This is a genomic window from Nonomuraea sp. B208 (assembly GCF_057536035.1).
Window position 1 is genome coordinate 839,459 of sequence record NZ_BAAJOU010000010.1, and the last position, 56,664, is coordinate 896,122.

A 56,664-nucleotide genomic window follows, 5' to 3' on the forward strand; every position below is an offset into this window, starting at 1 on the left:
GCCACCCTCGCAGGGTGGGCCAGGGGCGCTTGGAGGGTTTCGTCACCGGCGGGGGCGAGCGCGGGGCAGGGACCCCGGTGGAAGCGGTCAGAGCATGAGAGAGCGGACCGTGTCCACCGTGTCGGCGTCCTCCACCCGCTTGTCCGGCCGGTAACGCAGCACCCGCGCGAACCGCAGCGCCATCCCGCCCGGATAGCGCGGCGAGCGCTGCACCCCGTCGAAGGCGATCTCCACGACCAGCTCAGGGCGCAGCCGTACCGTCCAGTCGTCCGTCGGTCCCTCGGCCAGCTCCAGGAAGCGCTCGGTCTGCCAGGCCAGCAGCTCGTCCGTCAGGCCCTTGAAGGTCTTGCCGAGCATCACGAACCCGCCCTCCGGGTCGCGCGCCCCCAGGTGCAGGTTGGACAGCTTGCCCTCGCGCCGGCCGTGGCCCCACTCGGCGGCCAGCACCACCAGGTCGAGCGTGTGCCGCGGCTTGACCTTGATCCAGCCCGCCCCGCGCCGCCCGGCCGCGTACGGCGACCCCAGCGCCTTCACCACCAGGCCCTCGTGCCCGGCCTTGACCACGTCCTTGAAGAACCGCTCGGCCTCCGCCACGTCGCCCGTCACCAGGTGCGGCGTCAGCAGGGTCGGCGGCACGGCCCGGGCCAGCGCCTCCTGGCGCTCGGTGTAGGGGAGGTCGAGGAGATCGTCGCCGTCGGCGCGCAGCGCGTCGAAGAAGAACACGCTGAGCGGCGTCTGCTCGCGCAACTGCTCGACGTTGAGCTTGCTGGAGACCCGCGCGGCGGTCACCTGGAACGGGTGCGGGCGGCCGTCGGGGCGCAGCGCGATCACCTCGCCGTCCAGCACCAGGTCGTCCGACGGCATCTTCAGCACGGCCTCGACCAGCTCGGGGACCTGCGCGGTGATGTCGTCGAGCGTACGGGTGAAGACGCGGACCTCCTCGCCGGACCGGTGGGCCTGCACCCGGATGCCGTCCAGCTTCCACTCCAGCGAAGCGGGCGCGCCCGCCTTGTCCAGGGCGGCGGCGACGTTGGGCGCGCTGCCGGCCAGCATGGGGGAGACCGGCCGGCCGACCTCCAGGCGGAAGGCGTGCAGCGCCTCCACCCCGCCGCCCAGCGCTGCCGCGCCGACGGCGGGCAGCCAGCCGCGCAGCGTCAGCGCCCGCCGGACGTCGGCGGACGGGGCGCCGGACGCCTTGGCCACCGCCTCGATCATGACGCCGTCGAGCGCGCCCTGCCGCAGCTCCCCGTGGAGCAGGCGGCGCATGAACTGCTGCTCCTGGCTGGTCAGCCCGGCGAACAGCTCGCTCACCAGCGCCTTGCGGGCCGCCTGGGAGCCGGGGCCGGACACGGCCTTGATCCGGGTCAGCAGCGCGTCGACCGTGGTCAGGGTGGCGGTGGCGACGAGCTTGGGCTGCGGGATGTCCTCCAGGGTGCGCCAGCCGACGCCTACCTGGCGCTGGGGCAGCTCGCCCGACAGGTAGGAGATGGCGATCTCCGCCTCGTCCGGGCCGACCCGGCCCAGCAGCTCCGCCAGATGTGCGATCTTGCCCAGCCTGGCGGACGTGCGCGTCACCGCCTCGGAAACTCGGACCACGTCGATCAGAAGCACACGCCTATCGTGCCTCACGCGGCCGACATTCCCTACCGGGCCCTCCAGGCGGCCGTGAGACGGGCGCCCACCGGCCGGCCGTGACGCGGGCGCCCACCGAACGGGCGCGACGCGGGCGCCCACCAGCCGGCCGTCACGGGCCGGCCGGTGGGCGTGCGGAGCCCCTACCTGACGCCGAGCAGGTCGACGACGAAGATGAGGGTCTCGTTCGGCTTGATGGCGGCGCCCGCGCCACGGCTGCCGTAGCCGAGGTGCGGCGGGATGACCAGCTTGCGCCGTCCGCCGACCTTCATGCCGGCGACGCCCTGGTCCCAGCCCGCGATGACGCGCCCGCCGCCGAGCGGGAACTCGAAGGCGTCCCCCCGGTTCCAGGACGCGTCGAACTCCTCCCCGGTGGAGAAGGCCACGCCGACGTAGTGGACGCGGACGTTGTGGCCAGGCTTGGCCTCGGGGCCGTCGCCCTCGACCAGGTCGACGATCTCAAGGTCCTTAGGCGGGTTGCCCTCGGGGAAGTCGATCTCGGGCTTCTCGAGTGCCACGAAAGTGCTCCTGTCGGCGACTTGATGGTGTGATTCGGACCCGACGACTCTATGCGCTCGGGATATCGTCCTCGTTCATGGCCGCCCTGAGTCCTGATGCGATCCTGCTCACCGGTCGCGTGGCCGTCGTCACCGGGGGAGCCCGAGGCATCGGGCTGGCCGTCGCCGAGACCTTCGCGGCCTTCGGCGCGCACGTGGCCGTCTGCGATCGCGACAAGCCGCCGTTCGGGGAGCCGGCCATGACGCTCGACGTGCGCGACCCGGTGGCGGCGGAGGTGTTCGCGCGTGCGGTGGGCGAGCGCTGGGGGCGGGTGGACGTGCTGGTCAACAACGCGGGCGGCACCTTCCACGCCCCGTTCGAGAGCGTGTCGCCGCGTGGCGAGCGCACGTTGATCGAGGAGAACTTCACGCAGCTCACGGCCATGATCCGCAGGCTGCTGCCGCTGATGCGGCCGGGCTCGTCGATCATCAACGTGACGTCGAGCGAGGCGCACCAGGCGGCGCCGGGGTTCGCCGTGTACGCGGCCATGAAGGCGGCCGTGGAGAGCCTGACCCGGTCGCTGGCGCTGGAGCTGGCGCCGCGCGGCGTCCGGGTCAACGCCATCGCGCCCGACGCCCTGCCCACCGAGGGCGAGGAGGGCGTACGGGAGCGCATGCTGGCCGACGGCGCCCTGCCCTACGAGCCGGTACGCCTCCCGCCCCTCGGACGGCTGGGCGAGCCTGTGGAGGCGGCGGGGGCGGCCGTGTTCCTGGCGGGGGACCTGGCCAGGTTCGTCACGGGCACGACCGTGCACGTGGACGGCGGCATCCACGCGGCCGGCGGCTGGCGCCGCACCTGACCCACGCGCTCACCAGCTCGTGTGCAGGGGCATGCCCTCCGCGTACCCGGACGAGCTCTGCAGGCCCACCACGGCCCGCTCGTGGAACTCCTCCAGGGTCGAGGCCCCGGCGTACGTGCACGCCGACCGCAGCCCGGCCACGATCGCGTCGATCTGGTCCTCCACGCTGGGCCGCTTCGGGTCCAGGTACATCCTGGACGTGGAGATGCCCTCCTCGAACAGCGCCTTCCTGGCCCGCTCGAACGCCGAGTCCTCGGCCGTCCGCAGTCGCACCGCGCGCGCCGAGGCCATGCCGAAGTTCTCCTTGTACTTGCGGCCGTCGGCGTCCACGCGGGTGTCGCCGGGCGACTCGTACGTCCCCGCGAACCACGACCCGATCATCACGTTGGACGCCCCGGCGGCGAGGGCGAGCGCCACGTCGCGCGGGTGGCGTACGCCGCCGTCCGCCCACACGTGCCGGCCCAGCCGGCGGGCCTCGGCGGCGCACTCCAGCACGGCCGAGAACTGGGGACGCCCCACGCCGGTCATCATCCGGGTGGTGCACATCGCGCCCGGCCCCACGCCGACCTTGAGGATGTCGGCCCCGGCCTCGACGAGGTCGCGTACGCCGTCGGCGGTCACCACGTTCCCCGCCGCGACGGGCACCCCGGGGTCGAGGGCCCGCACGGCACGCAGCGCGGAGATCATCTTCTCCTGGTGGCCGTGCGCGGTGTCCACGACCAGGCAGTCGATGCCGGCCTCCAGCAGCTCCTTGGCCTTGGCGGCCACGTCGCCGTTGACGCCGACGGCGGCGGCGACGCGCAGCCGTCCCCCGTCGTCCAGTGCGGGCTGGTAGAGGGTGGCGCGCAGGGCGCCGGTGCGGGTGAGGATGCCGACCAGGCGGCCGTCGCCGTCCACGATGGGCGCGAGGCGGTGGCGGCCGTCGTGCAGCCGGTCGAACGCCTCCCGGGGGTCGAGCCCGGCGGGCAGCGTCAGCAGCTCGCTCGACATGACGTTGGAGAGCTGCGTGAACATGTCCACGCCCTGGCAGTCGGCCTCGGTGACGACGCCGACCGGCCGGTTGTCCCAGTCCACGACGATGACCGCGCCGTGCGCCCGCTTGGGCAGCAGTTGCAGCGCCTCGCCGACGGTCTCGTGCGGGGTGAGGGTGAGCGGCGTGTCGTGGACGAGGTCGCGGCCCTTCACCCATGCGACGACGTCCGCCACGACGTCCAGGGGGATGTCCTGCGGGATGACGGCGATGCCGCCGCGCCTGGCCACGGTCTCGGCCATGCGGCGGCCGGCGACCGCGGTCATGTTCGCCACGACGAGGGGGATGGTGGTGCCGGTGCCGTCGCCGGTGGACAGGTCGACCGCGAGCCGTGATCCGATCGCGGAACGCGAGGGGACCATGAACACGTCGCTGTAGGTCAGATCGTGCCGAGGCTGGACATCGTTAAGAAATTTCACGTTCATCCATCTTATGTCGTATGTGCTCCACCTGGAGTTTGCCCGTTCGCGGGGGCCTTATGATCGGCCCGGACACTTTTGCGAGGGGGAGGGTCCCGTGAACGTCACCGAGCGGGCCGAGCTGACGGTCGTCGGCTGGGTCGTACGCACCAGCAACGCCGACGAGATGGACCCGGCACGCGCCAGACTGCCCGCCCTGTGGCAGCGCGCGGGCGCGCCGGGGGTCTTCGCGCACGTGCCGGGGCGGATCGACGAAAACCTTTACGCGGTTTTGACCGACTACGAGAGCGACCACAACGGCGCCTACACCCAGATCGTCGGCGTCGGGGTGCGCACCGCGCCGCGGCTGCCCGAGGGCATGGTGGCCGTACGCGTGCCGGCCAGGCAGGCGCTGCTGGTCGAGGCACGGGGGCAGCTTCCCCAGGCGCTGGTGGAGGCGTGGCAGCGGGTGTGGAAGCACACCGAGTCCGGCGGCGTCCCGCCGCGCGCCTTCACGACGGACGTCGAGGTGCACCACCCCGACGGCGTCGACCTCTACCTCGCGATCTAGCGCGCCACCGCGGGCGCGCTCACCAGGCGCGCAGTGAGATCGGGAACGACGTCACGCCCCTGACGAAGGCGTTCGGCAGGATGCGCGGGCCGCGCTCGTCGGCCCACTCCGCCTCCCGCACCCGCGCCACCCACTCCTCGAAGAAGATCCGCAGCTCCAGCCGGGCCAGCGCCGCTCCCAGGCAGAAGTGCGCGCCGAGTCCGAAGGCGAGGTGCCCGCCGGGCTTCCTCGTCACGTCGAAGGCGTCCGGGGCGTCGAAGACCTCCGGGTCGCGGTTGGCGGAGCCGTACATCAGCAGCACCTGCGCGCCCCGGGGGATCGGCGTGCCGCGCAGGGCGGTGTCGCGGGTGGCCGACCGGCACATGTTGAGCACCGGCGTGGTCCACCGGATGAACTCCTCGACCGCCCCCTCCATCAGCGAGGGGTCCGCGCGCAGCAGCCGCCACTGGTCGGGGTGGCGGATCAGCGCGTCGATCGCCGTGGCGATCACCGTCCTGGTGGTCTCGGCGCCGCCGTCGAGCAGCAGCAGCGCGTCGTTCGCCAGGCGTTCGTCGTCGTAGTCGGGGCTCGCGGCCCACAGCGACAGCAGGTCGTCGCGCGGGCGTTCGCGGCGCTCGGCGGCCAGCTCAAGGACGGCCTGGGCGTACTCGGCGGCCGCCACCACGGCGTCGTGGGTGACGTACCGCAGGCCGCCGCCCGACACGATCGTCGTCTCCGACCAGTGCTTGAGCCGCGGCCAGTCCTCGTCGGGGAAGCCGAGCAGCCGGCCGATCATCCGGGCCGGCAGCGGGGCCGCGAGCGCGTCCACCGCGTCCACCGTGCCCTCCTCCAGGGCCTGGTCCAGTTGCTCGGCGACGACCGCGCGCACCCGGTCCGCGTAGGCGTCGCGGACGTGGCGCGGGGTGAAGCGGCGGTAGATCAGGCGGCGGCGGGCCGCGTGCTCGGGGTCGTCCAGGCCGATCATGGACGGCTCGGACGGGAGCTGCGGGCGGTAGCCGCCGGTGCTCGTCCACAGACCGGGGTCGCGCTCGACGGCCGAGACGTCGGCGTGCCGCGAGACTCCCCAGAGGCCGTTGGGCTCGTCGTGGTGGACGGGGGAGTGCTCGCGCAGCCAGGCGTAGACCGGGGCGGGGTCCCCGGCGTATAACTCGCCGTCGAGCAGGTCGACGATCACCCGAGGACTCCTTGGCCGCGTAGCTTGTCCGCCTCCTCCTGCGACAGGCCCCAGTCGGACAGGTCCGTCAGGCGGGTGGCGGGGGAGAGGTCCTGCTCGGGCACGCCCAGCAGGCGCGGCGCGGGCCGGGGCTGGATGAGCCCGCCGACCTCGGTGAAGGAGTCGCGGGCGACGTTGTGCGGATGGGCGGCGGCCTCGGGCATGGACAGCACGGGCGACACGCACGCGTCCGAGCCGTCGAACAGCTTCTCCCACTCGGCCCGGGTCCGCTTCCTGAACTCCTCGGTGAGCCGGGCCCGCAGCGCCGGCCACTGCGCCCGGTCGTCGCGGTCGGGCAGGTCGGTCAGGCCCATGAGCTCGACCATGGCCTTCCAGAACTGCGGCTCCAGCGAGCCCACCGCCAGGTACTCGCCGTCGGCGGTCTCGTACGTGTCGTACTGGGGGGCGCCGGTGTCGAGCAGGTTCGTGCCGCGCGGCCCCCAGAAGCCGCTCTGCACGCCCTGGTAGAACATCGCGAACAGGACCGCCGCGCCGTCCACCATGGCCGCGTCGATGACCCGGCCCTTGCCGGTGCGCTCCCGTTCGAACAGCGCCAGCAGCACGCCGTAGGCGAGCATGAGGCCGCCGCCGGCGAAGTCGCCGAGGATGTTGATCGGCGGGGTGGGCTTGCCGCCCTCGCGGCCGAGCATCGACAGCACGCCGGAGATCGCGATGTAGTCGATGTCGTGGCCGGCCGTGGAGGCCAGCGGCCCGTCCTGGCCCCAGCCGGTCATCCGGCCGTAGATGAGCCGCTCGTTGACGGCGTGCAGGTCGTCGGGGCCGATGCCGAGCCGCTCCGCGACGCCCGGCCGGAACACCTCGATCACCACGTCGGCGTGCCGCGCCAGCTCCTTGAACGCGGCCACGCCCTCGGGCGACTTCAGATCCAGCCCGATCGAGCGCTTGCCACGGTCCATCACATCCGTGCGCGGCCGGTCCGAGACCGCCTTGACCCGGTCCACCCGCAGCACCTCGGCCCCGTGGTCGGCCAGCATCATCCCGGCGAAAGGCCCCGGGGCCAGCCCGGCGAGCTCCAGCACGCGCACACCGGCCAGCGGGCCGCGACGTCCTTCAGTCATACCCCCAGTAGAACAACATTCGGTCATCTGGTGCAAGCAGCCTTCGCGAGCTTCCCTCGCGTGCCCCATCAGGTATGGGAAACTTGCCCACTGTTCGTGGTGGTCTACAGGGGACGGACATGGTATCGGAGAGCAACCGGCTCATCGCCAGGCGCTACGAGTTAGTGCGCGAGCTGGGCCGCGGGGGGATGGGCGTGGTCTGGGAAGGCCGGGACACGCTGCTGAACCGTCAGGTGGCCATCAAGGAAGTCGTGCTGCCCGACGGGCTGCCGGCCGGCGACCGGGAACGTCAGCTCATGCGTACCGTCCGCGAGGCCCGCACCGCCGCCAAGCTCAACCATCCCGGCGTCGTCGCCGTCTACGACGTCGTCGAGGAGGGCGGCCGGCCCTGGATCGTCATGGAGCTGCTGAGCTGCCCCACGGTCGAGCAGGTCGTGCTCAGCACGGGCGCGCTGCCGATCCGCGAGGCCGCCGACGTCGGCCGCCAGGTGCTGTCGGCGCTGCGCGCCGCGCACGAGGCCGGCATCCTCCACCGGGACGTCAAGCCGAGCAACATCCTCATGACCGAGGACGGCCGGGCGGTGCTCACCGACTTCGGCATCGCCACGGTCGAGGGCGACGCCTCGCTCACCCGCACCGGCATGGTCACCGGCTCGCCCAGCTTCCTCGCCCCCGAGCGGGTACGCGCCGACGCCGCGGGACCGGCCTCCGACCTGTGGTCGCTCGGCGCGACGCTGTACGCGTGCCTGGTCGGCCGCTCACCGTTCGAGCGGGGCGAGGCCATGGCCACGCTCAACGCGCTGCTCAACGAGGAGCCCGACTACCGGCGCATCCCGCCCGCCATGCACCCGGTGCTCCGCGGCCTGCTGCAGAAGGAGCCCGAGCAGCGGCTGAGCGCCGAGGAGGCCGACCGGCTGCTGACCGAGCTCGCCGCCGCCTCCCGCCCCGCCTACGACGACGACGCCGACGAGCCCAGGCGCGGGCGCGGCGGCCGGGGCCGGACCCTGCTCGCGGCGGCCACGGTCGCCGTCGTGGTGGTCGGCGCGGGGACGTTCGGCTACTTCAGGTTCGCCACGCCCGCCGAGGGCGCGCCGCGCGCCAGCACCGCGCCGGCCGCCGCGACCGCCCCGCTCACCCCCGTCCCGACCTCGGCCACGCCCACGCCCAGCGCGACCCCCTCGGCCAGGCCGAGCGTCACGCGGGCGGCGGCGCCGCTCGTACGGGCCTGGCGATCGCCCGACGGCTGGACGATCCTGCGGCCCTACGGCTGGCGGGGGGCGCGGCGGGAGGCGTACACGGAGTGGACGCGCCGCGACCGCAACGCCCACTTCGGCGTGCAGGCCGTCTACAGCAGCACCGACCCCGCCGAGCTGATGATCACCACCCGCGACGAGCTGCGGCAGAGCGCCGAGGACGTCGTCACCCGGGGCCGCCGCACGGTCGACCACCAGGGCGTCAGGGCGCTGGAGTGGGAGCTCACCTACACGGCGGGCGCCGAGGGCGGCGCGCCCTGGGTCACGCCCGGCGCCCGCTACCGCGAGCTGCGCAGGGCCGTGGTCGTCGGCGACACGGCCTACGTGCTGTCCTGGACCGTCGCGGAGGGCCAGTGGGCGCGCAGCCAGCGGCTGATGCGGCAGGTGATCAACAGCTTTACGGTGAGGGCATGAGCCCCTGGACCCTGCTCGCCCTGCCGCCGCTTCCCGAGACGTTCATCCGCAGCCTGCTCGCCCCGCTCGGCGACCGGGTGGACGTGCGGGTGCCCGCCGCCCGCGAGCGTGACGCGCTCCTCGCGGCGCTGCCGGACGCCGAGATCGTGCTCGGCGACTGGACGGGCACACTCGTCCTCGACGGCGCGGCGGTCGCCGCCGCGCCCCGGCTGGCCTTCGTCCAGCAGCCCTCGGTCGGCGTGGACGGCCACGACCTCGCCGCGCTGACGGCGGCCGGGGTGCCGCTGGCGAACACGCCGGGCGTCAGCGCCGTCGCCGTCTCCGAATGGTGCCTCGCGGCCGCCCTGGCGCTGGCGCGCAGGCTCGTCGCGGGCGACGCCGCGGTGCGGGCCGGGGAGTGGCCGCAGCAGAGTCTGCGGCCGTACGAGCTGCGCGGCCGGAGCGTCGGCGTCGTCGGCTACGGCCCGATCGGCGTGGCCTGCGCCGAGTTGTTCCGCGCGCTCGGCTGCGAGGTCCGCTTCTGGACCCGCACCCCCCGCGAGGACCCCGCCTACCAGGACCTCGGCGCGCTCCTCGCGGGCAGCGACGTCGTGGTGGTCGTCATCGCGCTGTCGGAGGAGACCACGCGCCTCGTCGACCCGGCCCTGATGAAGCCCGGCGCGCTGCTCGTCAACGCCGCCCGCGGCGAGGTCGTCGACCAGGCCGCGCTGGTGCGGGCGCTGCGCTCGGGCCACCTGGCAGGGGCCGCGCTGGACGTCTTCGAGACCGAGCCGCCGCCGCCCGGCGACCCCCTGCGCGAGCTGCCGAACGTGCTGCTCAGCCCGCATGTCGCGGGCGTCACCCCCGAGGCGAGCGGCCGGCTGCTGACCGCCGTCGTGGACAACCTCCGCGCCGCCGTCGAGGGCCGCGAACTGACCGGCGTGGTGAACGACCTGCCGCCCACGGTCCGCAGAAAGTCTTTCGGTACGACTACCCGATAACCGATGTACCTGGCACGATAAACAGTTTTCGTGTCTTTAACGACCCCGGTCTGGCCCGAGCCGCGAGCGGGAGATACCGTGCTGACGGACGATCTCTACCAGCTCAAGGGGGTGCTTTGGTGACGACGACGATGTCGACACACCGACGGGCAGTAGAGCAGATCAGGCAGTCCTACGCGGAGATCCCCGGCGGCGCCGCGCCCCGGCTGGCCAAGTCGACGTCGAACCTCTTCAGGTTCCGCGACTCCGGCCGCACCGCGAAGCTGTCGGCGCGCGACCTGGACGAGGTCATCAGCGTGGACCCCGAGACCATGACGGCCGAGGTCCAGGGCATGACCACCTACGAGCACCTGGTCGAGGCCACCCTGCCGCACGGGCTCATGCCGTACGTGGTGCCCCAGCTCAAGACCATCACGCTCGGCGGCGCCGTCACCGGTCTCGGCATCGAGTCGACCAGCTTCAGGGACGGCCTGCCCCACGAGTCGGTCGAGGAGCTGGAGATCCTCACCGGCGACGGGCGGGTGATCGTGGCGCGCGAGGACAACGAGCACCGCGAGCTGTTCCGCTCCTTCCCCAACTCCTACGGCACGCTCGGCTACGCCCTGCGCATCAGGATCAAGCTCCGCAAGGTCCAGCCGTACGTGCATCTCACCCACGTCAGGTTCACCGACGCCGCCAAGTGCATGCTCGCCATGCAGGAGATCTGCGAGAGCATGGTCCACGACGGCGAGCGGGTCGACTTCGTGGACGGCGTCTTCTTCGACCCCGGCGAGATGTACATCACCCTCGGCCGCTTCGCCGAGCGCGCGCCCTACGTCTCCGACTACACCGGCATGCGCATCTACTACCAGTCGATCAGGCAGCGCAACCGCGACTGGCTGACCATCCACGACTACCTGTGGCGCTGGGACACCGACTGGTTCTGGTGCTCGCGCGCCTTCGGCGTGCAGCAGCCCGTGGTCCGCTCACTCATGCCGCGCCGCTGGATGCGCTCCGACGTCTACCGCCGCCTGGTCGCGCTCGACCGGAAGTACGGCGTGACCGCGCGCGTCGACCGCTGGCGCGACCAGCCCGTCCACGAGTCGGTCATCCAGGACGTCGAGGTGCCCGTCGAGCGCGGCGCCGAGTTCCTGGAGTTCTTCCACGACAAGGTGGGCATGACCCCGGTGTGGATGTGCCCGCTCCGGGCCGGCTCCCGCTGGCCGCTCTATCCCCTGGAGCCGGGGCGGCTGTACGTCAACTTCGGCTTCTGGGGTATGGTGCCGCTGCCACGGGGACAGTTCGACGGTTACTACAACCGGCTGATCGAGAACGCCGTGCACGATCTCGACGGCCACAAGTCGCTCTACTCGACGTCCTTCTACGACCCCGAGCAGTTCTGGCAGTTGTACAACGGCGACGCCTACTGGCCGGTCAAGCAGGAATACGACCCGAACGGACGCCTGCTGGACCTGTACGACAAGTGTGTACGGGGAAGGTGAGTCGATGGCTCTCGCAACCATCTTCGAGAAAATCGTCGGCAAGGACGCCAACATCGCGTTCATGGCCTACGACGGCAGCAAGGCGGGGCCGGACGCGGCCGACCTCGCGCTCGAGGTCAAGTCGCCGATCGCGGTGGCCTACCTGGCGCAGGCCCCGGGGGAGCTGGGCCTGGCCAGAGCCTACATTTCCGGTCACATCGACGTGCACGGCGACATGTACACCCTGCTGGACCGCATGTGGAACATCACCACCAACGATCTGAGCACCGCCGAGAAGGTCGCCGCGGTGCGGGCGCTCGGGGTCAAGCCGCTGCTCATGCGGGTCCCGCCCCCGCCGCAGGAGATGCGGCAGAGCACCCTGGCCAGGCTGGGCTCCCGGCACGCCAAGCAGCGCGACGCCGAGGCCATCCACCACCACTACGACGTCTCCAACCGGTTCTACCGGTGGGTGCTCGGGCCGTCGATGGCGTACACCTGCGCGGCCTTCCCCGAGGAGAGCTCCTCACTTGAGGAGGCCCAGTTCGCCAAGTTCGACCTCGTGGCGCGCAAGCTCGGCCTCAAGGAGGGCATGCGCCTGCTCGACGTCGGCTGCGGCTGGGGCGGCATGGTCATCCACGCCGCCAAGCACTACGGCGTCAAGGCGCTCGGCGTGACGCTGAGCAAGCAGCAGGCCGAGTGGGCGCAGAAGGCCATCGCCGACGAGGGTCTGCAGGACCTCGCCGAGGTCCGCTTCATGGACTACCGCGACGTACGGGAGACCGGCTTCGACGCGGTCAGCTCCATCGGCCTGACCGAGCACATCGGCAAGGACAACGTGCCGGCGTACTTCGAGTTCCTGTACGGCAAGCTCAAGCCGGGCGGCCGGCTGCTCAACCACTGCATCACCCGCCCGACGGGCAAGGAGAAGACCTTCAACAAGGGCGGCTTCATCAACCGCTACGTCTTCCCCGACGGCGAGCTGGAGTCGGTGGGCTGGCTGATCCGCCAGATGGAGGACCTCGGCTTCGAGATCCGCCACGAGGAGAACCTCCGCGAGCACTACGCCAAGACCCTCCGCCACTGGTGCGACAACCTCGACGCCAACTGGGAGGACGCGGTCCAGGAGGTCGGCATGGGCACCGCCCGCGTCTGGGCGCTCTACATGGCCGGCTGCATCGTGGGCTTCGAGCGCAACAAGGTCCAGCTCCACCAGGTGCTGGCGGTCAAGCTGGACGAACAGGGCCGTTCCGGCATGCCGCTGCGCCCGGCCCGCGACTGGCCCTGACCTTCCCGCCCGCGGCCGGGAGGCCGTCCTTCACGGCGCCTGGATGACGTCGAGGACGGCCTTTCCCGCGACGCGCCGCTCCAGCAGCGCCGTGGCGGCCTCGCCGACCCGGTCCCATGTCCCCCGCCAGCTCACCTCCGGCGAGAGCCGGCCCGACGCCACGAAGGCGAGCAGTGTGGCGAGGTCGGGTCCCGGCTCGCGTACGTCGCCGAACGAGCTCACCGTCTTCGCCGGGCCGAGCGAGAACAGCGAGTACGGCGCGAGGACGGCGGGCTCGCCCGAGGCCCAGCCGATGGCCTGGATGTCGCCGCCGGGCGCGAGCAACCGCCAGGCGGCGGCGAGCTGGGGGCCGCCGACGTTGTCGAGGATCAGGTCCACGGGCTCGCCGACGCCGTCCAGGCCGATCACCACCTCGGCCGCGCCGAGTTCGGCCAGGCCGGCGGCGCGGGACGGGGAGCCGACCGAGGCGATGACGTGGGCGCCGCCGAGCGCGGCGAGCTGGACCGCGTAGCGGCCGACGCCGCCCGCGGCGCCGGTGACGAGCACGCGGCGGCCGAGGATGGGGTGGGTGCGCAGGGTGCGCAGCGCGGTGAGGCCGGCCATCGGGAGCGCGGCGGCGGCGGCCAGGTCCACGCCGTCGGGGACGGCGGCCACGGCCGTGACGTCCACCGCCATCCGCTGCGCCCACGCTCCCTCCCCGAACGCCACCACGCGCGTGCCTTCGGCCGGGCCGGCGCCGTCCGTCGCCGCCTGCCGGACGGTCCCGGCCGCGTCGAACCCGTGGACGGTGCCGGGCGGGCGGCCGGCGGCGCCGATGACCTCGCCGCGGTTGAGCGAGACGTGGTGGACGTCGAGCACGAGCCGGCCGGGACCTGGCTCCGGCTCGGGCGCGGTGCCGAGGCGCAGGGCGCCGGGAGCTTCGGGATCGGTGACGAGAGCGCGCATGGTCGAGCTGCCTCCTTGGCGGCGAAAGGGTAAGCGGACCGTCGGTCCGGATGGGTATGCACGCTAGCATAAACGGACCGACGGTCCGCGACAATGAGGGGGAGGAAGGACGTCATGACAGACGGGCGGACGGAGCAACTCGACGCCACGCGCGACCGGGCGGAGCAAGTCGGCGCCTCGCGCGACCGGGTGGAGCAGGTCGGCGCCTCGCGCGAGCGGGCGGAGCGGGTCGGCGCCGGGCGCGAGCGAGCCGGTGCCGGGCGCGAGCGGGCGGAGCGGGTCGGTGCCGGGGGCGGGCGGGTGGAGCGGGGGGATGCCGCGCGTAATCGGGTGGCGGTGTTGCGGGCGACCGAGCGGCTGCTGGCGGAGGGCGGCGGCGACCACGTGTCCATCGACCGGGTCGCGGCGCTGGCCGGGGTCGGGAAGGGCACGGTGTTCCGGCGGTTCGGCAGCCGGGCCGGGCTGCTGCAGGCGCTGCTGGAGGAGCGCTCGAAGGACCTGCGGGAGGCGGTGACCGACGGCCCGCCGCCGCTCGGCCCCGGCGCGCCGGCCCGTGACCGGCTGCTCGCCTTCCTCGACGGCCTGGGCGCGATCGCCGAGGGGAACGCGATCCTGCTGGCGGCGCACGAGCAGGCGTGCGCCGAGGACAAGTACGACGACCCGAGCTACCGCTCCTGGCACGGGCACCTCAGCGCCCTCATCGGGGAGGCCCGCCCGGAGCTGGACGCCGGCTTCGTGGCCCACGCCCTGCTGGCGGTCTTCGACGGGGCGCTGATCCGGCACGTGACGCCGCCGGAGGACCCGCGCAGGTTCACCCGCTCGGTGCGGAGCCTGGCCCTGGCGCTGCTGGGGGACGGTGCTGCTGGGGGAGGGTGAGGATGGCCGCCACCTCCGCGCCGAGGTGGCGGCCCGCGTGCCGGAGGACCGCTAGAGGGAGAGGGTCACTCCGGGTCCTCGGCCGGAGCGGCGTGCTTGCCGCGGCTCGGCCGCAGCTCGGCCGGCCTGGCCGTTTCCTTGCCCTCTTCTGGCTGGTCCTTGGGGGTGTGGGGCTTCTCGTGGCGGCCCACGCGACCTCCTTTGCCGTGCTCGGTTGCATGCGGTTACCGCAAGATTACAATCAGCACGGCCGAAAGGCGAACGCCGCACGGCGTCCGCCTTCCGGGAGGCGAAGGGTCAGCGCAGCTCGCGCTTGAGGATCTTGCCGGTGGCCGTCATCGGCAGCGCGTCACGGAACTCGATGATCCGCGGATACTTGTAGGCCGCCATGTTCTCCTTGCACCAGGCGATGAGCTCGTCCTCGGTGATCGTGGCGTCCGGCGTCCTGATGACGTACGCCTTGATCTCCTCGCCGTGCGACTCGTGCGTCACGCCCACCACGGCGGCCAGCGAGACGGCCTCGTGGGTCATGAGGACCTCTTCGAGCTCGCGCGGGTAGACGTTGAAGCCGCCACGGATGATCATGTCCTTGGCGCGGTCGATGATGGCGTAGTAGCCGTCGGCGTCGCGCGTGGCGATGTCGCCGGTGCGGAACCAGCCGTCCCGCATGACCTCGGCGGTGGCCTCGGGGCGGCCGTAGTAGCCCTTCATGACGTTGTGGCCGCGGATGGCGATCTCGCCGGGGCCCTCGCCCTCGACCGTCTTCCAGTCGCCGTCCACGAGCTTCATCTCCACGCCCCAGATGGGGGTGCCGATGGTGCCCGGCTTGGCCGGCCGGCCCGGCTGGTTGAAGCTCGCCACCGGCGAGGTCTCCGACAGGCCGTAGCCCTCCAGGATGCCGATGCCGAAGGTCTGCTCGAAGTCCTTCAGCACCTCGACCGGCGAGGACGCGCCGCCCGCCACCGCGATCCGCAGCGTGTCCGGCACCTCGGCGCCCTCGGCGTGGATCTTGGTGAGCATGCCCCAGTACATGGTGGGGACGCCCGCGAAGAACGTCACGCCCTCCTTGCGCATGAGCTCCAGGGCCTCGCCCGGCTCGAAGCGCGGCATGAGCACCACTGTCGCGCCGCGCAGGAACCCGGTGTTCATGACGGTGGTCTGGCCGAAGGAGTGGAACATCGGCAGCACGCCCAGGTAGACGTCGCCGCCCTCGGTGGCCGGGAACATGCGGTCGCTGACGATGGCGTTCATCAGCATGTTCTGGTGGCTGAGCTCGGCGCCCTTCGGCTGGCCGGTCGTGCCGGAGGTGTAGAGGATGACCGCGGTGTCGTCGGGCGCGGTCTGCACGGTCTCGAACGTGGCCGCCATGCCGCCGAGCGCCGCCCAGAAGGACTCGCCGTACTCCGACTCGGTGGCGAGCGGGGTGGCGGGCAGCACGAAGAAGTGCTCACAGCCCTCGGCCGCCTCGAAGCCGGCCTTGCCGCGCTCGCCGAGCGGCAGCTCGGGCGTGCCCTCGAAGCAGAAGAGCGCCTTGGCGTCGCTGTCGTCGAGGTGGTAGGCGATCTCGCGGGACTGCAGCAGCACGTTGAGCGGCACCACGGTCGCTCCGGCCTTGAGGATGCCGTAGTAGACGAACGGGAAGTACGGCAGGTTGGGGCAGGCCAGCGCGACCTTGTCGCCCTTGCGGATGCCGCGCGACACCAGCAGGTTCGCCACCTGGTTGGCCACCGTGTCGATCATCGAGTACGGCAGCCGCATGTCACCGAAGACGATGGCCGTGCCGTCCGGGTTGTTCCTGGCGCTGTCCTCCAGGACGATCGACAAGTTCAGCATGACGCCTTCCTCCTCTAGCCGGCTTTCGCGCCATCTTCGCAGCATGGGCATACCGACCGGTAGGTAACGCAGGTTACAACTGGATATGGACGTCCTCGCCTACGTGGCGTAAGCAAGTAGTCAATTACTTGCCCCCATGGAGGGAACCATGGAGTACGACTACGTGATCGTGGGCGCCGGCTCGGCGGGCTGCGTGCTGGCCAACCGGCTGTCGGCCGATCCGGGCGTGTCTGTGGCCCTGGTCGAGGCGGGCGGCCAGGACGACAAGCTGGAGATCCGCATGCCCGCGGGTTTCGCCAAGCTCTTCAAGACCGACTACGACTGGAACTACACCACGGCCAAGCAGGACGAGCTGTCCGGCCGGGAGCTCTACTGGCCGCGCGGCCGGGTCGTCGGCGGCTCGTCCTCGCTCAACGCCCAGATGTGGGTGCGCGGCTGCGCCCGCGACTACGACCAGTGGGAGGTGCCCGGCTGGTCCTACGCGGACGTGCTGCCGTACTTCACCAGGGCCGAGCACCGGATCGGCAGCAACGACGGCGGCGTCTACGGCACCGGCGGACCGCTGCACATCTCCGAGCTGCGCAGCCCCAACGTCACCACGGCCGCGTTCCTGCGCGCCTGCGAGGAGCTGGGGTATCAGCGGCTGCGCGAGCTGAACGGTCCCTCCAACGAGGGCTACTGCCCGACCCCCGTCACGCAGTACCGCGGCCGGCGCTGGAGCTCGGCCGACGCCTACCTGCGCCCGGCGCTCAAGCGGTCCAACCTGACCGTGATCACCGGGGTGACCGTCGAGCGGGTGCTGTTCGACGGACGCAGGGCGGTGGGGATCGAGCACAGCGGCGCGCAGCTGCGGGCGCGGCGCGAGGTCGTCCTGGCCGCGGGCGCGATCGGCTCGCCGCACCTGCTCATGCGCTCGGGCGTGGGCGCGGCCGACGAGCTGCGCGCGGCCGGCGTCGAGGTCGTGCACGACCTGCCCGAGGTCGGCGGGAACCTCCAGGACCACCTCGCCTCCGGCGTGTACGTCGCCTGCCTCCAGCCGGTCACGCTCACCAAGGCCGAGTCCATCGGCAACCTGCTGCGTTTCCTCGTGCTGCGCTCCGGCATGCTCACCACGAACGTCGGCGAGGCGGTCGCGTTCCTGCGCACCTCGCCCGAGGAGCCCGCGCCGGACATCGAGCTGGTCTTCGCGCCGGTCCCGTTCGTGGAGCACGGCCTCGTCCCGGCGACCGGGCACGGCCTGACCGTGGGCGTGGTGCTGCTGCAGCCGGAGAGCCGCGGCCGGATCACGCTGAACGGCCGCGACCCGGTCATCGACCCCAACTACCTGAGCGCGGAGGCCGACGTGCGGCGGCTGGTCGCCGGGCTGAAGGCGGCCAAGCAGGTGTTCACGACCTCGGCGATGCGGCCGTACGCGGGCGGGCCGATGGACCCCTACTGGGGGCCGGAGAGCGACGAGGAGCTGGCCCAGTGGGTGCGCGAGCGCGCCGAGACCCTCTACCACCCGGTCGGCACCTGCCGGATGGGCGCCGACGAGGGCTCGGTCGTGGACCCGTCGCTGCGGGTGCGCGGCATCGAGGGGCTGCGCGTCGCGGACGCGTCGATCATGCCGACGCTCAACCGCGGCCACACGCACGCCCCGGCCATCATGATCGGCGAGAAGGGGGCGGATCTGATCCTCGGGCGAAAGTGAGCGACCCTTGACGTAAGTGGTCACTTGCACAATGTTGGTGGGTATGACCCTGTCCACCGACGTCGACCTGTCGCACATCCCGTTCTGGGCCCTGCCGCAGGCCGAGCGCATGGAGGCCTTCCGCCGGCTGCGCGCGCTCGATCACCCGGTGTTCGTACGCGAGCAGGCCGTGCCGTTCGTCGGCGGCGGGCCGGGCTACTACGCCCTCGTCCGCCACGCCGACGTGACCGAGGCCAGCAGGAACGCGGCCGTCTTCAGCAGCGAGCCGTGCTCCAACAGCATCCCGGACATGCCGCGCTGGCTCAGCGTGTACTTCGGGTCGATGATCAACATGGACGATCCGCGGCACGCCAGGCTGCGGCGGATCGTCTCCCGCGCCTTCACCCCGCGCATCCTCGCCAAGATGGAGGAGGACCTCGCGCGGGCCGCCGCCGAGATCGTTGACCGGGCCGTCGAGGAGGGGCCGGGCGACTTCGTCACCCAGATCGCGGCCCGGCTCCCGGTCCGCGTCATCTGCGACATGATGGGCATCCCCGCCGCGTACCACGACATGGTGCTGCGGCGCACCAATGTCATCCTCGGCAACGCCGACCCCGAGTACACCGGCCTGTCGCCCGACTTCGGCCGGCTCAACGTGGCCCGCGGCCTGGCCAAGCTGCTGCACGCCGGCTACTCGCTCAACCGGCTGGCCGCCCGCCTCGGCGACGAGCGGCGCAAACGGCCCACGGGCGACCTCGTCAGCCTGCTGGTCAACGGCGAGGAGCGGCTGTCGTCGCAGGAGCTGGGGTCGTTCTTCATCCTGCTCGTGGTGGCCGGCAGCGAGACCACCAGGAACGCCATCGCCTACGGGCTGAAGCTGCTCACCGACCATCCCGAGCAGCGCGAGCTGCTCCTCGCGAACTTCGACGGCCACATCGTGGCCGCCTGCGACGAGATCGTCCGCTACGCGACCCCGGTCATCCAGTTCCGGCGGACGCTCACCCGCGACCACGAGATGAACGGGACGGCGTACAAGAAGGGCGACAAGGTGCTGCTCTTCTACAACTCCGCCAACCGCGACGAAACCGTCTTCGACCACCCCGACACGTTCGACATCACCCGCGACCCCAACCCGCACGTCGGCTTCGGCGGCCCCGGCCCGCACTACTGCCTCGGCGCCCACCTGGCGCGCAGGGAGATGACGGTGATGTTCCGCGAGCTGTTCACCCGCCTGCCCGGCATCCGCGCGGCAGGAGAGCCGGACTTCCTGCTGTCCAACTTCATCAACGGCGTCAAGCACCTGCGCTATACCGTCTGACCCGAATGCTAGGTTTCGCAGTCATGGAGATCAGGACTGTCCACGCCAACGGGCTGGAGTTCGCGTATCTGACCCTGGGGGACGGGCCGCTCGCGCTGTGCCTGCACGGCTTCCCCGACACCGCGCACACCTGGCGGCACCTGATGCCGGCGCTGGCCGAGCGGGGCTACCGGGCGGTCGCGCCGTTCCTGCGCGGCTACGCGCCCACCGAGATCCCGGCCGACGGGGCGTACGAGGGGGCGGCGCTGGCCGCCGACGTCCTCGCGCTGCACGAGGAGCTGGGCGGCGGCGCGGACGCCGTCGTCGTCGGGCACGACTGGGGCGCCTTCCCCGTCCACCAGTGCGCCGGCCGCTTCCGCCGGGCCGTCGCGCTGGCGGTGCCGCCGCCGGGCGCGCTGGCCGGCTCCTTCTTCGACTACGAGCAGCTCCGGCGCTCGTTCTACGTCTTCCTGTTCCAGACCCCGCTGGCCGAGACCGCCGCGGCGGCCCCCGGCTTCCTCGAGGGCCTCTGGCGCGACTGGTCACCGGGATACGACGCCGCCCAGGACCTCGCCTTCGTCCGCCGCAGCCTGCTCGACGACCCGGCCAACCTCGCGGCGGCCATCGGCTACTACCGGGCGATGCTCGGCACCACCCCGCCCTCCGGCCGCTACCCCGAGCCGGATCCGGAGGCGCGCGGGCCCGTGCTCTACCTGCACGGCGCCCAGGACGGCTGCCTGGGCGCCGGGCTCGTCAAGGACGCCGTCGCGCACCTGCCCGGCGGGTCGCGGGCCGAGATCGTGGCGGACGCGGGCCACTTCCTGCACCTGGAGCGGCCGGACGAGGTCAACCGGCTGATCCTCGACTGGCTCGGGCCCGCCTGACCCTCCCTACTCCTTCCTGAGCACCGCGATCAGGGGGTGCCGCCCCGACAGGCTCACCCGTACGGCCCGCTCCACGGCGAACCCGCGCGGCGGCCCGTCGTCGTGGACCAGCGCCACCGCGAGCCCGTCGTCGGCCAGCACCCGCCGCACCTCCCGCCACAGCGGGCCGAGCCCGCCGGCGAGCAGCCCCAGGGGCGGCACCTGGCGGCCCCACGGCGGGTTGACCAGCACCCGGTCTGCCGCCCCGTCCCGTACGGGGACGCGGCCGCCGTCGGCGCGCGCCCAGATGAACGCTCCACCGCCGCCCCCCGCGTTGGCCCTGGCGGCGGCGAGCGCGTCGGGCGCGTGGTCGAAGCCCAGGAAGCGGGCTCCCGGCGCGAGCGCGCGCGCCTCGATCAGCGTCGTGCCCGCGCCGCAGCACGGGTCCAGCACCGTCCCCGCACCGGCGGACAGACCCGCCAGGTCGGCGAGCTGTCCCATGGCGGCGGCCAGCGGCGGGTGCAGGGTGCCGCGGACGGAGGCCGTCTTGTAGGCGCGGCGGTGCAGCGGACGCCGGGCCGGCCGTACCGCGATCAGCGCGCGCTCGCCCTCGATGGTGACCCGCCAGGCCGTCGCCCCGCCGGGCGGCCGCGCGCCGTCCCGCCGCGAGTGGTACGGCACCCGCGCCGGCCGCGCCAGCTCGGCCCCCACCGCGTCCTCGACGTCGTACCTGGTGTAGTTGCGCCGGCCCACGAACGACGCCGACACCTCCACCCCTGCGGGGCCGGGCGCCGGCAGCGGCCCGGGGTCCAGCTCGCGCGCGGCCCGGGCGAGCCGCCGCAGGGCGGAGCGATCCCGCCCGATCCCGTCCACCACGGCGGCGGCCAGCAGCACGTCATCGGCCGTCCGCAGCACCGGCAGGCCCGCTGTGCCCGGGGTCTCGAACCACACCTCGCGATGGCGCAGCTCCCGCACCACGCCCGCGCCGGAACGCCGGATCTCCGTGGCCACCAGGGGTTCGATGCCGTGCACCGCCCTGGCCACGGCAAAAGTATGCACGTGTCCTTCTCCCACGTCGCGACCCGGGACGGCGCTGAGTCAGCCGTCCCGCATCGCCGGCGGTGGGTGCTCCGCGACCCGCCGGCGGATCGCTAGCCGAGGGCGAAGAAGAACGCGTACATGGCGGTCATTCTAGCCACAGGGCGGGGCCCGGTTGATCACGTACGTACGGTGTACGTCAGAACCATTGACGTAAGTGCCTGCTTTTCCAATGATTGCCTCATGAGCGTCCTCGACTTCGACCTGTCGGACCGCGACTTCTGGGCCAGGCCCATGGAGGAGCGCGAGCAGGCCTTCGACCGGCTGCGTGCCCGTGAGACCCCCGCGTTCTTCGAGGAGATGGACGTCGGCGTCGCCCCCAAGGGTCCCGGCTACTACGCGCTGGTCAAGCACGCCGACATCCTGGAGGCCAGCCGCAACCCGGAGGTCTTCTGCTCGGGCGACGGCGGCGCGACCAACATCCCCGACATGCCGAGCGAGTTCACCGAGTACTTCGGCTCAATGATCAACATGGACGATCCGCGCCACGCCCGGCTGCGCAGGATCGTCTCGCGGGCGTTCACCCCCAAGATGATCAAGCAGTTCGAGGCGGACGTCGAGTCGGCGGCCACCACCATCGTGGACGACCTGCTGGCCAAGGGGCCCGGCGTCGACTTCGTCACCGAGGTGGCCGCCCGGCTCCCCCTGAAGATCATCTGCGACATGATGGGCATCCCCGAGCGGGACTACACCTACGTCTTCGACCGCTCGAACGTCATCCTCGGCGGCTTCGACCCCGAGTACACCGGCGGCGACCTCGAACAGATCGCCACCCGCCTGCTCACCGCCGGCATGGAGCTGCAGCAGCTCGTCCAGGACCTCGCCGCCCACCGCAGCGAGAACCCGACGGGCGACCTCACCTCGTCACTGGTCAACGCCAACATCGACGGCGAGCGGCTGACCATGCAGGAGCTGGGCTCGTTCTTCATCCTGCTCGTCGTGGCGGGCAACGAGACCACCCGCAACGCCATCTCCCACGGCCTGCACCTGCTGACCAGGAACCCCGACCAGCGCGCCCGCTGGCTGGAGGACCTCGACGGGCGCGCGCCCTCGGCCGTCGAGGAGATCGTCCGGCTGGCCTCGCCGGTCAACTTCATGCGCCGCAAGGTCACCCGCGACTTCGAGATGAACGGCCACCTCTACCGCAAGGGCGAGAAGGCCGTCCTGTTCTACTGGGCCGCGAACCGGGACGAGGCGGTGTTCGAGGACCCGTACCGCTTCGACGTCACCCGCCACCCCAACCCGCACGTCGGCTTCGGCGGGCCGGGGCCCCACTTCTGCCTGGGCGCGCACCTGGCCCGGCGCGAGATCACGGTGATGTTCCGCGAGCTGCTGCGCCGGGTGCCCCAGATCGAGGGCGGCGAGCCGGACCGGCTGCACTCCTCGTTCATCAACGGCATCAAGCACATGGAGTGCCGCTTCTAGCCCAGCCTGAGCTGGTTCATCACCACCCGGATGTCGGGCAGGAGCTGCTTGCTCTCGGCCGGGATCGACACGAAGACGATGGCGGGCACGCTGCCGCCGGTGTTGACCGCCATCGTCACGATCGTGGCCTTGTCGGTGCCCGACGTCAGCGAGTACGCGATCAGCCGCCCGGTCTTGTCGCCCACCTTGATCGCCTGCTGGGCGACCTTGCGCACCTTGTTGTCGGACGGGAAGAACCGCTTCCTGGCGTCCAGCACGACCTGCTTGATCACCGGCTCCAGGTCGTCCTGGTCGTAGTACGACGCCAGCCGCTCCGGCAGCGGCCCCGACATGACCATGGCCGACTTGTCCTCGTTGATCGGGACGTACTGGCGGGTGTCGTAGCCGTAGGTCGCCTTGACCGTCGCGCGCTGGTCGAGCTGCCAGGTGCCGCCGAGGCGCGGGACGGAGATCCCGGCCGCCTGGTCGGGCACCCGGCCGATCACCGGCGAGGCCTTGCCGGGGTATTTCGGCAGCGGGCCGATCGAGGTGCCGGCCTTGGTCGCGCTCGGCTTCTGCGAGGTCGTGGGACCGGCGGCGGCGGTGCTCGCCGCCTCCTCGCCGGCCAGCGGCCCCGCCAGAAACGCCCACAGCAGCGCGGCCACCAGCGCGATCGCCACGGAGCCGCCGAGGGCGTAGATCCAGATCGGCTTGCCCTCATCGTCGTCGTCCAGCGGGTCGCGCCCGCCCGTCGCCTCGTAGTTGTCGCCGAAGACGGTGTTCCAGAGCTCCTGCTGACGCTCAGGGGGCGGGGTGCGCGAGCCGCTGATCTGGCCCGCGGTCACGAACCTGTTCTCCGGGTCGGAGGGGTCGCGGCTCAGGTTGGAGCCGGCGCGTGATCCCTGCTGGGGAGGCTGCCCGTGCTCGCCGGGGGGCGCCGGCGGGGCGCCGATGTGGGTCTCGCCGGGGCGGCCGTAGGTGATCGTGCGCTCCTCGGACGGCTGCGGCGGCGGGCCGTGCGGCCCGGACGGGCCCTCGTGCGGCAGGGTCCCGGCGGGCGCGGCGGCGGCCTGCCCGAACGAGACCGGCGCGGAGGCGGCCGGTGCGCCGTCGTACGAGACCGGGGCCGACGCGACCGGTGCGCCGTCGTACGAGACCGGGGCCGACACGACCGGGGCGCCGTCGAACGGGGCCGCAGCCGGGGCGTTGTCGAACGGGCGCGGCTCGGGCGCCTCGACGGGCTCCGGGGGGCGGGGCGGCCAGGGCGCCGGCGTGGACAGGTTGGCCCACGCGCCGGGGGAGGGCGTCGGCGGCTGCTGCCAGGCGGGCACCGGGTCGGGCACCCGATGCGGCGCCGCGTCGAACGCCGGCTCGGGCATACGGCCGGGGCCGGAGTTCATCGGGTCGGACATGCGGCCGGGCCCAGAGTTCATGGGGTCGGACATGCCGTTGGGGCCGGCGTTCATAGGGTCGGACATGCCGTTGGGACCGGAGTTCGGCAGTTGGCCGGGCGCGGGAGGACGGCCGTTGCCGCGCTCGCCGGCCCATGCCGGAGCGCCGCCGTCCTTGCGCGGCGGCTCGGGCCAGCCGGCGTCCGGGCGGGGCGGCTCGGGCCAGGACGGGCCGGGGTCCTGCGCGCCGTAGGAGCCCGGGGCGTCCGCGCGGCGGCCATCGCCGGCGGCGCCGTTCGGCCCGCCGTTTCGCGGGCCGTTGCCGTTCGCGCCGCCGTTCCTCGGACCGTTCCCGTTCGCCGCGCCGTTGCCGGCGCCGTGACCTGCGCCGTTGCCGGCGCCGTGACCTGCGCCGTTCGCGGGGCCGTTCGCTGGGCCGCCGCGGGACGGGCGGGGCGGCTCCGGCCAGGAGCTCTCGGGGCGCGGGGGCTCGGGCCAGGCGGGGTCGTGACCGGCCTGCCGCGGCGTCTCCGGCCACGACATGGGCACCTCGGCCGCGGGCGTTCCCGCCCAGGAGGGGGAGGAGTCCTGCTCGGAGGGCGTGCTGGCCCACGAGGATGGTTCCCTGCGCGGCGCCTCCGGCCAGGATGGGGGCAGGTGTGGTCCGGAGTTATCCGTTGCCATGTCTGCCGGTCCTCCCGAAGTTCTGTCCGGATCAACCCTTATATCCGGATTTGACGTACCAGGCATGATCTCATGGGATTTTCCAGGAGATGAGGGTGGTTCCGCAGCGAAACGAGCGAAGCCATGCGGATCGGTGGGCGGGTCCTGCATGGGCAGGCCGTCCTCCGGTCGATCGCGCTCAGCTGGGTATACCACGGCGACAAGGGTAATCTTCTGGGACGAATGAGGTCACAACGGATACATCACCATCGGGTCTCGTCAACCCTGAAGCGTCCATTGTGCCTGGGGCCGCCGATCGTCTGCCTGCATTCAGCCGAAGAGGTGCGCTAGGCTTGACACATGCGTTCCGCGACCCTGCTTCTTAGCGGGCCGCGACGGCCCTGAGATCTCGCCGTCGCGGCTACCCCTCGTTGTGCACGGGGGGTTTTCTTATGGGTCCGAGTCAATCCAGAAGGACAGTAGCCGTGAGTGAGTACGACCCGCAGGCACTGCAGGCCAAGTGGTTGCAGCGCTGGGAGGAGCAGGAGCCCTACCGGGCGAGCGAAGACCCCGCCGACCCCCGCGAGCGGCGCTACATGCTCGACATGTTCCCCTACCCCTCGGGCGACCTGCACATGGGCCACGCCGAGGCGTTCGGGCTCGGCGACGTCGTGTCGCGCTACTGGATGCAGCAGGGCTACAACGTGCTGCACCCCATCGGCTGGGACTCCTTCGGCCTGCCCGCCGAGAACGCCGCGATCAAGCGCAACGCGCACCCGGCGGAGTGGACCTACGCCAACATCGACACGCAGGCCAACTCGTTCAAGCGCTACGCGCTGTCCTTCGACTGGTCGCGCCGCCTGCACACCAGCGATCCCGACTACTACCGCTGGAACCAGTGGCTGTTCATCCGCTTCTTCGAGCGCGGCCTGGCCTACCGCAAGGGCGGCCTGGTCAACTGGTGCCCCAACGACCAGACGGTGCTGGCCAACGAGCAGGTCGTGGCCGGCAAGTGCGAGCGCTGCGGCGCCGACGTCATCCGGCGCGAGCTGACCCAGTGGTACTTCAAGATCACTGACTACGCGCAGCGGCTGCTGGACGACATGGACCAGCTCCACGGCTGGCCCGAGCGGCTGCTGACCATGCAGCGCAACTGGATCGGCCGCTCCGAGGGCGCCGACGTGCTGTTCGAGATCGAGGGCCGCGAGGAGCCGGTCCAGGTCTACACCACGCGCCCCGACACCCTGTTCGGCGCCACGTTCTTCGTCGTCGCCGCCGACGCCGCGCTGGCCGACGAGATCGTCACCGACGAGCAGCGGCCCGCGTTCGAGGCCTACCGCGCCGAGGTCGCCCGGCTGAGCGACATCGAGCGCCTGGCCACCGACAAGGAGAAGACCGGCGTCTTCCTGGGCCGCTACGCCGTCAACCCGGTCAACGGCGAGCGCATCCCGGTCTGGGCGGCCGACTACGTGCTGTCCGACTACGGCCACGGCGCCATCATGGCGGTGCCCGCCCACGACCAGCGCGACCTCGACTTCGCGCGCAAGTTCGACCTGCCGGTCAAGGTCGTCGTGCACACCGGCCTGGCCGACCCGGGCGAGACCGGCGTGGCCACGCCCGGCGAGGGCACGCTGGTCAACTCCGGCCCGCTCGACGGCCTGACCAAGGCCGAGGGCATCTCCCGGATCATCGAGCTGCTGGAGAAGGAGGGCAGGGGCACCGGCGCGGTCAACTACCGGCTGCGCGACTGGCTGCTGTCCCGCCAGCGCTACTGGGGCACGCCGATCCCGATCATCCACTGCCCCGACTGCGGCGAGGTCCCGGTCCCCGACGACCAGCTCCCCGTCACGCTGCCCGACCTGCGCGGCGAGGCGCTGGCCCCCAAGGGCGTGGCCCCGCTGGCCTCCGCCGCCGAGTGGGTCAACGTCTCCTGCCCCAAGTGCGGCGGCCGGGCCCAGCGCGACACCGACACGATGGACACCTTCGTCGACTCGTCCTGGTACTTCCTGCGTTACTGCTCGCCCGGCCACACCGACGGCCCGTTCGACGTCGAGCAGGTGCGCAAGTGGGGCCCGGTCGACCAGTACGTCGGCGGCATCGAGCACGCCGTGCTGCACCTGCTCTACTCGCGCTTCTTCACCAAGGTCCTGCACGACATGGGCATGGTGGACTTCACCGAGCCCTTCAGGCGCATGCTCAACCAGGGCCAGGTGATCAACGGCGGCAAGGCCATGTCCAAGTCGCTGGGCAACGGCGTCGACCTGGGTCAGCAGATCGACGCCTACGGCGTCGACGCGGTGCGCCTGACCATGATCTTCGCCGGTCCGCCCGAGGACGACATCGACTGGGCCGACCTCTCGCCGCTGGCCTCGCAGAAGTTCCTGGCCCGCGCGCTGCGCGTGATGTCCGAGGTCACCAGCGAGCCCGGCACCCCGGTCGAGGCCGGCGACGCCGAGCTGCGCAAGGTCGTGCACCACACGATCGACGAGGTCACCAAGCTGCTCGACTCCTACCGCTTCAACGTGGCGGTGGCGCGCATGATGGAGCTGACCTCCGCGGCGCGCAAGGCGATCGACTCGGGCCCCGGCCCCGCCGACCCGGCCGTCCGCGAGGCCGCCGAGACGCTGGCGGTCATGCTGTCCCTGGTGGCCCCCTACACCGCCGAGGAGGGCTGGGAGCGGCTGGGCCGCCCCGGTCCCGTCGCCTTCGCCGGCTGGCCGGTGGCCGACCCGGCGCTGCTGGTGCAGGAGTCCGTCACCTGCGTGGTGCAGGTGGCGGGCAAGGTCCGTGACCGCCTGGAGGTGCCGCCGGGCATCTCCGAGGAGGACCTGCGGGCCCTGGCCCTGGCCTCGGAGAAGGTCTCGGCCTACCTGTCCGGCATGCCGCGCAAGGTCATCGTCCGCGCGCCCAAGCTGGTCAACATCGTCCCCTAGCTCGCTCTAGAGGGACCTGAGCGCCGGCAGGAGCTCCTTCTCGGCCCAGTCGAAGAAGGGCTCCTGCTGGTCGTGACCGATCTGCACGAGCGCCACGTGGGTGTAGCCGGCGTCGGCGAACTTCTTCACGCTCTGCACGACGGCGTCCACGTCGTCGCCGCACGGCACGCTCTGGGCGACGTCGTCGGGCCGGACCGTGGTGGCCGCCGCGGCGAAGTTGACCGGTCCTGGCAGCTCGGCCATGACCTTCCAGCCGCCCACCGCCGACCAGCGCCACAGCTTGTGGGCGCGCTGCTTGGCGGCCTCGGCGTCGGTGCCGTAGGAGAGGGCGAGCTGGCCGTAGACCGGCTTGCCGCGTCCGCCCGCTGCGTTGAAGTGCTCGACGACCTGCGGCATCGGGTCGTTGATGACGAGCGCGTCGGCGAGCTCGGCGGCCAGGTCGGCCGACTGCCCGCCCGAGGCGGCGATGCCGATCGGCACCGGCCGGTCGGGCAGGTCGTAGAGCTTGGCCGAGTCGACGTCGAAGAACTCGCCCTGGTAGGTGACGTAGCCGCCGCCGAACAGCTCCTTGATGATCTGTACGGCCTCGGCGAACATCCGGTGCCGGGTGTCGACGGGCGGCCATCCCTCGCCGATGACGTGCTCGTTGAGGTTCTCGCCCGCGCCGAGGCCGAGGGTGAACCTGCCCTCGCTGAGCACGCCCATCGTCGCCGCCTTCTGGGCCACCACGGCCGGGTGGTAGCGCATGATGGGGCAGGTCACGTACGTCATGAGCGGGATGCGCTCGGTGACCTGTGCGACGGCGCCGAGCACCGACCAGCAGTAGGGCGAGTGCCCCATTTCCTCCACCCATGGGAAGTAGTGGTCGGAGATGACGGCGTAGTCGAAGCCGATCCGCTCGGCCGCCGCGGCATAGTCGACCAGCTCGCGGGCCGGTGTCTGTTCCGACATCAGGGTGTAGCCGATCTGTACCATGCGTCGGGACTACCCGTGTATGTCCGCTTTAGTGCCAGGGTGTCGACATCCTCGCTTGGCCAGCTCCTCCAGGACCAGCCCCAGCCCGATGCCGAGCAGCCAGACGTCCTTGGCCACGCCGAGGCCCTGCTGCGTCGGCCGGAGGCTGCCCTCGCGGCGCATGCCCGGCGTCAGGAGGTAGAGCCCCACCAGCCCGCCCGCGAACCCGGTCAGCGCCGCCCCGGCCACCAGCGACGGCACGAACGGCAGCGCCAGCGCGGCCCCGAGCGCGAGCTCGGCCCGCGACAGCAGGCGGGTGAACTGCACGGGCTCCATCGCGCCGAGGAAGGGGTAGGCGCCGGTCGCCATGCCGTGCAGGCCGCTCGCCCGCTCCTCGTCGGCGCCGACCATGTCGGCTCCCGAGTGCAGCATGATGGCGGCGGCCGCCAGCCGAGGCGGAAGCTGGTGGGTGCGGGCGAAGATCCTCATGTTCCCCTCCGTGATCCAGTCCGTGATCTGGTTGCTCGCCCACCTGCCCTCGCGTGTGCCGAACACCCCGTTCTTGGCATTCCCCGTACACAGTCGGTCCGCCAGGAGGAGAATTCTTGGGCCGGGTTTGGTGTCGCGCACTAGTGTTCAGATGTGACAAATGGCGCATACCTCAGATATCCGCATCTCCACGGTGACCTGGTCACCTTCGTCGCCGACGACGACATCTGGATCGCCCCCCTCAGCGGCGGACGCGCCTGGCGCTTCACCGCCGACCGCGTGCCCGTGAGCGAGCCGCGGTTCTCGCCCGACGGCACCCGCATCGCGTGGACCGGCGGCAGGGAAGGTGCGCCCGAGGTGTTCGCGGCCGAGATCGACGGACCCGAGGGCGAGCGGCTGACCTTCTGGGGCAGCGCCAAGACCCGGGTATGCGGCTGGAGCGACGACGGGCGGGTCCTCGCCGTCAGCTCGACCGGGGAGGGCTCGCGCAGCCGGACCTGGGCCTACGCGGTGCCGCTCGACGCCGGGCCGGCCGAGCGGCTGCCGTACGGCTGGGTCAGCGAGGTCGCGGTCTCCGGCGAGCGGGTCGCCACCGTCTCGCCCATCTGGCGCGAGCCGTCGCAGTGGAAGCGCTACCGGGGCGGCACGGCCGCCAAGATCTGGGTGGACGCGAACGGCGACGGCGAGTTCGCCCGGCTGTTCGCCGACAACCCCGCCCAGCACTGGGCGGTCAACTGGATCGGCGACCGGCTGGTCTTCCTCGCCGATTCCGACGGCGCCGGCAACCTCTACTCCGCCCTGCCCGACGGCTCCGACCTGCGCCGGCACACCGCGCACGAGGAGTTCTACGCCCGGCACGCCACGAGCGACGGCACGCGGATCGTCTACAGCCACGCCGGTGACCTTTGGCTGCTGGAGAGCCTGGACGCCGAGCCGCGCCCGCTCGACATCCGGCTCGGCGGGCCGCGTCCCGGCCGGGCCAGGCGGCCGGCGCCACTGCGGGTCGGCTCGTACGCGCCCGACGCCACCGGCCGGGCCAGCGCCGTCGAGGTCCGCGGCACCGCCCACTGGGTCGCCCACCGCGACGGCCCCGCCGGCACGCTGCGCGCCGAGCCCGGCGTCCGCGTACGGCTGCCGCGCGTGCTGAACGCCGACGGCCACGCCATCTGGGTCTCCGACGCGAGCGGCGAGGACGGGCTGGAGATCGGCACGCCCGGCGGCGAGGTCCGTACGCTGGCGGCCGGGCAGCTCGGGCGGGTCCTGGAGCTGGAGGCGGCGCCCGACGGCAAGCACGCGGCCGTGGCCACCCACGACGGGCGGCTGCTGGTCGTGGACCTGGAGTCGGGCGCCCTGCGCGAGCTGGACCGCACCTCGTACGGCGACCTCAGCGGGCTGACGTTCTCGCCCGACTCCTCCTGGCTGGCCTGGGTCCACCCGCACCAGGAGCCGCTGTCGCAGATCAGGATGGGCCGCGTGGACGGCACCTCCGTGATCGACGTGACGCCGGTGCGCTTCGCCGACTACGACCCGATGTTCACCCGGGACGGCAAGCATCTGGCCTTCCTGTCGATGCGCACCTTCGATCCCGTCTACGACGCACACGTCTTCGACATGTCGTTCCCGCAGGCGTGCCGGCCGTACCTGGTGCCGCTGAAGGCGGACACGCCCTCGCCGTTCGACCCCTCGCTCCAGGGCCGCGGCTTCAACGGCGAGGACGACAAGCCCGGCAAGGACGACAAGTCCGCCAAGGACGACACGCCGCCGCGGACCGAGGTGGACCCCGAGGGGCTCGGCTCGCGCGTGGTGCCCGTACCGGTGCCCGCAGGCCGCTACGGCAACCTGCGCACCGCCAAGGACGCCCTGCTGTGGCTGCGCCACCCGCTCGCCGGGCAGCTCGGCGACGGCAGCGACGCGCCCCACGAGATCGTGCTGGAGCGCTACGACCTGAAGAAGCGCGCCAAGGGCGAGCTCGGCAGGGAGATCCGCTCGTTCGAGGTCAGCGGCGACGGCACCCGCCTGGTCGTCCACGGCAAGAACGGCCTGCAGACCCGCGCCGCGAGCGAGGGCGACGAGGTCGTCACCATCGACCTCGACCGGATCACGGTGCAGCTCGACCCCGTCGCCGAGTGGCGGCAGGGCTACCGCGAGGCCGGCCGGCTCATGCGCGACCACTACTGGCGCGAGGACATGAACGGCGTCGACTGGCAGGCCGTGCTCGACCGTTACGCGCCGCTGGTCGAGCGCCTCGGCGCCCACACCGAGCTGATCGACCTGCTCTGGGAGGTCCAGGGCGAGCTCGGCACCTCCCACGCCTACGCCAGCCCACCCGCCGGCGGCTCCGACCCGCGCCGCCGCCAGGGCCTGCTCGGCGCCGACCTCGCCAAGGACGCCGACGGCGTGTGGCGGGTTGAGCGCATCCTCGCCGGCGAGTCCTCCGACCACGAGGCCCGCTCGCCGCTGCTCGCCCCCGGCGTCGCCGTCCGCCCCGGAGACGCCATCGTCGCCGTCGGCGGGCGTCCGGTCGATCCGGTACGCGGCCCGCTCGCCCTGCTCGCCGGCACCGCCAACCAGCCGGTGGAGCTGACCGTACGGCCGGGCTCCGGCGGCGAGACCCGCCGGGTCGTGGTGAGCCCCCTCGCCGACGAGACCGCGCTGCGCTACCACGACTGGGTGGAGAGCTGCCGGTCCCGCGTACGAGAGCTCTCCGGCGGCCGGCTCGGCTACCTGCACGTGCCGGACATGGTGGCCTCGGGATGGGCGCAGTTCCATCGCGACCTGCGTACCGAGATGTCCTATGACGGGCTCGTCGTGGACCTGCGGGACAACGGCGGCGGGCACCTGTCCGAGCTGGTGCTGGAGAAGCTCAGCCGCAAGGTCACCGGCTGGGTGCGGGCCCGCGGGTTCGAGCCGAGCCGCTACCCGGTCGACTCGCCGCGCGGCCCGGTCGTGGCCGTCACCGACGAGTTCGCCGGCTCCGACGGCGACATCGTCAGCGCCGGGATCAAGATCCGCGGCCTCGGACCGCTCGTCGGCACCCGTACGTGGGGCGGCGTGATCGGCATCGACAGCCGCTACCAGCTCGTGGACGGCACCCGGGTCACCCAGCCGCGGTACTCGTTCTGGCTGGAGGGCCACGGCTGGGGGGTGGAGAACCACGGCGTCGATCCCGACGTCGAGGTGGTCACCACGCCGCAGGACCGGGTCGCCGGGCGGGACCCGCAGCTCGACCGGGCGGTCGAGCTGGCGCTCGCCGCACTCGACGAGCACCCCGCCGCCACCCCGCCGGAGCTCCCGCCCCTGGCCTGACCGTCTGCCCGGCCCGCCTCCTTCCGAGGCGGGCCGGTCGCCGGGGATCAGGCCAGGCGGGACAGCCGGTCCAGGATCTCGGCGAGGACGGGCTCGGAGGTGGCGAAGTTCAGCCGTACGTACTCCGCGCCGCCCGGCCCGAACGCGGCCCCGTCCGAGAGCATGACCTTGGCCTCGCGTTCGACGACCTCCGCCATCCCGGTCCGCCCCGTGTGCAGCCAGGCCAGGTACGTGGCCTCCGGCATCCGGTAGCCGAACGTCGCCGGCAGCCGTTCGGCGATGGCCCGCCGGTTGCGGTCCAGCAGCGCCCGGACCTCCTCCAGCCAGGCGTCCCCGTGCCGCCAGGCGGCCACCGTCGCCTCGACGCCGAACAGGCTCGCCGAGCCGAACAGGAAGGGCGGCTGCGCCTCCAGCGCCTTGCGCACACCGTCATGACCGAGGTGGGCGACCGAGCAGCGGATGCCGCCCAGGTTGAACGCCTTGGTGGCGGAGGTGAGCGTCACCGTACGATGGGGGGCGATCGTGGCGAACGGGATGTGCCGGTGCGGCGCGAAGGTCAGGTCGGCGTGGATCTCGTCGGCGATGACGAGCAGGTCGTGACGCTCGGCCAGCTCGGCGAGCTCCTCCAGCTCCGCGCGGGTGAGCACGCGGCCGGTCGGATTGTGCGGGTTGACCAGCAGGAGCACCCGGCAGCCCGTCAGGTCGGGGATGACGAAGCGCCACGAGTCGCCGTCCGGCTCGGCCTGGATCGGGCGTACCGGCCGCTCCATGACCTCCATCGTCCCGAGGAACGGGTGGTAGGCGGGGGTGTGCAGGGCCACGCCGTCGCCCGGCCGGGTCCACAGGTGCAGCAGCACCTGGAGCGCCTGGTTGACGTCGGAGAAGGCGCGGACGTGGGAGATGTCGGGGGACCAGCCGTGGCGGGCGGCCATCCGCTCGCCGAACGCCTCCGCCAGCGGGCCCGCGTTCGGCTGGTCCAGCCAGGTCGGGTAGCCGAGGTCGCCGTCGGCGCGCCGGTGCAGGGCCTCGATGACCGCCGGGGCGGTGGGCAGGTCCATGTCGGCGATCCAGGCTGGGATGACTCCGGCCTCAGCTTTCGACCATTTGAAGCCGTCGTTCCGTGCTTTGAGGTCTTCAATGCTGTATGCCTTGTTCACCTAGGCATTCTAGGATTTGCATTGTCCTGAGGTGGTGTCGCGACCTGTGGCAGGCTGGGCGGCCATGACCCCCCACCCGAAGATCGAGGCGATCGTCGAGACGTACCTGTCGCTGGCCGACGCGGCGGCTCCCGGCCTGATCGAAGGGCTCTACCTGGAGGGCTCGGCGGCCCTCGACGACTACCACCCCGCCACGAGCGACGTGGACTTCGTGGCCGTGACCGCGGCGCCCCCGCCCGTCGAGGTGCTCGCCCGCATCCACACGAGCCTCGGCGCCCACCCGTTCGAGGGCGTCTACCTCACCTGGGACGACCTCCGCGGCAACCCCTGCGACCTGGACGTCCGGCCCGGGGCGCAGGCCGGCCGGTTCGAGCCGCGCCGCGGCGTCAACCCGGTCACCTGGCACACCCTCGCGCGGCACGGCGTCACCTGCCGTGGTCCCAAGCCGGGCGAGTTCGACATCTGGAGCGATCCAGACGTGCTCGCGGCGTGGACCGACGACAACCTCGACCGCTACTGGCGCCGCCTGGTGAGCCGGGCCGCCAGCCCGGTGCGCCCGTGGGGGCTCGCGGCGCTCGGCGGGTACGCGACCGTCTGGATCGTCACCGGGGTCTCCCGGCTGCACTACACACTGGCCACCGGCGAGGTGACCTCGAAGACGGGCGCGGCCCGGCACGCGCTGGCGGCGTTCCCCGAGCGCTGGCAGCGCGTGGTGCGCGAGGCGCTGAGGCTGCGTGAGGAGGACGACGCGCGGCCGACGTTCGGCGGCCTGCTGTCGGGGCTCGGCGAGCACTTCGGGACGCCCCGGCGGTCGCTGTACGGCTCGCCCTTCGACCGTCGCAGGGACGTGCTGGCCTTCGCCGGAGAGGCGATCGAGGCCGCGCACGCGCTGTACGTGGCGCGGTAGGACGTTTCGCGCGGCGACCTTTCCAACAGATGTTGGGAAAGCTACTATCCCAACATGCCTTGGGAAATTGGGTCACCTCGGCCGGCCGCCATCCGCACCAGCCCCAGCGCCCGTCCGTGGGCCCCGAGCTGACCGGGCGGGCGACCGCGCCGCTCCTGGAACCCGACGACGAGCGATGACGCGCCTCCTGCTGTTCTGCGCAGGCGGGTGTTTCCTGTCGCTCGGCCTGCTCATCCCCGCCATCCCCGCCCACGTCACCGGTGTCCTCGGGCAGGGTCCCGCCGCGGTCGGCGGCTGCCTGGCGGTCACGGCGGTGTGCGCGGTGCTCGCCAGGCCCCTCGCGGGACGGCTGGCGGACCGGCGCAGCAGGAGGTTCGCCGCGGCGACCGGCGCCGCGCTGCTGGCGCTCACGTCCGGGGCCGTGCCGTGGACGGACGGCATGCCGTCGTTCCTGGCCTGCCGCGCCGTCGCGGGCGTCGGCGAGGCCCTGACGTACGTCGGCCTGGCCGCCGCGGCCAGCGACCACGACCGGCCGGGCGCGGCGCTCAACGGCTTCTCCGTCGCGGTCAACGCGGGCCTGCTCGCCGGCGCGCCGATCGCCGCGGCGGTCGCCGCCCTGGCCGGCCCACGGGCCGTGTGGGCGGCGTCGGCCGCCGTGGCCGCCGTCGCCTTCGCCGCCTGCCTGTTCCTGACCGGCGACCGGGACGGCCGCGACGGAGCCGCCGCCGGCGAGCGGGACGGTCGTGATGGAGCCGCCGCCGGCGAGCGGGGCGGTGGTGATGGAGCCGTCGCCGGCGAGCGCCGCCGATCCGTCGCCGGCGTCCACCGGGCAGGGCTGGTGCCGGGGCTGGCGTACTGGGCGTCGGTGTGGGGATACACCGCCTTCAGCGCCTTCCTGCCGCTGCACCTGGCCGCGCTGGGCGGTGGCAGCGGCCCGCATTTCCTCGTCTACGGCTGCGTGCTACTCGCCGTACGGGTGGGCGGCCATCGGGCGCTCGCCCGGGCCCCCGCGCGCGGGACGGCGACCGCCGCGCTGCTGCTGACCGCCGCGGGGCTGGTCATGTTCGTGGCGTGGCCCACCGTCGGAGGGGCGTTGTGCGCCACGGCCGTCCTGGCGGCCGGGCAGGCGCTCGGCCTCCCGGCGTTCCTGACGATGGCGGTGATCGGCGTGCCCGCCGGGCAGCGTGGCTCGGCGGTGGCCACCACCACGGCCTTCTTCGACCTGGGTTTCCTGAGCGCGGCCCTCGCGCTCGGCGCCGTCGCGCAGGCCCACGGCCTGTCCCAAGGGTTCGCCGTCGCCGCCTGCGTGGCGGGCCTGGCGCCGCTGCTCCTGTCCCTTCATCCCGGTACGCCCCAAAGGAGAACGTCATGACCATCCCGTCCGCCGACCTGGCCGGCTACGCCGACGTCGTCTTCGACGTCGCCGTGCCGGTCGCCGAGGGCGACCGCGTGCTGATCAACGCCGAGATCGAGCACGCCCCGCTGGCCCGAGCCCTGACCGAGGCGGCATACGCCAGAGGCGCCCGCTATGTCGACATCTGGTACTTCGACCCCCATGCCAAACGCTCCCGGGTCCGGCACGCGGACGCCGCGACCCTGCACGAGGTGCCGTCCTGGCTGGACGCCCGCAACGAGGAGCTGGCCCGCCACTGCGGGATCCTGGTCAACATCCGCGGCGCCGCCGCACCCGACCTGCTCGCCGGGCAGGACCCGGTCAGGGCCGGCCGCGACCGCATGCCGCACCTGTCGTCCAGGCAGCGGCTCCAGCTCGGCAACCTCGTCCGCTGGGTCATGGTCCCGTGCCCGACGGCGGAATGGGCTCAGGCGGTCTTCGGCGAGCCCGACGAGGCCCGGCTGTGGCAGCACCTGCGCCCCATCCTGCGCCTGGACCGGCCCGACCCCCGCGCGGCTTGGCAGCGACGCCTCGCCGGCCTGCTCGAACGCGCCGAGACCCTCACCGCGATGCGCCTCGACGCCGTCCGCTTCGAGGGGCCGGGCACCGACCTGACCATCGGCCTGCTGCCCGGCGCGCACTGGACCGCGGCACGGCTGGAATCGGTCCGCGGGCACGTCTTCCAGGCGAACCTCCCCACGGAGGAGGTGTTCACCACGCCCGACTACCGGCGGGTCGAGGGCGTCGTCCGCGCGACGCGCCCGCTCGCCCTCGACGGCACCGTCGTGCGGGACCTGGAGCTGACGTTCAGCGCCGGCGTGGTGAGCCGGGTCCGCGCGAGCACCGGCGCGGACGTCGTCCGCACCCACCAGGCGACGGACGCGGGCGCCGCCCGGCTGGGCGAGCTGGCGCTGGTCGACGGCGCCTCACCGGTCGGCCGATCGGGCGTCACCTACCTGGAGACGCTCCTGGACGAGAACGCCACCTGCCACCTGGCGTGGGGCGCGGGGCTGCCTCCCGGCGTGCCGGAACGCCTGCGCACCGGGGACGCCGCCGCGCTCGACGCGGCCGGGGTCAACGTCTCCGGCGTCCACGTCGACTTCATGGTGGGCGGTCCCGAGGTCACCGTGACCGGCATCGGTCAGGACGGCGGCGCGATCGAGCTGCTGCGCGACGACGAATGGCAGGTGTGAGCGGCGCCGCGCCTGAAGCGTGTCGTGGGCGGCGCTCTCAGGACCCGTCTGAGGGAGTCGGCCCACGGTCGCCGGCCGAGGTGCCGAGGAAGGGCTCCGGCGCCGCGGCCGGCTCTTGTGCTTTGACGGGCAGTTTCCCGACCGGCGACTGACGGCCGGCGAGCAGGAAGAGCAGCCATGCCACGGCGCTGACGACGGCGCAGCAGACCAGCGCCGCGTGGTAGCCGAGTGCCTGGGAGATCCCGCCGGCGGCGATGCCGGACACCAGCGCCCCGGCTGCCGCGGTGTTGGCGAACAGCGTGGTGGCCCGGCCGGGAGCCTGCGGGAACAGGTCCTGCATGTGGCTGATGCCCAGCGCGCCCACGAAGGCGATGGCGACGCCTCGGGCGAGGTGAACGAGCACCAGTGCCACGGTCGAGGTGAAGGTCGCCAGGAGCACGAGGTGCACGGTCATGAGCGCCATGCCGAGTAGGATCGCCCGCCGCCTGCTCCACCGGCCGGGGAGCAGCAGGGCGAGCGCCGCGGGGATCTCGGCTGCCGCGCAGACGCTGAACATCCATCCGACCGCGTCGGCCGAGCCGTGCAGCTCTCGGGTGACGTACAGCGGCAGCACCACTGCCCCCGAGAACATCGCTGTATGGAACAGGGTGAAGGCGGCGATCGGCAGCGCGGCGGCGCGCGCGGACACAACCGGGCCCCTGTCCGTCCCGGCGGGTTCCCGTACGGCCGCGGGGCCGCCGCTGAGTCCGAGTACGGTCACGACCATCAGGCAGTACCCGGCGGCGGTGGCCGCGAGCACCGCGGTGTACCCGCCCCCGCCCAGCAGCGCGCCGCCCGCCAGGGGGCCGATCGCCCAGGCGAGCGACCACGTCGAGCGCAGCAGGGGAGTGCGCGCCCCTGATCCGGCCCCTGATCCGGATGCTGTCCGGTCCGCGTGGCTCCTGGCCAGAGCGAACAGCTGCGGGAACGCCGCACTGCCCGGGCCGATGAACAGCACGGCGATGAGGAGCAGCAGCGGATAGGGCGGGCCGGTCAGGAGCAGCAGGTATCCCGTCCCCGCCAGGGACGCGGCCAGCATGGCCGGCTGCCGCCCTGGCCGGCGGTCGTAGCGGCGGCCGAGCAGGATACTGACGGCCATGCCGCTCGCCGACGTCATGGAGACGAAGACGCCGATCTGGAGTGCCGACAAGCGGAGCCGCTCCGCGCCGAACAGGACGAGGTAAGGGCCGATCATGGCTTCGGTGACACCGAGCAGCAGAACGGCCATCAGGAGGGTGAGGAACCGACGCCGCGGCTTGGAGGCCGGAGTTGATCTCATCCGCGGCACGCTACCCAGCCGGCTCCGCCTGTGACCGCTCGCCTCGGTCCACCTGAACGGCTCGGCACTGCCGTCCCCGGCTCAGGTGAGGTCGAGGAGCAGCCTGGCGACGACACTCGGCCGCGCCAGGAAGGGGTGATGGCCTGTCGCCACCTCGACCACGTGGGTGGCCCGCCCGGCCTGGACGCGCTGCACCGCGGCGGGGGTGCCGTTGTCCTGCGCGCACACGACGTAGGTGGACGGGACATGTTGCCAGGCGGCGGCCTGGACCGGCCCGGTGATGACGGCAGCGATGACGGCAGCGCTCTGCCGGACCAGGCGCGCGTGCGCCTGCTCCACGGCCTCGCGGTCGCAGTCCTGCAGAAACGTCCGCGTGGCGACCTCGGCGCGCACGCCGAAGGTGCCGTCGGAGCCGAAGTCCAGATAGGGCGCGGGCGTTCCGTCGCCGAACGACGCCAGGCTCTCGCCCACCTGCGGGAGGAAACTCGCGATGTACACCAGATGGCGCACCTGGGCCAGCCCGGCCGTCGCGGAGCAGAGCTGAGGATGCCGTGGTTCCTCAGGTCGTCAGCGGCCCGATGCCACCACCACGCCCCGTCACGCACGCACGCCCCATGGACGAACACCACTCGCATCCCGGCCTCCTCACTCCTCCGGCTTGAACTCGATCGATGGCTCCGCGAGGCGCTTGCGCAGCTCGTCGTACACATCCGGGGGGAGCGGGCCCTTGCGGGCGGCTGCGACATTGGCCTGTACGTGCGCGACCCGGGTCGAGCCGACGAGCACCGCGTCCAGAGCCGGATGGCCGAGCAGGAAGCGGAGCAGCAGCTCCATCGGCGAGGCTCCGTCCGCCAGATCGTCCAGCCGGGCGGCGGTGAGCCGTTCGTGCAGGTCGGCGAGCGGCCGACGGATCGGTTCCGGGAGGACGTCGGGCGGGGGCGTGAGCGGCCGGGCGATCGAGCCGCGGGCGATCGTTCCCGCACCGGCGGCCGCGGCGGCGGTGATGAGGTCGCCGTGGGACAGGTCCAGCGGGGAGTACGGCACGAGGTACACGTCGAACACGCCCAGCGCGAGGTGGTCAGGAAGGTGCGGCAGCTCGCCCGACATCCCCGTGAAGCGGATCGTGCCTTCGTCCCGGAGAGCGAGCATCTCCGCGATGGTGTCCTCGCTCCGCATGACGGCGACGCTGGGGCTCAGGTGAACCATCAGGATGTCGAGGTGGTCGGTGCGCATGCGGCGCAGGCTCCGCTCGACGCCGGCGCGGATGTTCGTCCTGGTGTAGTCATGCGGTGGCTGTGCTCGTGGGTCGCCGCTCGCGGACATCGGGCAGCCGCACTTGCTGGACAGGACGAATTCCGCACGTCTGTGGGAGATCCAGCGACCGATGTGCTCCTCGGCGTCACCGTAGTCCGGTGAGGTGTCGATGAGGTTCATCCCCGAGTCGAGGACGGCGTTCAGCAGTGTGCCGGCTTGGTCGTCGGTGACCGGCGGGCCCCATGCCCGAGGTCCGCGGAGCTCCATCGCTCCGTAGCCGAGGCGGCCGACCTGGAGTCCGGTCCTGCCGAGGTCGGCGGTGGGCAGTGTCATGTCGTCACCCTGTCTTCGGTCGAGGCCCTCCGGAAGCGTTCGGCAGGCTGCTCAGAAGTCCATGTCCCCGGCGCCCGGCATGGCCGGGGCGGCAGGGGTCTTCTCGGGCTTCTCGGCGATGACAGCCTCGGTGGTGAGGAAGAGCGCCGCGATGGAGGCGGCGTTCTGCAGCGCGGAGCGCGTCACCTTGGCCGGGTCGATGATGCCCGACTCGAACATGTTGACGTACTCGCCGCTGGCGGCGTTGAGGCCCTCGCCCGGAGTGAGGTTGCGGACCTTCTCCACCACGACGCCGCCCTCGAGACCGGCGTTGACCGCGATCTGCTTGAGCGGCTCCTCCAGAGCCTTCTTGACGATCGAGGCGCCGGTGGCCTCGTCGCCGGCCAGCTCCAGCTTGTCGAACGCCTTGGCGCCGGCCTGCAGCAGCGCCACGCCACCGCCGGGGACGATGCCCTCCTCGACGGCCGCCTTCGCGTTGCGCACGGCGTCCTCGATGCGGTGCTTGCGCTCCTTGAGCTCGACCTCGGTGGCCGCGCCGGCCTTGATGACGGCCACGCCGCCGGCCAGCTTGGCGAGGCGCTCCTGGAGCTTCTCGCGGTCGTAGTCGGAGTCGGTGCGCTCGATCTCGGCGCGGATCTCGTTGACCCGGCCGGAGATCTGCTCGGCGTCGCCGGCGCCGTCGACGATCGTGGTCTCGTCCTTGGTGACGACGACCTTGCGCGCGCGGCCCAGCAGGTCGAGGGTGGCGTTCTCGAGCTTGAGACCGACCTCCTCGGCGATGACCTGGCCACCGGTGAGGATGGCGATGTCGTTGAGCATGGCCTTGCGGCGGTCGCCGAAGCCCGGGGCCTTGACCGCGACCGACCGAAGGACGCCTTTGATCCGGTTGACGACCAGCGTCGGCAGGGCCTCGCCCTCGACGTCCTCAGCGATGATCAGCAGCGGCTTGCCGGACTGCACGACCTTGTCGAGCAGGGGCAGCAGGTCCTTGTTGGCGGAGACCTTGCTGTTGACGATCAGGATGTAGGGGTCCTCGAGGACGGCCTCCATGCGGTCGGAGTCGGTGACGAAGTACATCGACACCATGCCCTTGTCGAACCGCATGCCCTCGGTGAGCTCCAGCTCCAGGCCGAAGGTGTTGCTCTCCTCGACGGTGATGACGCCTTCCTTGCCGACCTTGTCCATCGCCTCGGCGATGAGCGAGCCGATCTCGGGGTCGGCGGCGGAGATGGAGGCGGTGGAGGCGATCTGCTCCTTGGTCTCCACGTCCTTGGCCAGCTTGGAGAGCTCCTCGCTGACGCGCTCGACGGCGGCCTCGATGCCCTTCTTCAGGGCCATCGGGTTGGCGCCGGCGGCGACGTTGCGCAGGCCCTCACGAACCAGCGCCTGGGCGAGCACGGTGGCGGTGGTGGTGCCGTCGCCAGCGACGTCGTCCGTCTTCTTGGCGACTTCCTTGACCAGCTCGGCGCCGATCTTCTCCCAAGGGTCCTCGAGCTCGATCTCCTTGGCGATGGACACACCGTCGTTGGTGATCGTGGGGGCGCCCCACTTCTTCTCCAGCACGACGTTGCGGCCCTTGGGGCCCAAGGTCACCTTGACGGCGTCAGCGAGCTGGTTCATACCGCGCTCGAGACCGCGCCGGGCGTGCTCGTCGAATGCGATCATCTTGGACGTCATTCCTGCTCCTGTGCTCTTCGATGGGGGAGGCCCGGGACGGCGCCCGCGACGGACGGTCCGTCGAGGGCGGCCGGCCTGCCCTCGGGACCTCGCCGTCCCGGCCTGCGTCGGATGATGGGCGATGGGCGGGCTTGACTGCCGGCCGCCTGCCGACACTATAACCACATCTTGCGTGCCACGCATTATGTGCGTGCCACGCAATGAATGTAGAGTTCTGTCATGAATGACGACGCCATGAACCTGCGGGCGCGCCACAAGCAGGCCACGCGCGAGGCGATCAGCCATGCCGCGCTCCGGCTGGCCATCGACCAGGGGCCCCACGGGCTGGCGCTGGTCCGCGTCCAGGACATCGCCTCGGCGGCGGGGGTTTCACCGCGCACCTACAACAACTACTTCTCCAGCCGGGAGGAGGCGATCTGCTCCTTCCAAGCGGATCAGTCCAGACGCGCGGGACAGGCGCTGGCCGCCAGGCCGGCCGACGAGCCGCTGAATCGCGCCATCATCGCGGCCATGCTGGAGCTGTACACCGACCCCGAGCCCGACAGGGCCGGACTGCGGATGATCATGTCGACGCCGGAGCTGGAGGGCGAGGCGCTCAAGGCGTTCACCATGGCCGAGGGGCCGCTCGCCGAGGCGATCGCGGCCCGCGCGGGGATGGACCCGGAACGTGACCTCTTCCCCGCCGTCACCGCCGCCGCGGTCGCCGGGGCCATCCGCGTGGCGGGGCGGCACTGGCTCGCCCCCGGCAGCGCCGCCTCCTTCGCCGACGTCGTGCGCGACGCCCTCGCCTGTGTCGTTCCTCCCGCACCGGCTCCGCGGTCGCGTTCTTGACACCTTATATGCCACCATGGCTATATAGCTAGCCAGGCAAATACGACCCGGGGAGAGCCATGAGCACGCTCGGAACGGTGCACAGGACCGAAGACGGCCGCGTCGCCCTGCGATTCGAACGCAGACTCCGGCACCCGCAGGCCAAGGTCTGGCGCGCGATCAGCGAGACCGATCAGCTGCGTGCCTGGTTCGTGCAGCTCCTGGACTACGACCGGTTCCGGTTCGACCTCGTTCCCGGCGCCAGGATCGCCTTCGTCGACCGGCAGGGGACGATGGCCGGCGAGGGCGAGGTCGTCCGGGTCGATCCGCCGAAACTGCTGGAGTACACGTGGGGCTCGGAAATCCTGCGCTGGGAGCTGGAGCCTGACGGCGACGACGGATGCCGGCTGGTGTTCACGAACATCGTCGACGATCCTGACGCCGCACCCGCGCTGGGCGCCGGCTGGCATGCCGGGCTGGACGCGCTGGAGGCCCTGCTGCACGGCCGCCCGACCGATGCCTCCGTCAGTCACGAGCTGCAGGCCGCATATCAGCGGGCCTTGGCATGAAAACCGCCTTCGAGGTCCTGGCGGAGCCCCGGCGGCGGGAGATCCTCGACCTGCTGCGCGACGGCGAACGCCTGGCCGGGGACCTCGTCGGCCGGCTGGACCTTACACAGCCGGCGGTGTCCAAGCACTTGAAGGTGCTGCGCGAGGCCGGCCTGGTCGAGGTCCGCAAGGAGGCGCAGCGCCGCTGGTATCGGCTGCGGCCCGAGCCTCTGGCGGACATCGACGCCTGGCTGGCGCCGTACCGGCGGTTGTGGAGCGATCGACTTGACGCGCTTGAACGCCACCTCGACATGACACCGGACGACTGAGCGGAATCCCAGCATCATGTCCGGCTCGTAGCCGATCGGGCGAACAGGCGCTGATGACGATCTCCCCGGCGGTGCCCGGGGGCGCCGAGCGGGGGCCGGACCTGGGCAGGCCAGGGCCCGAGCGGGCCGGGACATGGGCGGACGTGAGGCGTGGGCGGGCCGGGACCCGAGCTGGCCAGGGGGCCTGAGCTGGCCAGGGGGCCTGAGCTGGCCAGGGGGCCCGAGATGGCCAGGGGTCCCGAGCTGGCGTGGGGCATGGGCGGGCGTGGGGCATGGGCGGGCGTGGGGCGTGGGCGGGCCGAGGCGTGAGCTGGCAGGGGGCCCAAGCGGGCCGGGACATGGGCGGGGCGTGGGGCGTGAGCGGGCTGGGGCCCGAGCTGGCCAGGGCATGGGTCGGCGGGGGCGTGGGCGGGCCGGGGTTGGCGGTGCGGTGCCGTACCCCGGTCCCCGGCGGGCCTCGGGAGCCTCAGCCATCTTTGAGTGTGCGCCAGAACAGGAAGGATCTCGGTGCCGCGGCGGGCGAGGTGCCCCGGCCCCGGCCCTTCGTTCGTCGCCCGCCGCGGTGTCCGCCGGTCGTCAGAGCCGGCGCAGGACCGCCACGACCTTGCCCAGGACGCTGGCCTCGTCGCCGGGGATCGGCTCGTAGTTCGGGTTGTGGGGGACCAGCCAGATGTGCCCGTCCTTGCGCTTGAACGTCTTGACCGTGGCCTCGCCCTCGATCATGGCGGCCACGATGTCGCCGCTCTCGGCGACCGGCTGCTGGCGTACGACGACCCAGTCGCCGTCGGCGATGGCGGCGTCGATCATCGAGTCACCGGCCACCTGCAGGAGGAACAGGGTGCCTTCGCCGACGAGCTGCTTCGGCAGCGCGAAGACGTCCTCGACGCTCTCCTCGGCCAGGATGGGCCCACCGGCGGCGATGCGGCCGACGAGCGGGACGTACGCGGCGGTGGGGCGGCTGACCGTCAGCTCCTCGTCGGTGGCGTCGGGGTCGACCCACATCACGGGCTCGCCCGGCAGACGCACCTCCAGAGCGCGGGGGCGGTGCGGGTCGCGCCTGAGGTAGCCCTTGCGCTGCAAAGCGGTCAGCTGATGAGACACGCTGGAGGTGCTCGTCAACTGCACGGCCTCGCCGATCTCCCGCATGGAGGGCGGATATCCGCGCTGCTGCACCGAGTCGCGGATCACTTCCAGGATCTTGCGCTGCCTGGGCGTGAGGCCCAGGGAGTCGCGTCGGCGCACCGCGAGGTCGCTGACCCCGTTCGCGTCATCCCGCTCGGTCATGCTGCTCCTCCTCGCCCGGATGCCTGCCTCACCGGCGAAGCTCCCGTTCTGTGGTCTTCATGTCGCACACCGCGACCGTATCCCGAATGAAGATCATCTTCAAACAATTGTTCGAGTCTTCCTCGAAATTGGCGCGAGTGTGGTGTACAACATCGTACGGGAGTTCGATCGACACCGTGTTCGATTTGCTGATCTTATTTGGCCTTTTCCTCGGGCCACACGGCGGGAGGTCAACCATGCGAACGACCACAAACACGGACACGACCAGCGAAGACGCCAAACGCCTCACGCTCATCGCCGACGCCACGCAGAGCAAGGACCGACGTCCAGACAATACGCGGGCGGAGGCCGGGGGCCGCGGAAATTCCGGCAAGAGGTTGGGGTTCCCTCCGGGTGGTTCGGGAAGGCGCGGGGGCTCTTCACCCGGCGCAGGTGACGGTGCCGCCCGAGACGCCGGTTTTGACGCCGTTCGGGGTGCCGTTCGCGGTGCCGGCGGCTCGGGGCAGGGGAGGCCCCGGCTGCGCCTGGTCCCCCCGCCCCGCCCGGACGAGGACGGCACCTGCGAGGAGCCGCCCCCGGGGCGTGACGACCGCCGGCGCGCGTCCGAACGTCGTCGTCCAGGAGCCGAGGGCTCGTCCGAGACCCGCGGCTCGCTGAAGGCGGTGCGGCGGGGGCCGCCGACGGGCCGCCGCATACCCGCCCCGAGGCGACCGGACGGCGCTCCCGCCTGGGGAGCGGACGCTGTCGAGGGGCCCACAGCCCCAGGCCGGGAGGAGCAGGGCGCTCAGGGTGAGGGACGGCGAGGGGCGAAGGCCGGTACGGGTCGGGGAGGGCCTGGAACCGGCAGACGCTTCCGCCTCGGCCTGAGACGCCCCCGCCGCCTCAGGAAAGGCGCGACCGCTTCGCTGCAGGCTGCGATCAAGTCCCGCAGGGGGAGAGCGGCGCCCGTTGACCGCGAGGCGGCTGGACGAGGCGCCGTCCTCCCGGCTCCGGTAGGCGATCTTCCGCGCTCGGCGGGCGGTGCGTCCGGTGGGCGCCGGCTCTCCTTGGCTGGGAGCGGTGTCACTGAGTCCTCGGGAGCGCGGTGCGGGCGCCCGGCTGGGGGAGCCGGGCGTCCGAGGGTGCGGCGCGGCCGGCTGGGCGGGGTTCGCCGGCGGGCGGAGGCGGCGCCCCCGGTGCGGTTGACGCGACGCGGGCGGGCCGTGGTGGTCGTGGCGATGGTGCTGCTGTCGCTCGGCGGCTACTGGCTCGGCACCCGGACGGCCAGTCATGCGGCGGCGCAGGCCCCTGCGCCTGGGCACGCCGCGCTCTTCTCGGTGGTGGTCCATGAAGGCGAGGCGCTGAGGAGTTTGTAGGAGTACGACGGTGCCCCGGGGTACGGCACTCGGCGGCGATCCGCCGAGTGGCGTCTCGGGGTGATGCGTGCCGGTCGCGGTCCCCTAAGCGCTCTCGCGACGGCGTCGGGCGGCGAGTGTCGGGTCATCCCTGGAGTCAGCGGCCGCCGCCGCGCCGCTGACGCGGCCGAGTCGCTGGGACCGAGTCGCTGGGGCCGAGTTGGTGGGGCCGAGTTGGTGGGGTGCGCTGTCGTGCCGCTGGTGGGGTCGAGCCGGTGGGGTCAGGCTGGTGGGGGTGCGCTGTCGTGCCGCTGGTGGGGTCGAGCCGGTGGGGTCAGGCTGGTGGGGTGCGCCGCCGCGCCGCTGGCAGGATCGAGCGGGTGGGGCCGAGCTGGTGGGGTGCGCATCCATGCCGCTGGTGGGGCCGGGCCGGTGAGGCCGAGCTGGTGGGGGTGCGCTGTCGTGCCGCTGGCGGGGTCGATCCGGCGGGGTCAGGCTGGTGGGGTGCGCCGCCGCGCCGCTGGCGGGATCGAGTCGGTGGGGCCGAGTCGGTGGGGCCGAGTCGGTGGGGCCGAGTCGGTGGGGCCGAGTCGGTGGGGCCGAGCCGGTGGGGCTGAGGAGGATTTGCTCGTCGGCGACGACGGGATCAACTCGGCCGTTCGCGCCCACCTCTACCCCGACGAGGACCCGCCGCCGTGGAACGACCTGGTCCTGTGGCGCGGCGTGACGTGTGGGCGAGCCGTTTCGCAGCGGACGATTCAGCATTATGGCCGGGGGCGTTCGGCGATCCGGTTGATGAGCGTCGCTGGTCCCGATGAAGTAGGCGACGGCGGTGCCGGTGGGGTCCGTGCAGCCGGGCGTCCGTGCCCTTCGACCTTTTTCGGATGCGTCTAACGCCATAAAAGGGCCTTTGGCCAGGGGAAGCGGCGAGGTGACCGGGCAGGCTGAGGTGTCCGGTACCGTTGTGAGGTTTGTTCACCACCGTGGCGGTCAGCAAGGGGTGTGACGCCCTCCGACGCGACACGCCGGGCCCCTCCGGGCGCGCGTGTGCTGATCAGCCACTTCGATCGGGCGGCGCCGCTCAACTTGCGTTCATGGTCGCTCGCTTCTACGGTTGGACCACAACATCTAGTAGTTACACCGATGTAGTTCACCACACCTTGTGTTTTCGTGACCGCTCCATGGTTCTCCATGGGGTGTGCGCGAGCGTCCCGTCATGGCGGTCCGGCGGTGCGTTGTGGTGGCCGGGTCTAGGAGGCGAGCGCGTGCACTGTCCGTTCTGTCGCCACCCTGACACCAGGGTCATCGACAGCCGCTCCACGGACGACGGCGCGGCCATCAGGAGGCGCCGCACCTGTCCGGAATGCGGGCGTCGCTTCACCACCCAGGAGACCGTACTGCTCATGGTGAGCAAACGCAGCGGGGTGACGGAGCCGTTCTCGCGGGACAAGGTCGTCGCGGGCGTGCGGCGGGCGTGCCAGGGCAGGCCGGTCAGTGAGGATTCACTGGCCCAGCTCGGGCAGCGGGTGGAGGAGGCCATCAGGGCCAAGGGCGCGGCCGAGATCCCGTCCAACGAGGTGGGCCTGGCCATCCTGGGCCCGCTGCGGGACCTCGACGAGGTGGCCTACCTGCGGTTCGCATCGGTGTACCGCGGTTTCGAGAGCCTGGCGGACTTCGAGGCCGAGATCAGGCAGTTGAAGGCGGAGAAGGGGGAGTCGTGACGGAGACGGCCAGCGGTTCAGTGGCGCGCGGGGGCAAGCGTCCGCGCAAGGGACTGAAGATGAAGCGGATCTTCACCAAGCCCGGCGTGCACCCGTATGACGAGATCCAGTGGGAGCGCCGCGACGTCGTCATGACCAACTGGCGCGACGGCTCGGTGAACTTCGAGCAGCGGGGCGTCGAGTTCCCCGAGTTCTGGTCGGTCAACGCGGCCAACATCGTGACCACCAAGTACTTCCGCGGCGCGGTGGGCACGCCGCAGCGCGAGTGGAGCCTGAAGCAGCTGATCGACCGGGTCGTGGGCGTCTACACCCGTACGGGCATCGAGCACGGCTACTTCGCCAGCGACGAGGACGCCGAGATCTTCGACCACGAGCTGAAGCACGCCCTGGCGCACCAGGTGTTCGCGTTCAACTCGCCCGTGTGGTTCAACGTGGGGACGCAGTCGCCGCAGCAGGTGAGCGCGTGCTTCATCCTCTCCGTGGACGACACGATGGAGTCGATCCTGGAGTGGTACAAGGAAGAAGGCGTGATCTTCAAGGGCGGCTCGGGGTCGGGGGTCAACCTGTCCCGGATCCGCTCGTCCAAGGAGCTGCTCAGCAGCGGTGGCACCGCCAGCGGGCCGGTGAGCTTCATGCGCGGCGCGGACGCCTCCGCGGGCACCATCAAGTCGGGCGGCGCGACCCGCCGGGCGGCCAAGATGGTCGTCCTCGACGTCGACCACCCCGACATCGAGGAGTTCATCGAGACCAAGGCGCGCGAGGAGGACAAGGTCCGCGCGCTGCGCGACGCCGGCTTCGACATGGACCTGGGCGGCAAGGACATCGTCTCCGTCCAGTACCAGAACGCCAACAACTCCGTGCGCGTCTCCGACGAGTTCATGCGCGCGGTGGAGAAGGGCGACAAGTTCGGCCTGCGCGCCCGTCTCACCGGCGAGGTCATCGAGGAGATCGACGCCAGGGACCTGTTCCAGAAGATGGCCAAGGCCGCCTGGGAGTGCGCCGACCCCGGCGTCCAGTACGACGACACGATCAACGACTGGCACACCACTCCCGAGACCGGCCGCATCACCGCCAGCAACCCGTGCAGCGAGTACGTCCACCTGGACAACTCCTCCTGCAACCTGGCCAGCATCAACCTGCTGAAGTTCCTGAAGGACGACAACACCTTCAACGTCGCCGACTTCGTCAAGCTGACCGAGCTGATCATCACCGCGATGGACATCTCGATCTCGTTCGCCGACTTCCCGACCGAGAAGATCGGCGAGACGACGCGGGCCTACCGGCAGCTCGGCATCGGCTACGCCAACCTGGGCGCGCTGCTCATGGCGACCGGCCACGCCTACGACTCCGACGGCGGCCGGGCCGTGGCCGCGGCGATCACGTCCCTGATGACCGGCGTGTCCTACCGGCGCAGCGCCGAGCTGGCCGGGGTCGTGGGCGCGTACGAGGGCTATGCCAGGAACGCTGAGCCGCACAAGCGCGTCATGCGCAAGCACGCCGCGGCGAACGACGACCTGCGCACGGTCGGCACCATGGACGCCACGATCCACGCCCAGGCGTCCCGCGAGTGGTCGGAGTGCCTCAAGCTGGGCGAGAGGAACGGCTACCGCAACGCCCAGGCCAGCCTGCTCGCCCCCACGGGCACGATCGGCCTCATGATGGACTGCGACACGACCGGCATCGAGCCCGACCTGGCGCTGGTCAAGTTCAAGAAGCTCGTCGGCGGCGGGTCCATGCAGATCGTCAACCAGACGATCCCGCGGGCGCTCAAGCTGCTCGGCTACCAGCAGGAGCAGATCGAGGCCATCGTCGAGTACATCGCCGAGCACGGCCACGTCGTCGACGCTCCGGGCCTGCGCCAGGAGCACTACGAGGTGTTCGACTGCGCGATGGGCGAGCGGGCGATCGCTCCCATGGGGCACGTGCGGATGATGGCGGCCACGCAGCCGTTCCTGTCCGGCGCGATCTCCAAGACGGTCAACCTGCCCGAGTCGGCGACGATCGACGACATCGCGCAGGTCTACATGGAGGGCTGGAAGCTCGGCCTGAAGGCCCTGGCCGTCTACCGCGACAACTGCAAGGTCGGCCAGCCGCTCTCGGTCGGCAACGGCGCCAAGAAGGAGGAGCCGGCCGCCGAGGTCGCCGAGCCGGAGATCAAGGTCATCGAGGTCAACCGGCCGACCCGCCGGCGCATGCCCAACCAGCGGCCGAGCACCACCACCCGCTTCACGGTGGGCGGCGCCAAGGGCTACATGACCGCCTCGTCCTACCCCGACGACGGGCTCGGCGAGGTGTTCCTCAAGATGTCCAAGCAGGGGTCGACGCTGGCGGGCGTCATGGACGCCTTCTCGGTCGCGATCTCGATAGGGCTCCAGTACGGCGTGCCGCTGGAGACGTACGTCTCGAAGTTCGTCAACATGCGCTTCGAGCCGGCCGGCATGACGGACGACCCGGACATCCGGATGGCCGCGTCCGTCATGGACTACATCTTCCGCCGCCTGGCGCTCGACTACCTGCCGTACGACGAGCGGGCCGCCCTCGGCCTGTTCTCGGCGGCGGAGCGGGCCGCGCAGCAGCGCGGGGAGGACCCGGCGGCGTTGCAGGAGGCGGTGGACCGCGAGGCGCTGGCCCAGTCGGCGCCGATCGAGGAGAAGCAGAAGCCCAAGCAGGCCGCCGAGCCGGAGTCGGTGGCGGCGGGTCAGGAGCTGACGCTGGAGAGCCACCAGCGCTTCGTCGCCGACGCTCCGCTCTGCATGACCTGCGGCACCAAGATGCGGCCGGCGGGCAGCTGCTACGTCTGCGAGGGCTGCGGCTCCACCAGCGGCTGCAGCTGAGGCGATCGCCTCCTCCGGGCCCGCTGCGGCCCGGAGGAGGCCGGCCGCGAGGCTGGTCGAGGGTAGGAGCGCCAGGCCGACGTCCCGTCATCAGGGGCGTCGGCCTTCGTTCTCCCCGATAGTTGACACGACATATATGTTGTGTCATTAATTAGGTATGGCACATGAACCCACACTGGTCTTCGTCCCCTGCTTCTCGGGTGCTCCGTGGGAGCTCGGGCGGCTCGCTCCGCTGGCGCACCGGCCGCTGCGCACGTACCGGCTGCCCGAAGGGGTGGACGACATGGAGGTCTACGCCGACCACCTCGCGGCGCAGGTCGCGGACCTGGACGACTACGTGCTGGTCGGCGACTCGTTCGGGGCGAACGTCGCGCTCGCCCTCGCCGTACGCCGCCCGGCCGGGCTGCGGGGCCTGGTGATGTCGGGCGGGTTCGCCGCCGATCCCGTGTCGTCGCCGCTCTGGAAGGGGGCGATGCGGGTCATGGGCAGGCTGCGGGGCGGGCTGTACCGGCAGGTCGTGCTGCGGGCGCACGCCCGGCGGCTGTCCTCGCCGCACGACGGGGAGGGGCAGGTGCCCTGGAGCGCGGCCGACAGCCGGCGGCTCTTCCTCGACAACACGCCGGCGGCGTCGTTCGGGGCGCGGGTGACGGCGGCGCTCGCCGCCGACTACACCGCCCGGCTCGGCCGGGTGGAGGCGGCCACGCTGATCATCACGCCGTCCCACGACGAGCTGATCGGCCCGGAGGCGGCCGGGATCATGCGGACCGGCATCCCCGGCGCCCGCGAGGTGGTGCTGGAGCGCACCGGGCACATGTTCCGGTTCACGCATCCGGTGACGTACGCGCGGGCGGTCGAGCAGTTCCTGGCCAGGGTCGGCGAGGTGGCGCATGCGGGCCGCTGAGGAGCTGCGCTACCTGATCCTGGCCGCGCAGAGGGAGGGCAACCGGCTGCTCGCCCAGGCCCTGCGGCCGCTCGGGGTGACGCCCTCCCAGGCCGAGGTCATCCGCGTCCTGGGCGAACACGGCCCGCTCAGCCTCAACGGCCTCGGCGAGCTGCTGGTCTGCGAGAGCGGCAACAGCCCGAGCCGGCTCGCCGACCGGCTGGTCACGGTCGGCCTGGTCAGGCGGGACGTGCCGCCGTACGACCGCCGCGCCGTCGAGCTGTCCCTGACCGAGGAGGGGGCCCGGCTGGGGCGGCGGATCGCGGAGGTCGAGGAGGAGCTCTACCGGTCCATCGACGCCGCCGCCGAGGGCCGCGACCTGGAGCCGGTCCTCGGCTTCCTGCGGGCCTTCGTCGGCGACCTGCCCGCGGGGCAGGCGCTCGCCCGCCGCCTCTGATCGGGTCAGGAGTCCAGGAGCTCGCGCAGCACGTCGGGGCGGTTGGTGATGATGCCGTCCACGCCTTGGTCCAGCAGGCGGCGCATGGCGCTCGGGCTGTCCACGGTCCAGGCCAGCGTACGCATGCCGAGGGCGTGGACGCGCTGGACGTACGCGGCCGTGAGCGCGGTGTGCGGCGGGTTGATGAGGTCGGCGAACCTGGCCAGCCGCGGCAGCTCGGCGGCCGGCGGCGTGCCGAGGAGCCCGATCGGCACCTGCGGCAGATGACCGTGGAGGGTCCGCATGGACTGCCAGTCGAACGACTGCACCACCAGCAGGCCCGGTGCCTGCCAGGCGGGGTGCCGGCGGAGCTCGTCGGCGATGCGTCGCTCGATGCCCGGGTAGAGCGCCGGGGACTTGACCTCCAGGAGGAGGCCCATGCCGGAGCCGGCCATCGCGTCCAGCGCGTCGCCGAGCGTGGGCACCGGCTCGCCCGCGTACCGGGATCCGGCCCAGGAGCCGGCGTCGAGGCGGCGGATCTGGGCGAGCGTCAGGTCGCCGACCCGCCACGGCGACAGGTCGGGATAGACGTCCTCCACGTCGGTGGTGCGGGACAGGGTGGTGTCGTGCATCAGGACCAGCTCGTGGTCCTTGGTCTCCTGGACGTCGAGCTCGAACAGGTCCGCGCCCAGGTCGTCGGCCAGATGGAAGGCGGCGATGGTGTTCTCGGGGGCGTACGCGGACGCGCCCCGGTGCGCGACGTCAATGGGGCTCGTGGTCGAGGTCTGGGCCCAGGCGGGGGTGGCGGCGAACGTCAGGGCGAGGGTGAGGACGAGGTGTCGGAACATGGGTCTCCTCCGTCGGGGAGAGGCCGATGAACCGACGGTGACAAGTGAGGGTGACTACAGGTTGAGTGCAGAGTAGACCACAGATGCCCAGGTGATGAGCATCCGACACGCCACAAAGCTCACACCGGCAGAAGGTGTCGTCACCGTTCGTTCAAAGGGTCGCGGATGCGGAGCCGAGTGCCGTCCCGTACAGGCGCGCCGCCCTGATCCGGATCACCAGCCGCCGGTCGGCGACCATCCGGCGCAGGAACGCTCCCTCGTCCGCCGGGTCGGCCAGCCCCGCCTGCATGGCGAGCAGTTCCCTGCCCACCTCGTCCCCCGGCTCGCTGGTGACCGGTGACAGCTCCGCCGAGCCCTCGGCCACCGCGTACGCGTCGAAGCCGTCGCTGGCGACGTACAGCGCGCAGCGCGGGTCCCGGTGGAGCCGGCGCACCTTGGCGCGGTCGGCGAGGGACGAGATGCGGACGACGCGCTGCTCGGCGTCCCAGCGGTACAGCACGGTGGACAGCTGGGGGCGGCCGCCCGCGTCGCCGGTGGCCAGCGCGCCGAAGCGCTGCCGGGCGAGCAGCGCCGACAGCTCGTCGTCGGCGAGCGGGCGGAACGCCGGGTCCGCGCCCGGCGCGTACTGCTCCGACACCTGCCACCCCCGTCCGGATTGCGGAGGTATCACCCTATCCCTAGCTGGCGGTTCAACGTCTGGGCATCGGAGATCACCCAGTATTCGGCGAACCTGCCGTCCTCGGCCCGCAGGAGGTCGTGTCCGCTGAAGGCGATCCTGGTGCCCGGCTCGGCGGTCGCGCCGGGCAGGCCGCCCCGGTACGTCCCGGCGAACGTCCACCGCGCGGCGACCTGGTCCCCGTCCACGATCGGCCCCACGTCGAGCGTGAGCGTGACGTCCTCGAACGGCGCGTGCCCCTGCCGCAGCGCCTCGGCCAGCCCGTCGGGGCCGTGGACGTCCATGCCGGGCCAGTGCCCGACGAAGCCGGGGGTGACCAGGTCGTGGACGAGCCCGAAGTCGCCGTTCCACATGTCGAGCAGCCATCGTCGGTACAGTTCGGCGATCATGCGGGGCCCCTACCCCCATACCGATAAGTTACGAGTCGTGAACCTTGCAATTACCAGCGGATATGTCGTGCCTGTCGACGGCGACCCCATCGACGGCGGCACCGTGCTCATCACGAACGGGAAGATCGCCGAGGTCGGCGCGGACGTCCGGATCCCCGAGGACGCCACGATCGTGGACGCCGCGGGCGCGTGGGTGCTGCCCGGGTTCGTCGAGGCCCACGGCCACCTCGGCGTGCACGAGGAGGCCGAGGGGTGGGCCGGCAGCGACACCAACGAGATGACCGACCCCAACGGCGCCCGGCTGCGCGCGCTCGACGCGATCAACCCCGCGGACCTGGCCTTCGCCGACGCCCTGTCCGGCGGCGTCACCACCGCGGTGATCAAGCCAGGCTCCGGCAACCCGATCGGCGGCCAGACCGTCGCCGTCAAGTGCTGGGGCAGGTCCGTCGACGAGATGCTGATCAAGGAGCCGGCGAGCGTCAAGAGCGCGCTCGGCGAGAACCCCAAGCGCGTCTACGGCGACCAGAAGAAGCTGCCCTCCACCCGTCAGGGCGTCGCCGCGGTGATCCGCGACGCGTTCATGAAGGCCCAGGACTACCGCGCCAGGAAGGACGCGGCGGCCCGCGAGGACAAGCCGTTCGACCGCGACGGCACGATGGAGGTCCTCGTCCGCGTGCTCGACGGCGAGCTGCCCTGGTGCCAGCACACGCACCGGGCCGACGACATCGCCACCGCGCTGCGCCTGGCCGACGAGTTCGGCTACCGGCTGATCATCAACCACGGCACCGAGGGGCACCTGCTCGCCGACGTCCTGGCCGAGCGGAACGTGCCGGTGATCATCGGGCCGCTGTTCACCAGCCGGTCGAAGGTCGAGCTGCGTCAGCGCTCGCTGCGCAACCCCGGCGTGCTCGCGCGGGCCGGCGTCGAGCTGGCGATCACCACCGACCATCCCGTGGTGCCGATCCACTTCCTCGTCCACCAGGCCACGCTCGCGGTGAAGGAAGGGCTCGACGCGGCCGAGGCGCTGCGCTCGATCACCGTCAACCCGGCCCGCATCATGGGGCTCGCCGACCGGGTCGGCGCGCTGCGCCCGGGGCTCGACGGCGACGTGGTGATCTGGTCCGGGGACCCCCTGGACGTGATGAGCCGGGCGCTGCGGGTGTTCATCTCCGGCAAGGAGGTGTATTCGTACACGGACGGTGAGGCTTCGGTGGCGGACCCGTACTACCGGGAATCAAGCAGCCGTTAAGCGCTTGTCGATGCGGGGGGCGCATAGTGGGCGGACCGAAGGGAAGAGAGGCACCACCATGACTGCACCGACGCTCGCGCAGCGCCCCAGCAAGGCTTTGCTGCTCGGTCTGGTCGTCTCCGGGCTCCTCGCGCTCATCACGCTGGCGGTCATGCTGGTCGCGGGCGGTCCCGTCGGGTTCGGGCTGTCCATGCTGCTCGCGTTCGCGCCCCTGCCGGTGCTGCTCGCCGCGGTCCTCTCCCTCGACCGGCTGGAGCCGGAGCCGAAGCTGCACCTCGCCTTCGCGTTCGCGTGGGGCGCGGGGGTGGCGATCGTCCTCGGCATCGCCCTGACCTTCGTCGGCCAGGAGTGGGTGAAGACCGGCTACGGCTCCGCGGTCGCCGAGAGCATCGGCACCGTCTACCTCGCCCCCGTGATCGAGGAGGCGCTCAAAGGCGCGGCCCTGCTGCTGCTCCTGCGCCGCCGCCAGGAGATCGACAACCTGACCGACGGCATCGTGTACGCCTCCATGGCCGGCCTCGGCTTCGCCGCCGTGGAGAACGTCGGCTACTACCTGCTCGCGTTCGGCGCGGACGGGCCGGGGGCGGCGATCCAGCTCTTCGTGGTGCGGGGGCTGATCGACCCGCTCGGCCATCCGATCTACACCTCGCTGATCGGGCTCGGCGTCGCCTACGCGATCACCCGCCGCACGACCTTCAGGTACGCCATGATCCCGCTGGGCTATCTCGGCGCGGTCTTCCTGCACGCGCTGTGGAACGGCGCGGCCAGCACGGGCTCGCTCACCTGGCTGGGCGGCGCCTACCTGGTGATCATGGCGACGCTCGTCACGCTGGTCGTCGTGACCGTGAACGAGCGCCGTCACCTCGTCGGCAAGATGGCTCTCTACCTGCCGATCTACCAGCACACCGGGCTGATCTCCGACGCCGACGTCCGCATGCTCACCACGCTCCCCGCGCGCAAGGCGGCCCGCAAGTGGGCCAGGCGGGCGGGCCTCGGCCGGGCCATGAGCGACTACCAGCAGGCCGCGACCGAGCTGACCATCCTCCATCTGCGGGCCGAGCGGAGGGAGCTGGACCCGGTCAGGTTCGCGGTGGAGCGGGACGCCTACCTGGGGGTCATGGCCCAGGCGCGGCGCTGGTGATCGGGCGGCGCTGGTGATAGGACCGGCGCCGGTGCCGGAGCGATCAGGCGGCCGGCCCAGCAGCCGACCGCGCAGCCGCCTGTGCAGCCGACCGTGCAGCCGCCCGTCCAGCCGCCCGGCTGGGCGACTGGCCTGACGACCGGCTCGACGACCGGCTCGATGACCGGGCGGCTGACCAGACGGCGAGGGCCGTCACGGCGGTGAGCACGACGCAGGCGCCGATCGCCACGTCCGCGCCGCGCGCCGGCCCCAGCGCCCCGACGACCGCCGCCACGCCCGCCGCCCCGAGGGACGAGCCGACATACCGGGCGGTGTTGTTGGCCCCCGACCCCATGCTCACCTGGTGCGCCGGCACGCTCTCGACGGCCAGGTGGGTGATCGCGGAGTTGATCAGGCCGGACCCGGCGCCGCTCACCGTCAGCCCCGCCACGACCAGCGGCAGCGACAGCGCCGCGCCCACGCCGAGCAGCGCGGCGAACCCGGCCGCCGTCAGCGCGAGCCCCAGCGCCAGCCGCGCGGCCGAGCTCAGCCGGACGTGCCGGGTCAGCAGCGAGCCCGCG

The 56,664-nt window shown here is 72.0% G+C and carries 49 protein-coding genes (1 of these 49 running past the window's edge); 27 read left to right on the plus strand and 22 right to left on the minus strand.

Features of this window, described 5'->3' with window-relative positions; translation table 11 throughout:
- Window positions 1-87: 87 nt before the first annotated feature.
- Complete coding sequence (locus AC27IY_RS09260) at window positions 88-1,611, minus strand: ATP-dependent DNA ligase (RefSeq protein ID WP_344218791.1); 1,524 nt, start codon at window positions 1,609-1,611, stop codon at window positions 88-90.
- 164 nt (window positions 1,612-1,775) lie between these two features.
- Complete coding sequence (locus AC27IY_RS09265; protein ID WP_364463761.1) at window positions 1,776-2,150, minus strand: FKBP-type peptidyl-prolyl cis-trans isomerase; 375 nt, start codon at window positions 2,148-2,150, stop codon at window positions 1,776-1,778.
- 77 nt (window positions 2,151-2,227) lie between these two features.
- On the opposite strand from AC27IY_RS09265, the gene AC27IY_RS09270 reads away from it, so the two are divergent.
- On the plus strand, window positions 2,228-2,989 hold the full coding sequence (locus tag AC27IY_RS09270; RefSeq protein ID WP_487177663.1) for an SDR family NAD(P)-dependent oxidoreductase: 762 nt from the start codon (window positions 2,228-2,230) through the stop codon (window positions 2,987-2,989).
- 9 nt (window positions 2,990-2,998) lie between these two features.
- Here the strand turns inward: AC27IY_RS09270 and AC27IY_RS09275 are convergent, their stop codons facing one another.
- Entirely contained in the window at window positions 2,999-4,438 is a 1,440-nt protein-coding gene (locus AC27IY_RS09275) for a GuaB1 family IMP dehydrogenase-related protein (protein WP_423453008.1), read from the minus strand.
- 97 nt (window positions 4,439-4,535) lie between these two features.
- Between AC27IY_RS09275 and AC27IY_RS09280 the strand changes: the two genes are divergently transcribed.
- Entirely contained in the window at window positions 4,536-4,988 is a 453-nt protein-coding gene (locus tag AC27IY_RS09280; RefSeq protein WP_423478113.1) for a GyrI-like domain-containing protein, read from the plus strand.
- A gap of 19 nt (window positions 4,989-5,007) precedes the next feature.
- Here AC27IY_RS09280 and AC27IY_RS09285 read toward each other — a convergent pair whose 3' ends face one another.
- Complete coding sequence (locus AC27IY_RS09285) at window positions 5,008-6,162, minus strand: cytochrome P450 (RefSeq protein WP_487177664.1); 1,155 nt, start codon at window positions 6,160-6,162, stop codon at window positions 5,008-5,010.
- Complete coding sequence (locus AC27IY_RS09290) at window positions 6,159-7,280, minus strand: CaiB/BaiF CoA transferase family protein (protein WP_423453013.1); 1,122 nt, start codon at window positions 7,278-7,280, stop codon at window positions 6,159-6,161. The genes AC27IY_RS09285 and AC27IY_RS09290 overlap by 4 nt, the downstream gene beginning before the upstream one ends.
- A 119-nt stretch (window positions 7,281-7,399) precedes the next feature.
- Here AC27IY_RS09290 and AC27IY_RS09295 point away from each other — a divergent pair, with 119 nt between their 5' ends.
- The 4 genes from AC27IY_RS09295 to AC27IY_RS09310 all read left to right on the plus strand — a co-directional run bounded on the left by AC27IY_RS09295 (window position 7,400) and on the right by AC27IY_RS09310 (window position 12,672).
- Window positions 7,400-8,947 (plus strand): serine/threonine-protein kinase, encoded by a 1,548-nt coding sequence (locus AC27IY_RS09295; RefSeq protein ID WP_449957585.1) that lies wholly within the window; start codon window positions 7,400-7,402, stop codon window positions 8,945-8,947.
- Window positions 8,944-9,927 carry an NAD(P)-dependent oxidoreductase gene (locus AC27IY_RS09300; protein ID WP_487177665.1) on the plus strand — a complete coding sequence of 328 codons (984 nt, stop codon included), beginning with the start codon at window positions 8,944-8,946 and terminating at the stop codon, window positions 9,925-9,927. Before AC27IY_RS09295 ends, AC27IY_RS09300 begins: the two co-directional genes overlap by 4 nt.
- A 131-nt stretch (window positions 9,928-10,058) precedes the next feature.
- A complete protein-coding gene (locus AC27IY_RS09305; RefSeq protein WP_344218809.1) occupies window positions 10,059-11,408 on the plus strand; it encodes an FAD-binding oxidoreductase in 1,350 nt (449 codons plus the stop codon).
- Between the two features lie 4 nt (window positions 11,409-11,412).
- Window positions 11,413-12,672 (plus strand): class I SAM-dependent methyltransferase, encoded by a 1,260-nt coding sequence (locus AC27IY_RS09310; RefSeq protein ID WP_423453024.1) that lies wholly within the window; start codon window positions 11,413-11,415, stop codon window positions 12,670-12,672.
- Between the two features lie 30 nt (window positions 12,673-12,702).
- Here AC27IY_RS09310 and AC27IY_RS09315 read toward each other — a convergent pair whose 3' ends face one another.
- The gene (locus tag AC27IY_RS09315) at window positions 12,703-13,617 is read right to left on the minus strand and encodes a zinc-binding dehydrogenase (protein WP_487177666.1); all 915 of its coding nucleotides are present in this window, start codon (window positions 13,615-13,617) and stop codon (window positions 12,703-12,705) included.
- 114 nt (window positions 13,618-13,731) lie between these two features.
- On the opposite strand from AC27IY_RS09315, the gene AC27IY_RS09320 reads away from it, so the two are divergent.
- Window positions 13,732-14,493 carry a TetR/AcrR family transcriptional regulator gene (locus AC27IY_RS09320; RefSeq protein WP_487177667.1) on the plus strand — a complete coding sequence of 254 codons (762 nt, stop codon included), beginning with the start codon at window positions 13,732-13,734 and terminating at the stop codon, window positions 14,491-14,493.
- Between the two features lie 65 nt (window positions 14,494-14,558).
- Here AC27IY_RS09320 and AC27IY_RS09325 read toward each other — a convergent pair whose 3' ends face one another.
- The gene (locus tag AC27IY_RS09325; protein ID WP_364463793.1) at window positions 14,559-14,684 is read right to left on the minus strand and encodes a hypothetical protein; all 126 of its coding nucleotides are present in this window, start codon (window positions 14,682-14,684) and stop codon (window positions 14,559-14,561) included.
- A 106-nt stretch (window positions 14,685-14,790) separates the two neighbouring features.
- Entirely contained in the window at window positions 14,791-16,326 is a 1,536-nt protein-coding gene (locus tag AC27IY_RS09330; RefSeq protein ID WP_423453030.1) for a long-chain-fatty-acid--CoA ligase, read from the minus strand.
- 148 nt (window positions 16,327-16,474) lie between these two features.
- Between AC27IY_RS09330 and AC27IY_RS09335 the strand changes: the two genes are divergently transcribed.
- Genes AC27IY_RS09335 through AC27IY_RS09345 form a run of 3 tightly spaced genes read left to right on the plus strand, consistent with a single transcriptional unit; the run spans window position 16,475 to window position 20,176 of the window.
- Complete coding sequence (locus AC27IY_RS09335; protein WP_487177668.1) at window positions 16,475-18,016, plus strand: GMC family oxidoreductase; 1,542 nt, start codon at window positions 16,475-16,477, stop codon at window positions 18,014-18,016.
- Between the two features lie 43 nt (window positions 18,017-18,059).
- Entirely contained in the window at window positions 18,060-19,313 is a 1,254-nt protein-coding gene (locus AC27IY_RS09340; RefSeq protein WP_423453034.1) for a cytochrome P450, read from the plus strand.
- A 23-nt stretch (window positions 19,314-19,336) separates the two neighbouring features.
- Window positions 19,337-20,176, plus strand: a complete 840-nt coding sequence (locus AC27IY_RS09345; RefSeq protein ID WP_423453036.1) for an alpha/beta fold hydrolase — start codon at window positions 19,337-19,339, stop codon at window positions 20,174-20,176.
- A 6-nt stretch (window positions 20,177-20,182) separates the two neighbouring features.
- On the opposite strand, the gene AC27IY_RS09350 is transcribed toward AC27IY_RS09345, so the two are convergent.
- The gene (locus AC27IY_RS09350; protein WP_487177669.1) at window positions 20,183-21,214 is read right to left on the minus strand and encodes a methyltransferase domain-containing protein; all 1,032 of its coding nucleotides are present in this window, start codon (window positions 21,212-21,214) and stop codon (window positions 20,183-20,185) included.
- A gap of 222 nt (window positions 21,215-21,436) precedes the next feature.
- Between AC27IY_RS09350 and AC27IY_RS09355 the strand changes: the two genes are divergently transcribed.
- Window positions 21,437-22,678 (plus strand): cytochrome P450, encoded by a 1,242-nt coding sequence (locus AC27IY_RS09355; protein ID WP_423453040.1) that lies wholly within the window; start codon window positions 21,437-21,439, stop codon window positions 22,676-22,678.
- On the opposite strand, the gene AC27IY_RS09360 is transcribed toward AC27IY_RS09355, so the two are convergent.
- Window positions 22,675-24,732, minus strand: coding sequence for a hypothetical protein (locus tag AC27IY_RS09360; RefSeq protein ID WP_487177670.1), 2,058 nt, complete (start codon window positions 24,730-24,732; stop codon window positions 22,675-22,677). The two genes, AC27IY_RS09355 and AC27IY_RS09360, sit on opposite strands and share 4 nt — an antisense overlap.
- 431 nt (window positions 24,733-25,163) lie before the next feature.
- Between AC27IY_RS09360 and leuS the strand changes: the two genes are divergently transcribed.
- Window positions 25,164-27,644 carry a leucine--tRNA ligase gene (leuS, locus tag AC27IY_RS09365; RefSeq protein WP_487177671.1) on the plus strand — a complete coding sequence of 827 codons (2,481 nt, stop codon included), beginning with the start codon at window positions 25,164-25,166 and terminating at the stop codon, window positions 27,642-27,644.
- Window positions 27,645-27,650: 6 nt separating this feature from the next.
- On the opposite strand, the gene AC27IY_RS09370 is transcribed toward leuS, so the two are convergent.
- Complete coding sequence (locus AC27IY_RS09370) at window positions 27,651-28,619, minus strand: TIGR03557 family F420-dependent LLM class oxidoreductase (RefSeq protein ID WP_423453047.1); 969 nt, start codon at window positions 28,617-28,619, stop codon at window positions 27,651-27,653.
- A 9-nt stretch (window positions 28,620-28,628) separates the two neighbouring features.
- Complete coding sequence (locus tag AC27IY_RS09375) at window positions 28,629-29,087, minus strand: hypothetical protein (RefSeq protein WP_423453049.1); 459 nt, start codon at window positions 29,085-29,087, stop codon at window positions 28,629-28,631.
- Between the two features lie 153 nt (window positions 29,088-29,240).
- Between AC27IY_RS09375 and AC27IY_RS09380 the strand changes: the two genes are divergently transcribed.
- Window positions 29,241-32,393 carry a S41 family peptidase gene (locus tag AC27IY_RS09380; RefSeq protein WP_487177672.1) on the plus strand — a complete coding sequence of 1,051 codons (3,153 nt, stop codon included), beginning with the start codon at window positions 29,241-29,243 and terminating at the stop codon, window positions 32,391-32,393.
- A gap of 47 nt (window positions 32,394-32,440) precedes the next feature.
- Here AC27IY_RS09380 and AC27IY_RS09385 read toward each other — a convergent pair whose 3' ends face one another.
- Window positions 32,441-33,451, minus strand: coding sequence for a MalY/PatB family protein (locus tag AC27IY_RS09385; protein ID WP_423478137.1), 1,011 nt, complete (start codon window positions 33,449-33,451; stop codon window positions 32,441-32,443).
- 163 nt (window positions 33,452-33,614) lie between these two features.
- Between AC27IY_RS09385 and AC27IY_RS09390 the strand changes: the two genes are divergently transcribed.
- From AC27IY_RS09390 to AC27IY_RS09400, 3 genes are all read left to right on the plus strand, one after another.
- On the plus strand, window positions 33,615-34,457 hold the full coding sequence (locus AC27IY_RS09390) for an aminoglycoside adenylyltransferase domain-containing protein (protein ID WP_371252451.1): 843 nt from the start codon (window positions 33,615-33,617) through the stop codon (window positions 34,455-34,457).
- 175 nt (window positions 34,458-34,632) lie between these two features.
- A complete protein-coding gene (locus AC27IY_RS09395; RefSeq protein ID WP_487177673.1) occupies window positions 34,633-35,829 on the plus strand; it encodes an MFS transporter in 1,197 nt (398 codons plus the stop codon).
- Window positions 35,826-37,043, plus strand: a complete 1,218-nt coding sequence (locus AC27IY_RS09400; RefSeq protein WP_487177674.1) for an aminopeptidase — start codon at window positions 35,826-35,828, stop codon at window positions 37,041-37,043. Before AC27IY_RS09395 ends, AC27IY_RS09400 begins: the two co-directional genes overlap by 4 nt.
- A 37-nt stretch (window positions 37,044-37,080) precedes the next feature.
- Here AC27IY_RS09400 and AC27IY_RS09405 read toward each other — a convergent pair whose 3' ends face one another.
- The 4 genes from AC27IY_RS09405 to groL all read right to left on the minus strand — a co-directional run bounded on the left by AC27IY_RS09405 (window position 37,081) and on the right by groL (window position 41,625).
- A complete protein-coding gene (locus AC27IY_RS09405) occupies window positions 37,081-38,361 on the minus strand; it encodes an MFS transporter (protein ID WP_487177675.1) in 1,281 nt (426 codons plus the stop codon).
- Between the two features lie 81 nt (window positions 38,362-38,442).
- Window positions 38,443-38,880, minus strand: coding sequence for an alpha/beta fold hydrolase (locus AC27IY_RS09410; protein WP_487177714.1), 438 nt, complete (start codon window positions 38,878-38,880; stop codon window positions 38,443-38,445).
- Between the two features lie 126 nt (window positions 38,881-39,006).
- A complete protein-coding gene (locus AC27IY_RS09415; protein WP_487177677.1) occupies window positions 39,007-39,948 on the minus strand; it encodes an aldo/keto reductase in 942 nt (313 codons plus the stop codon).
- Between the two features lie 51 nt (window positions 39,949-39,999).
- A complete protein-coding gene (gene groL, locus AC27IY_RS09420) occupies window positions 40,000-41,625 on the minus strand; it encodes a chaperonin GroEL (protein WP_487177678.1) in 1,626 nt (541 codons plus the stop codon).
- A gap of 219 nt (window positions 41,626-41,844) precedes the next feature.
- Between groL and AC27IY_RS09425 the strand changes: the two genes are divergently transcribed.
- The 4 genes from AC27IY_RS09425 to AC27IY_RS09440 all read left to right on the plus strand — a co-directional run bounded on the left by AC27IY_RS09425 (window position 41,845) and on the right by AC27IY_RS09440 (window position 43,621).
- Window positions 41,845-42,456, plus strand: a complete 612-nt coding sequence (locus AC27IY_RS09425) for a TetR/AcrR family transcriptional regulator (protein ID WP_487177679.1) — start codon at window positions 41,845-41,847, stop codon at window positions 42,454-42,456.
- Window positions 42,457-42,533: 77 nt separating this feature from the next.
- Window positions 42,534-43,004: an SRPBCC family protein gene (locus AC27IY_RS09430; RefSeq protein ID WP_364443779.1), complete on the plus strand. Its 471-nt coding sequence runs from the start codon at window positions 42,534-42,536 to the stop codon at window positions 43,002-43,004.
- Window positions 43,001-43,312: an ArsR/SmtB family transcription factor gene (locus AC27IY_RS09435; protein WP_449946429.1), complete on the plus strand. Its 312-nt coding sequence runs from the start codon at window positions 43,001-43,003 to the stop codon at window positions 43,310-43,312. Before AC27IY_RS09430 ends, AC27IY_RS09435 begins: the two co-directional genes overlap by 4 nt.
- A gap of 150 nt (window positions 43,313-43,462) precedes the next feature.
- Entirely contained in the window at window positions 43,463-43,621 is a 159-nt protein-coding gene (locus AC27IY_RS09440; protein ID WP_487177680.1) for a hypothetical protein, read from the plus strand.
- Between the two features lie 267 nt (window positions 43,622-43,888).
- On the opposite strand, the gene lexA is transcribed toward AC27IY_RS09440, so the two are convergent.
- The gene (gene lexA / locus AC27IY_RS09445) at window positions 43,889-44,596 is read right to left on the minus strand and encodes a transcriptional repressor LexA (RefSeq protein ID WP_091092259.1); all 708 of its coding nucleotides are present in this window, start codon (window positions 44,594-44,596) and stop codon (window positions 43,889-43,891) included.
- Window positions 44,597-45,771: 1,175 nt separating this feature from the next.
- Between lexA and AC27IY_RS09450 the strand changes: the two genes are divergently transcribed.
- The 5 genes from AC27IY_RS09450 to AC27IY_RS09470 all read left to right on the plus strand — a co-directional run bounded on the left by AC27IY_RS09450 (window position 45,772) and on the right by AC27IY_RS09470 (window position 51,822).
- The gene (locus tag AC27IY_RS09450; protein WP_487177681.1) at window positions 45,772-45,951 is read left to right on the plus strand and encodes a hypothetical protein; all 180 of its coding nucleotides are present in this window, start codon (window positions 45,772-45,774) and stop codon (window positions 45,949-45,951) included.
- Between the two features lie 1,244 nt (window positions 45,952-47,195).
- Window positions 47,196-47,651 carry a transcriptional regulator NrdR gene (gene nrdR / locus AC27IY_RS09455; RefSeq protein ID WP_091092256.1) on the plus strand — a complete coding sequence of 152 codons (456 nt, stop codon included), beginning with the start codon at window positions 47,196-47,198 and terminating at the stop codon, window positions 47,649-47,651.
- Window positions 47,648-50,485, plus strand: a complete 2,838-nt coding sequence (locus AC27IY_RS09460) for a vitamin B12-dependent ribonucleotide reductase (RefSeq protein WP_344212784.1) — start codon at window positions 47,648-47,650, stop codon at window positions 50,483-50,485. The genes nrdR and AC27IY_RS09460 overlap by 4 nt, the downstream gene beginning before the upstream one ends.
- A 157-nt stretch (window positions 50,486-50,642) precedes the next feature.
- Entirely contained in the window at window positions 50,643-51,386 is a 744-nt protein-coding gene (locus AC27IY_RS09465; protein WP_487177682.1) for an alpha/beta fold hydrolase, read from the plus strand.
- Window positions 51,373-51,822 carry a MarR family winged helix-turn-helix transcriptional regulator gene (locus AC27IY_RS09470; RefSeq protein ID WP_487177683.1) on the plus strand — a complete coding sequence of 150 codons (450 nt, stop codon included), beginning with the start codon at window positions 51,373-51,375 and terminating at the stop codon, window positions 51,820-51,822. The genes AC27IY_RS09465 and AC27IY_RS09470 overlap by 14 nt, the downstream gene beginning before the upstream one ends.
- A 5-nt stretch (window positions 51,823-51,827) precedes the next feature.
- On the opposite strand, the gene AC27IY_RS09475 is transcribed toward AC27IY_RS09470, so the two are convergent.
- The 3 genes from AC27IY_RS09475 to AC27IY_RS09485 all read right to left on the minus strand — a co-directional run bounded on the left by AC27IY_RS09475 (window position 51,828) and on the right by AC27IY_RS09485 (window position 53,714).
- Window positions 51,828-52,649: a glycerophosphodiester phosphodiesterase gene (locus tag AC27IY_RS09475; protein WP_423478493.1), complete on the minus strand. Its 822-nt coding sequence runs from the start codon at window positions 52,647-52,649 to the stop codon at window positions 51,828-51,830.
- Between the two features lie 151 nt (window positions 52,650-52,800).
- Window positions 52,801-53,286, minus strand: a complete 486-nt coding sequence (locus tag AC27IY_RS09480) for a TIGR03618 family F420-dependent PPOX class oxidoreductase (protein WP_344212776.1) — start codon at window positions 53,284-53,286, stop codon at window positions 52,801-52,803.
- Between the two features lie 29 nt (window positions 53,287-53,315).
- On the minus strand, window positions 53,316-53,714 hold the full coding sequence (locus AC27IY_RS09485; protein WP_487177684.1) for an ester cyclase: 399 nt from the start codon (window positions 53,712-53,714) through the stop codon (window positions 53,316-53,318).
- A gap of 37 nt (window positions 53,715-53,751) precedes the next feature.
- Here AC27IY_RS09485 and AC27IY_RS09490 point away from each other — a divergent pair, with 37 nt between their 5' ends.
- Both AC27IY_RS09490 and AC27IY_RS09495 read left to right on the plus strand, forming a co-directional pair.
- Window positions 53,752-54,963: an amidohydrolase gene (locus tag AC27IY_RS09490; RefSeq protein WP_344212772.1), complete on the plus strand. Its 1,212-nt coding sequence runs from the start codon at window positions 53,752-53,754 to the stop codon at window positions 54,961-54,963.
- A 58-nt stretch (window positions 54,964-55,021) separates the two neighbouring features.
- The gene (locus AC27IY_RS09495; RefSeq protein ID WP_344212770.1) at window positions 55,022-56,104 is read left to right on the plus strand and encodes a PrsW family intramembrane metalloprotease; all 1,083 of its coding nucleotides are present in this window, start codon (window positions 55,022-55,024) and stop codon (window positions 56,102-56,104) included.
- Between the two features lie 43 nt (window positions 56,105-56,147).
- On the opposite strand, the gene AC27IY_RS09500 is transcribed toward AC27IY_RS09495, so the two are convergent.
- Window positions 56,148-56,664, minus strand: the 3' portion of a protein-coding gene (locus AC27IY_RS09500; RefSeq protein ID WP_487177685.1) for an MFS transporter. 938 nt of this gene lie beyond the right edge of the window; the window shows 517 of its 1,455 coding nt (coding positions 939-1,455); the start codon falls outside the window, past its right edge; the stop codon is at window positions 56,148-56,150.

Excerpts from the sequence above, each read along its gene's own strand:
- AC27IY_RS09270 (WP_487177663.1), top strand. The coding sequence starts at position 2,228 with ATGGCCGCCCTGAGTCCTGATGCGATCCTGCTCACCGGTCGCGTGGCC.
- AC27IY_RS09290 (WP_423453013.1), bottom strand. The coding sequence starts at position 7,280 with ATGACTGAAGGACGTCGCGGCCCGCTGGCCGGTGTGCGCGTGCTGGAG.
- AC27IY_RS09295 (WP_449957585.1), top strand. The coding sequence starts at position 7,400 with ATGGTATCGGAGAGCAACCGGCTCATCGCCAGGCGCTACGAGTTAGTG.
- AC27IY_RS09300 (WP_487177665.1), top strand. The coding sequence starts at position 8,944 with ATGAGCCCCTGGACCCTGCTCGCCCTGCCGCCGCTTCCCGAGACGTTC.
- AC27IY_RS09305 (WP_344218809.1), top strand. The coding sequence starts at position 10,059 with ATGTCGACACACCGACGGGCAGTAGAGCAGATCAGGCAGTCCTACGCG.
- AC27IY_RS09310 (WP_423453024.1), top strand. The coding sequence starts at position 11,413 with ATGGCTCTCGCAACCATCTTCGAGAAAATCGTCGGCAAGGACGCCAAC.
- AC27IY_RS09315 (WP_487177666.1), bottom strand. The coding sequence starts at position 13,617 with ATGCGCGCTCTCGTCACCGATCCCGAAGCTCCCGGCGCCCTGCGCCTC.
- AC27IY_RS09320 (WP_487177667.1), top strand. The coding sequence starts at position 13,732 with ATGACAGACGGGCGGACGGAGCAACTCGACGCCACGCGCGACCGGGCG.
- AC27IY_RS09330 (WP_423453030.1), bottom strand. The coding sequence starts at position 16,326 with ATGCTGAACTTGTCGATCGTCCTGGAGGACAGCGCCAGGAACAACCCG.
- AC27IY_RS09335 (WP_487177668.1), top strand. The coding sequence starts at position 16,475 with ATGGAGTACGACTACGTGATCGTGGGCGCCGGCTCGGCGGGCTGCGTG.
- AC27IY_RS09340 (WP_423453034.1), top strand. The coding sequence starts at position 18,060 with ATGACCCTGTCCACCGACGTCGACCTGTCGCACATCCCGTTCTGGGCC.
- AC27IY_RS09345 (WP_423453036.1), top strand. The coding sequence starts at position 19,337 with ATGGAGATCAGGACTGTCCACGCCAACGGGCTGGAGTTCGCGTATCTG.
- AC27IY_RS09355 (WP_423453040.1), top strand. The coding sequence starts at position 21,437 with ATGAGCGTCCTCGACTTCGACCTGTCGGACCGCGACTTCTGGGCCAGG.
- AC27IY_RS09360 (WP_487177670.1), bottom strand. The coding sequence starts at position 24,732 with ATGGCAACGGATAACTCCGGACCACACCTGCCCCCATCCTGGCCGGAG.
- leuS (WP_487177671.1), top strand. The coding sequence starts at position 25,164 with ATGGGTCCGAGTCAATCCAGAAGGACAGTAGCCGTGAGTGAGTACGAC.
- AC27IY_RS09370 (WP_423453047.1), bottom strand. The coding sequence starts at position 28,619 with ATGGTACAGATCGGCTACACCCTGATGTCGGAACAGACACCGGCCCGC.
- AC27IY_RS09375 (WP_423453049.1), bottom strand. The coding sequence starts at position 29,087 with ATGAGGATCTTCGCCCGCACCCACCAGCTTCCGCCTCGGCTGGCGGCC.
- AC27IY_RS09385 (WP_423478137.1), bottom strand. The coding sequence starts at position 33,451 with ATGGACCTGCCCACCGCCCCGGCGGTCATCGAGGCCCTGCACCGGCGC.
- AC27IY_RS09390 (WP_371252451.1), top strand. The coding sequence starts at position 33,615 with ATGACCCCCCACCCGAAGATCGAGGCGATCGTCGAGACGTACCTGTCG.
- AC27IY_RS09395 (WP_487177673.1), top strand. The coding sequence starts at position 34,633 with ATGACGCGCCTCCTGCTGTTCTGCGCAGGCGGGTGTTTCCTGTCGCTC.
- AC27IY_RS09400 (WP_487177674.1), top strand. The coding sequence starts at position 35,826 with ATGACCATCCCGTCCGCCGACCTGGCCGGCTACGCCGACGTCGTCTTC.
- AC27IY_RS09405 (WP_487177675.1), bottom strand. The coding sequence starts at position 38,361 with ATGAGATCAACTCCGGCCTCCAAGCCGCGGCGTCGGTTCCTCACCCTC.
- AC27IY_RS09415 (WP_487177677.1), bottom strand. The coding sequence starts at position 39,948 with ATGACACTGCCCACCGCCGACCTCGGCAGGACCGGACTCCAGGTCGGC.
- groL (WP_487177678.1), bottom strand. The coding sequence starts at position 41,625 with ATGACGTCCAAGATGATCGCATTCGACGAGCACGCCCGGCGCGGTCTC.
- AC27IY_RS09425 (WP_487177679.1), top strand. The coding sequence starts at position 41,845 with ATGAATGACGACGCCATGAACCTGCGGGCGCGCCACAAGCAGGCCACG.
- AC27IY_RS09435 (WP_449946429.1), top strand. The coding sequence starts at position 43,001 with ATGAAAACCGCCTTCGAGGTCCTGGCGGAGCCCCGGCGGCGGGAGATC.
- lexA (WP_091092259.1), bottom strand. The coding sequence starts at position 44,596 with ATGACCGAGCGGGATGACGCGAACGGGGTCAGCGACCTCGCGGTGCGC.
- AC27IY_RS09465 (WP_487177682.1), top strand. The coding sequence starts at position 50,643 with ATGGCACATGAACCCACACTGGTCTTCGTCCCCTGCTTCTCGGGTGCT.
- AC27IY_RS09470 (WP_487177683.1), top strand. The coding sequence starts at position 51,373 with ATGCGGGCCGCTGAGGAGCTGCGCTACCTGATCCTGGCCGCGCAGAGG.
- AC27IY_RS09475 (WP_423478493.1), bottom strand. The coding sequence starts at position 52,649 with ATGTTCCGACACCTCGTCCTCACCCTCGCCCTGACGTTCGCCGCCACC.
- AC27IY_RS09485 (WP_487177684.1), bottom strand. The coding sequence starts at position 53,714 with ATGATCGCCGAACTGTACCGACGATGGCTGCTCGACATGTGGAACGGC.
- AC27IY_RS09495 (WP_344212770.1), top strand. The coding sequence starts at position 55,022 with ATGACTGCACCGACGCTCGCGCAGCGCCCCAGCAAGGCTTTGCTGCTC.